The sequence below is a fragment of the Bacillus cereus group sp. BfR-BA-01331 genome, assembly GCF_022663915.1.
GTDB classification, from domain to species: Bacteria; Bacillota; Bacilli; order Bacillales; family Bacillaceae_G; genus Bacillus_A; species Bacillus_A mycoides.
In genome coordinates, this window is sequence record NZ_JAKUGJ010000006.1 from 230,687 (window position 1) to 288,357 (window position 57,671).

Genomic DNA, 57,671 nt, shown 5'->3' on the forward strand with positions numbered 1-57,671 from the left:
ATCAATCCTTTGTCTATTCGCTTATATTTTATAGATTGTAACTCCGATTTAATGAAAGGTACAAATAATAATGTTGTTAATGATAATGCAATTACTAAAGTAATTATGTATCCTGTCATTCCATAAATATATGCTCCTAAGATACTTATTATTACCACAGCAATTTTAGAAATGCTTTGTACATTAGACATTAAATGGATTTTTTTCTGGGATTGTAAGTAAGCCACAAAATAAGCACTTACAGAAAGGAATGGTACCTGTAAAGCATAAAATTTCATTAGATTATTTATTTTTATATCCGATGAAAACCCTCCAAATCCCGCTATAACGATGGTTAACAAAGTAATAAATGCTGAGAATATCACTGTTACTTTGAAGCCATCTTCAAATAACTTCTGCTTTTTCTGTATACTAATTTTTTCAGAACACATTTTTAAAATGGCCACATTTAATCCTAATCCAGCTATAATTACTAAATTACTTAAAAAAGATTGTAATACCTTTAATCTTCCAATGTCTTCAACAGATAAAATTCTTGTTAAGAATATCTGTCCACCGAATCCCGCTATTTGTAACAAGAAATTCGCACTAAGAAGATGCACGAAACCTTTCTCCATAGCTTTATTTGTAACTAGTTTAACTTTTTCAAATAGATTTTTGCTCCGCAATGCTATCGATTTCATTCTTCATTTCACCATCATTTGCTTTCCAAACTAAATTTAATAATTTGATTTTTTTCAGCAGCTAACAAAATCTTTTTCAATTTTAAGTTGTATATAAAATTATTAATAAGCACCCTTACGTAATACAACCAATAAAACTGTTTTAAATAAGATAGTAATATCTAATTTTAAGGATTGGTTATACACATAGTATAATTCTATATCTACTCTTTCCGGATATCCTACATCACTCCTACCACTTACTTGCCAATAACCGGTTAGACCAGGGCTAACTGACAAGAAGTCTGAAGTTTTTGAGCCATATTCTTTTAATTCTTCTTGGATAACTGGCCTCGGACCAACCAAGGTCATCTCACCTTTAAGAACATTAATAAATTGTGGCAATTCATCTAGACTTGTTTTTCGTAAAAAGCGCCCTATATTTGTAATACGTGGATCTTCTTCCGGTTCAAGTTTATAATTATTATCTATATATTTCTTGTATAGTACTTCATTTTTTTCTAATTTTTCTTCTGCATTAACTACCATAGAACGGAATTTATAAATACCAAAAACCTCACCATTTTTACCAATTCTAGATTGTTTAAAGAAAACTGGTCCTTTTGCTTCCCCACGCATATATAGAATAGGAATTATAATAAAAAATGGAGAAAATATTATCAAACCAACAATAGCACCTATAATATCTATAGTCCTTTTTAAGAATGCATGAACCATTGATATTTTTTTAACCTCATCTATTTCTTTCCCTACAGATTCGTTTATTACGCCTCTTTCTTCCAAGCCCTCTTCACCTCAACTTTACACATGTACATTTTTTATTTTTACAAGTTCGTTCATATACTGTATTAATTCATCTTTCAATTCATCATGTTGCAATGCCATCTCAATTGTCGTCTTAATAAATCCAAACTTCTCCCCAACATCATAACGAATCCCTTCAAAGTCATAAGCAAACACACGCTGAATTTCATTTAAACGTTGAATCGCATCTGTTAATTGAATTTCGCCGCCTGCACCTGTTTGTTGATTCTCTAGAAACATAAAGATTTCTGGTGTTAATACGTAACGACCCATAATAGCCAAATTCGATGGTGCTGTTCCTTGCTCTGGCTTCTCTACAAATTGACGTACCTGATAACGACGGTCATTTTGTTCAAGCGGATCAATAATTCCATAGCGATGTGTCTCGTTTTCTGGCACCGTCTGTACACCAATAACTGAAGACTGTGTACCTTCATATTGATCCATTAATTGACGTAAACATGGCGTATCCGCTTGTACAATATCATCACCAAGTAATACCGCAAATGGCTCATTTCCAATAAATTTACGTGCGCACCATACTGCATGCCCTAAACCTTTTGGTTCTTTTTGTCTTATGTAGTGAATGTTAATTTTTGAAGAAGCTTGTACTTTTTCAAGCATTTCATACTTCCCTTTTTCTAAAAGGCTTTGTTCTAATTCAAAAGAATGATCAAAATGATCTTCAATTGCGCGCTTTCCTTTTCCTGTTACAACAATAATATCTTCAATCCCTGATTCCATCGCTTCTTCTATTATGTATTGAATTGTGGGCTTATCGACGATTGGCAACATTTCTTTTGGCATCGCCTTTGTTGCTGGTAAAAACCTTGTCCCAAGACCAGCCGCTGGGATAATTGCTTTTCTTACTTTTTTCAATTTTAGTCCCCCTATATCTGTTTATTCACATGTAACAATAACAAAAACCCTACCTATAGAGTCATACTTATAACTCCATAGGTAGAGTTTCTATTACAAATAAATTATGGGCATCCAACCCATCCTCACGTCATACTCCCGACGACAAGCGTCTAAGGTAGGTTCGAAAAATAAATTTTCTACCCACAGCACGACCGAGTGCCCCCGTTGATAACGGTTAGGAGACATCACCCAAACTCTTCAATTAAAAAATACCAAACAATTTTTTACGACGTATTTGTTCTGGATCTTCTTTGTAAATTGCCTTCCCGCTAATTAATAAGTACGGATTTTCTTTCAAATCACTCATAACGTTCATTCCGAATTCTTTTCTGATTAATTCATAGCTTTCCGCTAAATGAAATCCTCTTGACGTCGTGTTATGTGCATCAGATGCAATCATATGCGTTAAATTATGTTCGACAAGTTGTAGTGAGAATTTTTTTATCTTTTTGCCGAAATTTCCTAGCAAGCTACCTGCCGTTACTTGTGTTAATGCACCTTTACTTACAAGGTTATATAACTTATCTGGCCGCTCGATTAACTCGGCATTGCGTTCTGGATGAACAATAATTGGGATCATCCCTTTAACGCGTAGTTCATATAATAGTTGCTCTGCATAACGAGGTACGTGATTAGATGGAAACTCAATTAATATGTATTTATTCGTTTCGTTTAAGGTAACGATTTTACTAGCTTCATAGTCTTCTAATAAATCACCATATAACCTGACCTCTTGCCCTGGTAAAATTTTCAGTGGAATTTCATTTTGTTGTAGTTCATCATTTAGTTGTTTTACTTGATGAATAATTGAAGTACGTTCATTTGTATATTTCCCGTTTTGATGGTGTGGTGTTGCGACGATTGTATGTATTCCTTCTTGGACAGCCTTTTGTGCCATGGCCAGACTATCTGTTACTGTTTGTGCACCGTCATCGATGCCAGGTAAAATGTGACAATGTAAATCAATCATTTGTTTCATCCTCCCTCTCTCATATAAAAATCTTTTTTCCTTTGAATATGAGTTATCTCATATTCAAAGGAAAAAAGGAGATATGTCCTTGCCATATCTCACTTTTTAATTAGTTTGCACCGTAGTAATAATATAAGCCTTGTTCACGTTCACGGTCGTTCAGGACAACGCCTAACAGTTTACCTTTAGCCGATTCTAACAATCCTTTTGCTTTTACCGCAGTTTCCTTCTCTGTCGATTCACTACGAACAACAAGAATAGAAGCATCACATACATTTGCCATAATCTGTGCGTCGGTAACAGCTAAAATAGGCGGCATATCAAAAATAACTAAGTCGTACATGCTGTATGCTTGCCCAAGAAGTTCTTTCATCGATTTTGAACCTAACAATTCCGCCGGATTTGGTGGGATTGGACCACACGCTAAAAAGTGTAAATTATCAACTAATGTCGTTTGTACACACTTCTCTAAACGTTCACTATGTGTTAATACATTCGTTAACCCGAAAATATTATCAACTTGGAACATTTGATGCATCGCCGGTTTACGCATATCCGCATCAATTAACAATACTTTCTTTCCTTGTTGGGCAAAAACAACTGCCATATTCGCTGTTGTCGTCGTTTTCCCTTCACTTGGGTTCGCAGATGTTACCATTAATGAATGTAAATTCGTATCAACAGCTGCAAATTCAATATTCGTTCGAATATTACGATATTGCTCTGAAATTGGTGATTTCGGTTGTTGATGAGCAATTAATTGACGACGTTGACGATGATTCTTTTTCTTTTTAAATAAATTAAGAGCCAATTGTTTGTCCCCTCACTTTTCTTGATGATGGAGCGTGTGATTTCACGTTCAATGTTTCTTCATCCATACGAGCGACAATACCTAACACTGGTAAGCCAAGTAAGCTTTCTACATCTTCTTCTTTTTTCACTGTGTTATCTAAGTATTCTAGTAAGAATGCAAGACCAATTGAAGCCATTAAACCAACAACGAAAGCAATTGCTACATTTAACATTGGGCGTGGTTTAATTGGAGATAGATTTTCTGCAACTTCTGCTTTTGATAATACTGTTACGTTATCAACACTCATAATTTTAGCAACTTCACCTTGAAACACTTCTGCAGTTGTATTAGCAATATCACGAGCTAGTTTTGGGTCTTTATCTTGCGCAGTTACCGCCACTACTTGTGAGTCTTTCTCATTAGCTACTTCAATTTTATTGTTTAGCTCTTGTACTGTTATATTTAAGCCTAGCTTTTCTTTCACTTGATCCAAAATAACTGGACTTTTAATAATAACCTTGTATGTATTTGTTAATTGAATATTTGTTTGTACCTCATTGTACTGAATTGCTGCTCCTTCTTGCTTCTTCTGATTCACAAGAATTTGCGTCGAAGATTGATAGATTGGTGTCATGAAGAAGAAGCTAATGATAGCACTTACAATAGCTGCACCAAAGGCGATTACGAGGATCATTGCTAAACGTTTTTTTAAAATATGAAATAACTCTTTCAAACTAATTGTTTCTTCCATAAGTTCCTCCAACTTTCTAAAATTTACACATAGGAAAAATTATAACATATAAATCTTACATTTTTTATTTTTAATAATTCAGTTCTATATTTGTTCACAAGAAACAAGTTTAATCTTACAAAATAATCTTAAATATGACAACACATTCCAATCATTTCCCAAAATTTTTATTTTATCATGTTTTTCATGCTGTGTAACTTGATAAAGAATTTTCAGAAAACAATAAAAAGCCAACAAAAATTTTGTTGGCTTTTTATATTTTAGTAATAACCATACTGCTCTTTTTCTTCCGTTTTATCGTTTAAAACGACGCCAAGTAGTTTTCCAGATGCTTTATCTAATATTTGTTTCGCCTTTATCAGTTTATCTTTTTCTGTTTTTTCACTACGAGCTACTAATACAACTCCATCGCATTTGTTTGCAAGTATTTGCGCGTCTGTAACCGCCAGCACAGGAGGCGTATCGATTAGAATGACGTCGAACATCTTATATGCCTCTAAAAGCATTTCGTCCATTTTACGGTATCCTAGTAGTTCTGCGGGGTTTGGCGGAATTGGGCCTGCTGGCATGACATATACATTATCTATATCTGTTTTTTGAATACATTGCATAAACGAAGCCTGTCCTGATAATAAATTTGTTAAACCATTTGGATTGTGAACCGCAAATAAGTTTTGTAATGTCGGCTTACGTAAGTCCGCCCCAATTAACAATACTTTTTTCCCTTGTTGACCGAAAACAACTGCTAGATTAGAAATAGTCGTTGTTTTCCCATCTCCAGGATCAGCCGAAGTTACAATGATAGAACGAATATGGTTATCTACAGATGTAAATTCAATGTTTGTACGGATGTTACGGTATTGTTCTGTAATACGTGATTTAGGCTCTTTATGTGTAATTAATTGTCGTAATGGTTTTCTTTTCTTTCTTCCGAACATGTTCTAGTCTCCTTTTTCAAAATGCGACCTTTTCCCTTTTTCTCTTTTATGCTCGATATGCTACGCCTATTTTTCATTTACTTCTACCGTTAAATTTCCCCATTACTTTCCTCTACAGTTCATCATAACGAATCATAATTACCTTTGTCCTATCTCATAACCTCTATAATGTGACAACGACATCTCTATTTTTGTCGCACTATCATTTATCTTGATTCCAAGATATTCATAGCGTCATTATATACAAACTTCCATTCATTCACAATTAAAATTCTGATTACTCTGCATTTTAATATTTCAAGCAAAAAATATAGTAATTAAAAAAATCCTTCTGCATATTACAGAAGGATTTTTTAATTACTATCTATTCTTTCTTATCACCAATTGCAAATGTAATTTCAGCTTCGCATGCAACTTCACCATCTACTGTTGCGATTGCTTTTCCTTTTCCAATTGGTCCACGTACGCGTGTCATTTCTACTTCTAAACGAAGTTGATCACCTGGGCGTACTTGTTTTTTGAAGCGGCAGTTGTCGATGCCTGCGAAGAAAGCAAGTCTCCCGCGGTTTTCTTCTTTCTTTAATACAGCAACTGCCCCAACTTGTGCTAATGCTTCTACAATAAGTACACCAGGCATAACTGCATAATCTGGGAAGTGTCCATTAAAGAACTCCTCGTTTGCAGATACATTTTTAATTCCAACCGCTCTTTTCCCCTCATCCACTTCTAATATTTTATCAACAAGTAAAAATGGATAGCGGTGTGGAATGATTTCTTTAATTTGTTCTATATTTAGCATGTAACAATCGCCCCTTTTGTAATATTGGTCTTACCACTTGGACATATTGTTATTATCCCATTTTGTTTATTATTTGTCATTATAAAGTGAAACTTTACTTCCTATGTATAAAAAAATGCATACACTCTATTCCATTAAAATAGTTGCACTTCCCAGCAACTGACACGGAGGTAGAAAAGAGTGTATGCCCAAATTAGGGAAAGGCAATATGTATTTAAACATTCTTTGCCTTAATGTCGTATTCCGAATCATTATATTACATACGTTTTCAAATAAGAAAACATTAAATTTAACTATATATATGAATATATCGCCCTATTCCTTTGTTTTTCTCTATTTTTCTTCCGTTTTCGTAAAAAACTAGAATTAAAAAAATAAAAAAAAGAACTAAGGTTTTCCCTTAGCTCTTTTTCACTTTATTTCAAAGCACGTCTTGGTAGTTTATCAATATTCTCTAACATAATACCTGTACCAATAGCAACACATTGCATTGGGTTTTCAGCGATTAATACTGGTACCTTTAATTCTTCTGCTAGAAGCATGTCGATACCGTGTAATAAAGCTCCACCGCCTGTTAGAATAACACCGCGGTCGATAATGTCCGCAGATAGTTCTGGTGGTGTGCGCTCTAGTACGCCTTTTGCAGCTTGTACAATGATAGCTGCGTCTTCTTTTAGTGCTTCTGTAATCTCTTCAGAGCATACTGTAATTGTACGTGGTAAACCTGTTACCATGTCACGTCCGCGAATTTCAAGCTCTTCACTACGTGCACCTGGGAATACTGTACCAACTTTAATTTTAATATTTTCTGAAGTACGTTCTCCAATTAATAGCTTATACTTACGTTTAACGTAGTTTAAGATTTCCAGATCAAACTTATCGCCAGCCATTTTGATAGAGGAAGAGGTAACAATATCACCCATAGAAAGTACGGCAATATCTGTTGTACCTCCACCAATATCAACAACCATGTTTCCGCTTGGCTGGAAGATTTCCATACCCGCACCAACTGCGGCTACTTTTGGTTCTTCTTCTAAAAATACTGTTTTACCACCTGAACGTTCAGCAGCCTCACGAATTGCTTTTTGTTCTACAGATGTGATATTTGTTGGACAGCAAATTAAAATGCGAGGTTTTGAAAAGAAGCTCTTCACGTCCAATTTGTTAATGAAATACTTTAACATTGCTTCTGTAATTTCGAAATCTGCGATTACACCATCTTTAAGTGGACGAATTGCTACAATATTACCAGGTGTACGTCCCACCATACTTCTTGCTTCTTCACCTACTGCTAATACTTTTCCACTATTACGATCAATTGCCACAACAGATGGCTCATTTAATACAATACCCTTACCTTTAACATGAATTAATACGTTAGCCGTACCTAGGTCAATTCCGATATCTCGCGCAAACATTCCCGTCATTTCCTCCTCGATATTCAAAATCAGGTTACACCCGAATTCTTTTACACCTAATTTCTGATTTTATCATAAATTTAACAGAAACGTAATATTCGCAAAAAGAATTCTTCTGAAAAATATTACCGAATTCACAAGGAATGTTTGCTATTTTAGATTTATTGGCGCACAGGGTTTTCTGTATCTTCTTTTCTATACTTTTGCTTTGTTGCTTCTCCACCTCTTAAATGACGAATAGACTTATGATAATCAAGAATTTCTTTCACTTCATTTGCCAGCTCTGGATTAATTTCTGGCAAACGTTCTGTTAAATCTTTATGGACTGTACTCTTTGATACCCCAAACTCCTTTGCGATTACACGCACTGTCTTTCTTGTCTCCACGATATACTTGCCAATCTTGATAGTTCTCTCTTTGATGTAATCGTGCACACCACTCGCCTCCCTAAATTGGATGTGAGAAGTGTGAAATGAGACTCGCTGCATACGACTATGAAGTAAATGTGAGTGCTGTTTGTAAGCGTTAAACATTCTTGGATTTATAATGAAATGATTCACGATTTCTCACCTCAAACACTCTCTTTGCATTGGTTTATACCATTGTATTGCCCGCACTACTGATATATGCTACATGTTCACTATTTTTGCGGACTAAGTTAAGAAAAATTACGTTTTTTTGTGAGAAATACGTTAACGATGACAATTATGGCGAAAAAAAGTGACACCTCTTTATAAAAGGTGTCACTCTTCTCTTTCATATTCTTCTTCTAATAACTGATGGTGGGGAACTTCTTTCTTACCGGCAATATAATAATATAAAGCGAATAAAACAAACAATAAAATGATAGCAATCGACAGAACAGATAAAAATGACACAGTATCCCCTCCCTTTTGTAATATATATTCGAGAATCTCGTCATTTTTCCTTGTTATTGCAACTTTTTTCTCGAAATTGATTATTTTTATATGAAAATAAAAAAATCAGCTCTCCTAATGAGAACTGATTTTTTCACTTTATTATTCTTGTGAAGAAGAACCGTTAGATGATTCTGTAGAACCATTCGTTGATTTTTCTTCTTTTTGAGATTTGTCATCTTGTTTGCCGTTCGTCTCTTTATCACTAGTCGAACCGCTTGTTGATTTCTCTTCTTTTTGAGATTTCTCATCTTGTTTGCCGTTCGTCTCTTTATCACTAGTCGAGCCGCTTGTTGATTTCTCTTCTTTTTGAGACTTATCTTCTGGTTTCGTGCTTGTCGACTTTTCTTCTTTTTGAGATTTGTCATCAGCTTTTTTACCAGAAGCATTTGTCGCCTTTGCAGCACCTGCATCAGCTTTAATTTCTGCTACTGATTTATTTAAATAACGCTCAGGGTTCACAGCCACATTGTCTTTACGTACTTCAAAGTGAACGTAAGAACCTGCATCTTTATTCATTGCATTTAGACCTGATTTTCCTAACACTTCACCTTGCGCGACTCTTGCACCTTTTTCTACTTTCACACTGCCTAAGCTTTGATAAGATGCTGCTACACCATTTCCACTATCTACTGTTACAACATAACCAAGAAGTGAATCTTTTTCAGCTTTCGTTACTGTACCACTTAAAGCAGCTGTAACATCGAATTCTTTTCCGTTTTTCGCAGCAATGTCAATTCCTTTATTCGGGGAATATGTGTTGTTATAAAAGACAAGTGCTTTTTCTTGTTCCGCCTCTGATGCTGCATCTTCATAGAATTTCTTCTGTACTACTACTTCTGCATTTGCTGCAGTTGGCATTTTCACTACTTCTGAAGATTTTGTTACTGGTACTGCTGGATCTTCCGTTTGTGTATACGGTGTTGCTTGATCTTGGTTCGGAGCTTTCTTTGGATTAGCTCCCTGAAACCATAGCGCAACCATTAAGATTACCGCTGCACAAGCAATGTATAGTGCCGGAAACACCCATCTTTTTTGAAATAAATGTACTACTTTTTGCGACTTTTTACTATTTCTTCCTCGCATTCCATCATCACCTCAGCAATCATTTTGAACAATATTCACTCATCCTATACAACCTATAACTAATTACTTTTCGACAAAATCTGTAAAAATATGTATAGGAATTGCAAAATTTCCGAGGAAATGATAGAAAAAGGAAAAAACTGAGCGTTTCAGCTCAGTTTTTAGTCCATTTGTTTCTTTTTATATACGATTAAACATGCAATAAGCGAAAGAATAAGCCACACTCCAACATTTAGTACATGCCCACTAATACTACTAAATCCTGCCCCACCTACTAAGCTGTTAATTGCTTTTACAATATGAGATGTTGGAAGATATTCAATCATCGTCTTAATTGTTTTATTTTCAACTAGTGACTCAAATTGTACAGCTAAATACATCGTCATTAAAATAGGCATTCCAATTAATGATGTTTGTGGTACAGAAGATGCAAGTAATCCGATCATTGTTCCAAGCACGATAAATAAAATAGTTCCACATAGGAATATCAATCCTACCAATGGAAGATTGATATTTAACTGATCTAAAATGAATAAATTTGCAATACAAATGACCATCGTCAGACCCGCTGTTAATAAACTCTTTCCAAGAAGAACTTCAACAGAAGATGCTGGGGATAACATTAACACACGTAGTGTATGTTTTTCTTTTTCTTCTGCAATTACCATAGATTGAACAAAGCCTGCGACAAATAGGAAGGCCGTTATAGTAGTAGTGCCTAACATTTCCTTCCCCGCTCCAAATCTGCTAAATAAAAATGAAAATATAATTGGTAAAAATGCCATTAACAACACTTGTGAATTTGTCTTAAAATCTTGTACTTCTTTTCTAAAAATAGCTGATACACGTCTCATTGAAAATGTCATTATAATCCCCTCCCAGTAACTTCAATAAAGATATCACCTAACGTTGGTTCGTGTGAATGAATAGATAGCAATTCACCTTTGTTCATCCATTCTGAAATACGTTTTGCACCTAATTCATCTTTTTGCACTATTTCTCTCTTCTTATCTGTTAATACGACTCGTATTTGATCTTTCGCGTATTGCAAGCGAAGGTTTTCCGGTGTATCAAGAGCTACAATTTCTCCGCTGCACAGAAAGGCAATACGGTTACAAAGCGTTTCTGCTTCGTCCATGTTGTGCGTTGTTAAGAAAATCGTTGTTCCTTCTTTATTTAAGTCTTTTAAGATTTTATGAATGTTTTGTACGTTTACTGGATCAAGTGCAGATGTTGGTTCATCTAAGAAGAGGATATCTGGTTTGTGAAGGATCGCTCTCGCTAGCGTGACACGCTGCTTCATTCCTTTTGATAATTTTTTCACTTGTGTTTTTTTATCATCCAATAAGTTCACTTGTGCTAACACTTCATCAATTCGTTCTTTTTTGCAATCGTATAAGTCACAAAATAATAGTAAGTTATCATAAATGCTAAGTCTTTCGTATAAGCCGCTATTGTCTGTTAAAATGCCGATTCGTTTGTAATCGATGCTGCTTGGTCCTGTAATGTCTTTCCCCAACACTCTTACCGTTCCAATACTATGAAGCAATTGAGATGTTAATATTTTTACGGTTGTCGTTTTCCCAGATCCACTCGGTCCGAGGAATCCAAAGATTTCTCCTTGCTTTACCTCAATATTTACATTTCGAAGGGCCGTTTTTCCATCGAAACTTTTCATTACATCTTTCATTTCAATTGCCAATGTCATTTCGTCATCCCCTTTGTTTTTCTTTTATAGATGAAATTTGCTTTCGCAAGTTTCGATTTGATTGTTTCGCTTTTCTTGACTCAATCATATGAAAAACAAAGGGTTTACGCAGTAAAATACCAGTAAAAGGAGTATTTTTACTGTTGAATGAATCGTATTTTGAGCTTATCGAAGCATTTTTTATATCCCAATTACACCTTTTAACTCATCCATTCTTCCTTTTGAAAGTGGGATTGAACTTTTTCTTTCGTCATCCAAAATTAAGCTAAAACTATTCCGAGTCCACGTAATAACTTCTCGTACTCTTTGTAAATTAACGAGGTACGAGCGATGACATCTAAAAAATCCGAATCCTGTTAATCTTGTTTCTAATTCACTTAATGTTAATGCGCATACGAAATCTCCTTCGCGCACATGAATATGTGTCACTCCATTTTGCGTTTCAATGAAATGGATCTCCATCGGATCCAGTAAAATGATTTTATCGTTCACTTTCGCTGGAATTCTTTCAAGTTTCATTTGCGGAATCATTTGAACTACTTTTTCTTCATCGACTTCATCAACTTCTTCTTGCTCTATTTCTATCTTTTTCACACCATCTTGATTTAATATGTATACATCTTCTGTCAGCGAAAGGGCATCTGATAAAAAGGAGGACGTAATAAAGATTGCCTTTCCTTGTTCTTTCATTTTCATAATCGCTTTTCGAATAATAATCGTACTCTCTGTATCTACATTTTGCTCTGGCTCTTCTAAAATAACTAAATCCGGATTATGAATCATAATCCTCCCAATATGAAGACGACGTTTCTCTGAAAATGACAATTTTTCTATTTTAACGTTTAACTTATCTAGGAGGCCGACATATTGTACTACTTCTTCCATACTCATATTGGATTCATAAAGTCCTAATAAGAATTTGAAGTATTCTTTCACCTTCAAACGATCATATGCTTCATCTTTCAAAAAACAAAAGCCAATGCGGGAATAATTCTTCTTTCCAATCGCTGTGCCTTCAAATAGTACATTACCAGTTGAAGCTTCTTCTTCACCGATAATGATGCGGTGCAACACTTTAGCTGTATGATTGTTGCATTGCAAAACAACACATTGCCCTTTTTCAACCTTCAGTTCAACTGCCGGTAACTGGTTCGTCTTCCGATACGATAAACTTAACTAAATCTATACAATTCAATCAAATTTACACAAGTTAGTGCTTCATCGTGTTCTCGCAACCCCAAAGGGACGAGGGGTATAACACTCCACACGAGGCAGTATCGTTACCTCCTATTATCAAGCATTTATTTTACCCATCTTGATAAATTTATCGACGCATTTACATCCCTATCGTGATGGCTATTGCATGAAGCACAACACCACTCACGTATTTTTAAACTCCACTGTCCTTCTGGTTGAACTGAATGGTCGTATTTAACTCCGCAACATGAACAAATCTTGCTTGAGGCGAACCATTTATCAGCTTTTACATACGCAATGCCATACTTCTCACACTTGTATGACAAACATTGAAAGAAGAAGTTTAATTTTTGAAATGAAAATGCTTTCGATAGTTTTTTGTTTTTTAACAGGTTTGAGATAGGTAAGTCTTCCACAACAATTCTCATTGGTTTGGTTTTCACCAATTTAGCTGTTGCTTGATGGATATGATTATTTCGGATATTCATAATTTTCCTAGATAACCGCAGGTGCTCCGCTTTAGCTTTTTCATATCCGGCAGATTGAATTTTTACACCTTTTTTAAATCTCCTAGACATATCTCTTTGCGCTGACTTTTTCCTTTTCAAAAGTTTTTTAACCTTAGCATCTTTGTTTATATTTCGTTCTTTCGTACCATTAGAAGCTACAAACAGCTCTTTTAAACCAACATCCACACCAATCGACTCATCGGTTAGTTCTTGTAATTCAAAGTCTTCTTGGAATCCTACACTAATCCACCAGTGACGACCATCAAATGTAACTCTTGGATTGGATGGTTTTTTGTTTCCTGGTAGTTGTTGGCTTGTTTTCACTTCTCCAATGGACTGAATATCAACTACTTTCTTTCCTATAATCAGTCTTTCATAATTGGCATAAAATCCTTGAATTAAATCTTTTTTGGTTTTATAAGAAGTGTGATAACCATTTTGGTACTTTTCGAACGAATGTTTTCGCGCCTTGTCAAAATCTTTTGAAGCCTGTTTGGGAACTTGTGCGTTGATATTTTTTAACCACTCATATTGCTTTCGCTTCTTGATCTTTGTAAATCGTTTCTGTAAAGCTAACTGTGAAACAGATTTTCCAAATAGCTTATAGTATCTATCACTCATTCTTTTACAATAGTTATAAGCAAATCTTGCAGCTCCAGCATGGTTTCTAAGCACTTTTTCTTGTTCAGGCGTTGGAATCAGTCTGACTTTCTTCGCTAATATCATCAGAATTTAACTTCTTTAATGAAAGATTTGTTCTTCTGAATAGTAGCGTGTTCCACCAGCATTCTCCTAGGACTACTCGGATACAAACCTGTTAATTTCGATACTTGACTAACTCGTGAAAATTTCATTATTATTCTCACCTCATTGAACCTAACATAGCACGTACGTTCGATATTTTCAATGAAGTTTGATAGATTTAATAAAATTTATCTTGTTCAACTAAGGGCGCAATTCCTTAGCCAGTTCTCTTATGAACTTCTCATGTTTTCACATGAGCGCAGACTATATGTTTATCTACTAGAGATAGAGGATTTTTCCACCACCATAGGCTTGTGGTGTACTCTCGTCAGTTATACGAGATAGTCGTTGAACGTTCATCTTATCAATTTTGACTTAGATGATTCGAGGCGGAAGACCCATTGTTCTAGTGTTTAGGATTTAACCTTGCACGATCTGATTGATTTTTTCTGCTTTCGCGACATTCACGCTCGCTATTTCTAGCCACGCTGTAGTTCAATCAGCTTTAGGGATTGCCCGCATTTAACCCTCACTACTAGCCAATCACTTGACTAACAGGGCTTACTGATATATTTAATTAACTTTAGTTATAGTTGGTTAAATAAATCGTAACAGTTAATTACCCTTTTTCTATGCTACTTTTAGTATAACAAAAAAGAAGCCTATCATGATAAGCTTCTTTTTCTTATACCTTATTTGTTGATGCTTTTTTCAACAAGTGAAATAGCGTGCTCTAGCGTACGATTCATTGATTCCACATACTCATCTTTTACATTTTTATCTTTTAACACAGCTTCTGCAACTGTGATTTTTTGACTTAATGATTTAACAGAACCGTCTGTTACATTTCCATCTTGCGCTTTCTTTACTAAAGCTTTTGCAAACTCAACATTCACTTTTAATTTTTCTTTCGGTGTTTTTGGCTGCTCTTCTGCTACCTTTGATTGTACAAATGTTTGGTTTGCTGTTTTTAATTCATTATACGTTTGAACAATTTGTTCTCCTGTACTTGCTATATTCTCAAACACTTTCTTTGCATTGTCATAACTTCTTTGTAATTCGTTAAAAGCTGCTTGTGAATACTGACCTGATTTTTCACCAAATTCATAAGTACCTGCCAATACTTCTTTCACTTTCGCAATCTCTTCATATAACGCATTTACTTGCTCTAATTTTGTACGATTAGAAAACTCGTTATATGCTGCTAATACTTCTGAAGAGCTCAACGCTTTACTATATAATTTTGCAAGCGCAATTTGTCCATTTAACGGAATACCACCATTTCCGTTACTATCTGGGTCTGCACCAAGTGCAAATGGCACGTTCGGGTGATATACTTTCCCTTGAGCTGGTTGACTATTTACTTTTTTACCATCTACATAAATTGCTACTTCACTACCGTTATACGTTCCTGTTAAATGATACGTTTTGTTTGCTGCTAATTGAACGCCTACACGTTTATAACTGCCACCAATATGAGCCCATAGTTCTACATATCCATTTCCTGTAGATTCAAAACCAATTCCGCCACTCTCTGTATTTTGTAAAATTCCTTGTCCACGAATTTCATTCATCGAAAATACAGTTTCTAACGTAAACGTATTCGCTACTTTTTCTTTTTGTGCTGCTGAAAATGGAAGGTACCCAAATGTATTTGCTTTTCCATTTAATTTCATTACATTTGTTTTCAGAGCTTTATCATATTCAATAAATACATTCCCTTTCACATCACCTTTCGTCCCAAACGGTGAGTTATCTTTAAATGTACCATCTAAGAAATTCACATCAAAAACGTCTGCCTTTGGTACTTTCACATTCGGATCAATATTATCTTTTTTCGTTGTGATTTCTGCAGTTAATGGTTGCTCACTTTCATTGCCAAACGAATCAATTGCAACCACTTCAAGTGTATATGATTTCCCGCCATCTAATCCAGCAAGCGTAAATGTAAGTTCTTTTGGCACTGGATCACGATAAAATTCAGAGAACGCTAATAGCTTATTTTTAATCTCACCTGTTTGTTTATCCTTTGCTTGCAAGCGATAAGAATGAACAAGAAGGTTGTCCAATGCTTGCGGGAATGTTACTGTTGCCGCATTTTCCGTTACATTTGATACAGCAAGCTTTGCATCCTTCGCAAAGTATGGCTTTTCTTTATCACGATCTTCTACATAGTTGAATCCTTCTTTTTTCGTTGGTAATTTAATTTTCCAAGGCTCACCTGTCCAAGAGTTTGTATGGAAATCACGGCGATTAATCGTTACCTCTTTGTCATCTACCTCTACTAATAAACCTTGGCTTAATGTACTAGCTCCTGGCGGGATATTCCCTTGTACTTTACCACCTTCAACTTCCATATAGCTTACAGAAGATGTTCCAACAGACGTAAAGTCTTTTTGATGAATCGATCTTGGATCATCTAACGGATAATGTGAATGACCTGAAAACGTAATTACTTGTGGGAATTCTTTTAATACCGCATTAATTTTTGCACTATCTTTCGTTCCCCATTCTTGGCTACCGTACACTGTATCTTTAATATGTTGATGTAAAAACACAAAAATCGGTTTTTCTGGATCATCTTTTTGTGCCTTTGCCATTTCTTCTTTTAACCAATTAATTTGCTTGTCCGAATAATAGCCATGCGTTGTTCCATCCTCTGGTGACATTACGATAAAGTGATACCCTTTTACTACATTATGATAATAAATCGATTCCATTCCTGTCTTTTCTAAGAAACGCTTCTGTGCTCCCTCTACAGATAAGCCGTTCCAATAATCATGATTACCTAGAGAATTCATTCGTACCGCATCTTTATTTGCATTTTCGTTATACACTTGCATAAAACGATCATATTGCTTTACTGAACCCGAATCAGTAAAATCACCTACAATGACAAACGCATCTTGCTTTGGTGCAAGCGTATTAAATTGCTCAATCGCTCTTTTCCAGCGGAACGTATCATCTGTTCCACTATCTTTAATATGCACATCACTTACAACTGGAAAAACAAGCTTCTTCTCACTTGGTGCCTTTTCTTGCTTTTTCTCTTCCGCTTTAACCGACGCACTCCACGGAAATGACACGAATGCTAATACAAAAACCATCAATAATCCAATAAGTCCTTTTACTTTTCTTAAAGCAGTTCTTTCCACGTAAATCCTCCTCATATAATAAACTATTTACAATGGTTATTGTATCGAATGCATATTAACTTAGTTTGAATTAAGAATGAAATTTATTTAAGTTTTGTAAATATACAGTCAATTTTGTGTAACATCCCACATTACTTGTATTATCTTATACAACCACCTTTTGTCTTACAGAATTTATGATGCGGGAAAGCCCACGAACCTATATGGTCTGTTGTGGGAGTGGTGATGGCACACCGCAATCTTGCACGTCAGCGATACCAGAAATGGACTTCGCCTTTGGTAGCTAGAATCCCACTGACGTTAGTCAGCTTGCCCCTTTAGGGGTGGGAGTGTCAAAGACTCTCATAACTTATTATGAGCTGTAAGCCTATTAAACATCTTTCGTGAAATTTTTCGCTCCTTTATTAACACAACCTATCGCTTTACAACATTTAATAGTAATAAATAGTAGCTATGAAGGGAGGAACTATTAATGGCTTGTAAAAAAAATATCGGCTGCTATGCCCCTTTATCTATCATCTGCCCTCCCTACGATCCACCTAACCCACCTAAACCACCAAGCTGTGAACTAGTCACGAATGAATTCGCTGGTAATTTTTTTATAACAAAAGAAATCCCTCCACCTTCTGAAAATTCCACATTAGTTTTATGGGAAGGAGATGGTTTACTTAAAATATCAGGTACCATTTCTGTGTATAATAGCACTAGTAGTACTGGAGGGATTACCGTTCAAATTATTGGGCAGGTGACAAATACTTTTACTGTCTATCCTGGCAACACAATGTCATATACAGGTCAATCATTACAATCTGTGACAATCGTTAATATTCCAAATAACCCAATTCAATATATAGAGGGAAAATATTGTTGCCAATTCTCATTTTGCTTATAAAATTCTTTACCACCCTAACTTACAAACTATACAAAAAAGCATACCATTACGGTATGCTTTTCCTTATGAAATCGGATAACGCACTGTAAGGCATAATTGCCCTTGGCTCGTTGCCGTCCCTGTTGTTACAATTTGAATTGTAGTAAAATACCTTACTGTAAACGATCCACTACTTTGTGGTTGTACAGTAATTGTATTAACTACTGTCGCTCCTACTAGAAAGTTTACTGTAACTGGATTTACACCCACATCATATTTTACATATCCAGATGCGTACAAGTCTTGTGTAATATTATTCGTATATACCGTTTCAGTGACCGCACCAGTAGCAGCCCAATCTATACACACCTGATCTTGAACAAGTGTTTTACTGGAACAACATGATAAGTTAGAATTGCACATCTTAGTCCTCTCCTTTTCTATTATGAAAGTGGATAACGTGTTGTTATACAAAACTCTCCTTGATATGTTCCAGCTGTTCCAGCAGGTAAAGTTACTTCAATTGTCTGGAAACGACGGTACGTAAAAGCTATACTCGTTCCAGGATTTAATGTTTGTGTATCAAGTGTAGCTCCTGTTGCATCCAAAACTGTCAGCGTGATTGGACCTGGCCCGACGTCATACCTAACGAACCCTGTTCCAATCATATTTTGATTAATATTGTTGTTATACAGCACATTTGTAATTGCAGTAGCAACTACAGTTCCTGACCATGGACTACACACTTTATCTTGTACAAAATTTTTATCTGGGCAACAAGTTAACGCCGCCCCTGAGCATTCACAAGCCATAGAAAATTCCCCTCTCTCTTACTTATTCCTTATATGTGTATGTCCTTAAGAGTCCTTTGCCTGTATTATTCATCTATATTCACCAAAAATTATGCGCCTTTATCTTTAAATAGATTCCGTTTTGTCCCTCTTTTTCATATATTTATAGATTAAGATACAAGCCACAATTACAAGGACAACGACTAATATAGGTAACATGTACTCCCCAACAATAGCCCCTGCTTTTTCCCAATGCGGACCTAATTTCATTCCAAAATAAATATACAAAGTCGTTAATGGGAACATTGCTACAAATGTATATATGCTAAATTTCCATATGTTCATTTTTGCCATACCACATGGAACGGAAATAAGCGTTCGAACTCCCGGGATGAAGCGTCCTAAAAACGCTACAACCGGCCCATATTTCTCAAAGAAATCATCTGCTTTTTGAATTTGTTCTTCTTTAATGAAGAAGTATTTCCCATACTTCACTAATATAGGGCGCCCTCCGTAATAACCGAGCGCGTATAAAGTTAAAGGCCCTGTCGTCCCACCAAGTGTTCCAGCTAATACAGCTAGCCAAAAATTCATATCACCCTCGTATACCCAATATCCAACCATAGGCAAAACTACCTCTGCTGGAATAAACTCAAACGTTAAAGCTAACACAACTCCAAAATAAGAAAACTGCTTTAAATACTGGATTATATCTAAAATAATTTGCTCCATACTTTTAACCCCTATCCTATATTTACATTATGCTTTTCTCGCAATTGTACTGGTGCCATCTTTACGATTCGGTTCAAAATGAACAACACAATTCCAATATCATCTAAAATACCGATGAACGGTAAGAAGTCTGGAATTAAATCGAGCGGCATCGCAACATACCCTACTAAAAAAGCAATGGATAAGATTTTCTTCTTTATGGAAACCTCTTTTGAAGTGAAAAAGTCAAATAGGAATGGAACAAAACGGCGGACATGAAATACAACTCTTAATCTACTAAAAAGTTTTTTCATTTTTATTTCTCCTCTCTTTGTATACAAAAAGGACCCTACCAACTATGGTAAGGTCCTAAAAAAACAATAAGGGGCCTTTACCATTGCTGGTAAAGGTCTCACTAACAACGAAATCGTTGCCAATAAAGCCGAGGGTTTCTCCCTGTAATGACGACTTTATTGTAATAAGTTACTCCCCTTTATATACACAATTTTATACAATCACATTAAAATATTTGGAGGAGCTTGTCAATATTTTTTTCATCGCCATTAAGATTATTACATTACAAAAGAAGCTATTCTGTATTCTCTTTTGATACAAATTGGAGTTTAAAACGATCTGGGTCATAGAAAGTTATTCTTACTTCTTCACCACAGCAATCTTCCACAAATGATATATGATAAAACTCTAACTTTTTCTTTATCCGCTCGATATCTGAGGTTCTTAAAAATATCTCCGTAGCTGATGATGTGACAGTCTCTCTATGTTCTCCCAGTCCCCTGTTTACAACAAAACAAATTCTCGTTGAGCCGATATCATACCACACACCTGTTACACGTATTTGTGGCCTCTCCTTGCTCGGTTTAAACCCTAGAATTCCTTCATAAAAATATAATGTTTCCTTTAAGTTTTTAGATTCTAATACAATACATGTTGTAACACTTTCCATCCGCACTCCCCCTGCCCCTTTTAGTTTTCTATATGAGTCATAATTTGCAATTATGTACGAATACAATACGTAGTGATGAATATTTCATTTATAAAGGAGGCGTGTAACATGGATGAATTTATGAAATCCTACATACCTTTTCATGGCCCAAACGATCCTTGCCCTCCAATTGGAAAGAAATATTACTCAACTCCCCCACACCTATTTATAGGCTTTCAACCACCTAACTTACCCCAATTCCCACCAAAAGAAGCTTTAAGAAAAGGGACTTTATGGCCTGCATTTTATGATTATTATGAAAATCCTTACAAAAAAGGACGGTGAATAAAAACGTGACACAAACATTGCCTGATGAATATTACAAATGGATTGAAGAGCTGCAAGAATTAGACTTTGTATTAGTTGAACTTACTCTCTATTTAGATACGCATCCCGACGATACTGCAGCTATAAATCAATTCAATGATTTCTCCTATAAACGAAGAGTATTACAACAAAAAATTGAAGAAAAATACGGGCCACTTCAGCAGTTCGGAAATAGTTATTCTAACGCTCCATGGCAATGGAGCCAAGGACCGTGGCCATGGCAAATATAAAATGAAACTTTAATCAAGTGGAGTTTACGGGCAGCAAATAGCGGGATAAAGGAGAGAAACTATGTGGATTTATGAAAAAAAATTACAATATCCAGTTAAAGTGAGTACTTGTAATCCAGCACTCGCCAAATTATTAGTTGAACAATATGGCGGTGCGGACGGCGAACTGGCTGCTGCTCTTCGCTACTTAAATCAACGTTATACAATTCCTGACAAAGTCGTTGGCTTACTAACCGATATCGGTACAGAAGAGTTCGCCCATTTAGAAATGATTGCTACAATGATTTATAAATTAACAAAAGATGCAACACCTGAACAAATGAAAGCTGCCGGATTAGACGCGCATTATGCGAATCATGACAGCGCCTTGTTTTATCATAATGCAGGTGGCGTTCCTTTTACTGCCACTTACATTCAAGCGAAAGGAGATCCTATCGCAGATTTATACGAGGATATTGCAGCTGAAGAAAAAGCACGAGCGACTTATCAATGGCTAATTGATTTATCAGACGACCCCGATATAAATGATAGCTTACGCTTTTTACGCGAACGAGAAATTGTCCATTCTCAACGTTTCCGAGAGGCTGTAGAAATTTTAAAAGAAGAACGTGATAGGCAAATTTATTTTTAATACACATATCCTAGCGATATGTGTTTTTTTACGTTAAAAGTGAAATTCTTCCTGTATTAACATATAAATAGTATATTTATTCAATTTTACGCATTTTTTTAAAATATTTTTAAAATTCCCTCTTGCTTTCTAGTCATCAGACCTTTAAAATAATAACAGTCAATCGACAAATTATTTGAATTTTCGACAAAAAAACGCTCATTAGGAGGCTTTTCTTTATATGCGTACAACTTTAAAACCAGCGCAAATACTTTCGATTAGTTTATTACTATTCGCAGTTTTCTTCGGTGCTGGTAATATGATTTTCCCGCCTCTTCTCGGTCTTTCTTCCGGAGAAAATATGTGGGTTTCCATTACAGGATTTATTATTACAGATGTCGGTTTATCTTTACTAGCTATCGTCGCTGTTGCCCTTGCTGGTGGTAGTTTTAATACTTTAGCGAGCCGTGTTCACCCAAAATTCGCAGCAGTATTCGCTATCATTATTTATCTTTCCATCGGCCCACTATTTGTTATTCCACGAACTGGAACTGTATCTTATGAAATTGGGATTGCACCACTTTTCCCAGATCAATGGTACTCTATGTTAGTTTTTAGTGCGATTTTCTTTATAGTCGTCTACTTCTTATCGTTAAATCCATCCAAATTAGTAGATCATATCGGAAAAATATTAACGCCAATTTTGCTTGGAATTATTGCAATTATGGCAACAAAAGCGATTCTTTCACCAGGATCATTTGCAGAACCTGTTGGTGACTATAAAGAAATTCCATTTTTCAAAGGATTTCTTGAAGGCTTTTTAACGTTAGATGCAATCGGAGCACTCGTATTATCAACGATTGTTGTAAATGCAATTCGCCAAAACGGTATACAAGATAAGAAATCCATTGCGAAATATACAATTATTTGCGGAAGCATTGCGGCTCTTTTCTTAACAATTGTTTACTTCTTACTAGGTTATATCGGCGCTTCAAACGGAAACTTAGGACAATTTGAAAATGGCGGTCAACTATTAGCAACTATTATGTATCAATTTTTTGGGACAAGCGGTAATGTTTTATTAAGTATCGCAATTATAGCTGCTTGTTTAACGACTGCAATCGGTGTTGTAAGTGCATTCGCCAACTATTTCACAACAGTATTAACAAATGTTTCATATAAGAAGCTTGTACTATACGTTTGTATTTTTAGCTTCGTTATTTCAAACTTAGGATTAAGTTTATTAATCAAAATTACATTACCCGTATTAATTATTTTATATCCAATTACAATCATTTTAATTTTCGTATCATTTATCGATAAATATACGAAACGTAAACCTTCTGTCTATATCGGAGCGATGATCGCAGCATTCATTATTAGCTGTATTCATGCACTTGATAATGTGGGAATGATACCAAGTTTTATCGCTAATATCGTACACACAATTCCTTTTTATAACTTAGGAATCGGCTGGATCGTTCCAGCAATAATCGGTGGTATAATTGGATACTGTATTCCGCAAACAGAAGCTGCAGCTGAAGTTTCTACAAAATAAAGAAAAGAAGCAAGCATGCAATCCATGCTTGCTTCTTTTTATTTTCTATCGCTGAATACAGTATTTGTATATGAGCGAACAGTTAACATATAGTAGCCTAAGTAAATCATGATATACACTCCTATACTACCTAGTAAAGGAAGACTATATTCAAACATTCCTGTAAAGCCCATCAAACTTAAAAATGCAAAGAATGTATGACAAATCGCAAGCAGTAATGGTACTACGAAAATCGCTCCTACTTGTTTTCTTACAGACTCTGTTGCTTCTCTTTTCGTTAGTCCGATTTTCTTTAACATTCCGTATGCTGGTCGCTCTGCCAGCGCTTCTGTTATTTGTTTAAAGTATAAAATACAGCCAGTAGCAAGAATAAAAACAATCCCTAAAAATACACTTGCAAATAACAACACTGCACCATCTTGCAATTCAGATTGGCTCGCCTGCTCAAATGATTGGAATCTCGCTTCCTTTGAAAGGATAGTCCCTAAACTTTTCGTTAGCTCTCTACTACCGTTTCCTTCAACGATAAATCCACTTACCTTTGAAACAGCATTTCCTTGCTGCAACTTATTAAATAACGAATCTTGAACAACAAGTCCAACCGGTGCCAGTTTCGCACTAACAATTGTTTCCTCACGATGATCAACAATTGTTATACCATTCTTCATCCCTTCAAAAGACACGTTGTTTCCTTCAAGCGAACTCTTTTCAATGTTATATGATTTATACGGATCTAATAAAATTGCTTCCTTTTCCGAATGAAGCACAGCTTTTTTATTACCTAACATAGAAGCTGATTTATTAAAATCCGACTCTTTTATAACTTGTACATTACCATTACCTATTAAATACCCAGTTAATATTTGTTCTCCATCTATCTTCCCTTGCATAGAGATCATAGCTACAGACGTTTCATGTTTGATTGCTAACTCATGCTTTTGAATTTCTTCTCTAACTTTCTTATCTAATCCTTTTCCAGTTGTTACATACTCATAACTAACTGGATTCATTAATGCCGCTGTCTTCTGCGCTCCATAATACATACTAGAACTAATTCCAATCGTACATAACGTTACCGCACTTAATAAAGATAATAGCGCCAGCATCTTTACGTTTCCTTTTATTCTGAAGAACAATGAAGAAATGGATAAAATGTTCGTTCCATTCCAATATTTCGTTTTATCTCCCTTTATTTTATGGAGTGATTTCACTGTATATTGCTCAAATAGTAAAAACGTACCTTTTACAATACACCCAAAAATAAGTAGACCTGTAATAAAAATTGCTCCAAACCCAAAAACTTGTGTGAGTAACGCAATTATATAACCTGTCATTAATAAAACAATCGCTCGTTTTGCCTTCTTACTTGAATACGTAGGTGCCTCTTCTTTCTGATTTTCACCATATAGTAATTCAACTAAACGATGCTCATAAATTAACTTTTTACTTTTCCATGATGCAATAAAGAAAATCGCACCTATCGTTATAAGGACTTCTACTATAGATAAAAATGAAATCGTAAATGTGAACGTAAACGCACTTCCCATTAACTTCACAAGAAGCCCTGCACATATATTCGCTATAAATAAACCAGAAATAATACCTAATACACTTGCCGCAGCACCAACTAATAACGTTTCATAAAAGAGTAACTTCGCAATTTCTTCTTTACGGATACCTAATAAACTATATAGCGCAATTTCTTTTTTCTTCTTTCTCAAAAAGAAGCTATTACAATAAAAAACAAATATCGTTAAAAAGATAATCAACAATATTTGTGCGAACGTAAATGTCGTTTCCACTTTATCCGACTCTTTTAAAAGAGCTACTACACTTTCATTTCGTTTAATCGATACGAATGTAAAATAAATAATAATGCTGCCTACTAATGAAATAAAGTATAGAAAATAATCTTTCATATTTCGTTTTATACTACGTTTTGATACTTCTAAAAAATCCATCGTACACCTTCACCTGCTCTCACATTTCTCTATACATGAAGTGTACACAAAATTGTATTTCTCCCCTATCGATTTTCATTACATCTCTCTTACGATATTGTAATATAACAAAATAAAAGAACCTAGTTTCCTAGGTTCTTCACATCGTATGTTTAAAAGTAAATAACTCTTCTTTTGACTGCACAGCAGATTGTTCCTCTTCTGCAACGTCCTTCTTTATCTCTCCTCCTAACCTTACTTTCATCATCGCCTCTTCTATACTTTTTACAATCATATTTCCTGAAAAAATAGTAAGTCCAAAAAATGTGATGGGAACGAGCGGAATCCACGGATTCACTGTTAATGATCTAAAATAGACTCCAATTAAACCTGACCATTCATGAGTGTAAGATTCTATTTCTTCTATCGGTCCTAAAAACTGAACTGTTCCGCCAAAGAATATTTCCAGTAATCCTAAGTGCAGTAAAATAGTAAGAGTTTGCGTAAACTGCTGAAGAAATACGAGTATAAACGTCATATAGAGATGCGGGAAAATATGCTTTATAACAATGTGCCTTCTCGATCCACCTAATATGCACGCAGCTTCAATAAATTCTTCGGTTCTCAATTTACGTACTTCCTTCGCAACATACAGTGCAATAACTGGCATCACAAGCATTACAAGTAATAAAACTTGAAACGAAGCTCTTTCAAAAAAGGTTGTTGTTTCCTCCCCACTCCCAAATGCATTTGCAAGGTGAAGAAAAAAATACGCAATCATAACTGTTGGAATAACTGTAAAACTATCAAAAAAAGCCTCGATTTTTGAAAACCCTCTTTTTACATATGTTCCAAGCACAACACCAAAAAACACACCTATCACCATTCTAAGTGCCGCAATTAAAATAGATATACCAATCGTCCACTTCGCACCTTCAATGACTAAATGTAACAGGTCGTATCCTTTCCGGTCTGTCCCAAGCAAAAATTGTAATGAAGGTGAAAACGGTGGCACTTGTGGATTTTCATCCGCATCATATTGCAATGTAACTTGTCTAATATGTCCATCATTCCATATCGTATTTCCGATGCTCAAAAGAACTAATATGAGAAGAAACCCAATGCTTATCCAAAATCTTTTATCGCGTTTTATATACGTCCACATATTATAGTCTCTCCTTCATCGCAGCTGGAATGAGATAATGAAACAATTTAAACAAAATAAAAATCGGAATATAAATAAGCAGCACACTAACGATGAAAACCTCAACCCTAATACTCTCATACGATTTCAAAAACATAAAAATACCACCCGTATTAAAAATCCATTCTATAATATATAAATTAGATAACATAAAAAAGATATTCGTTTTCGCAAAGTAAAGTGTACTAAGCAACACATTTCGTAAAACATGACGATTTAAAATATGAAAACGATTCAGCCCTTTCGCCTTAGCAAATAGTACATAATCTTTTTCTAGCTCATTTTCAAAACGAAGCACTAACATTTTTACAAACAGAATCGTAGTCGGTATACTCAAACAAAATATCGGCAATCCTCTAATCGACTCGCCTCCAATTGACGCAATTTGAAAAGGTAAAAAGCCTGTTCTTTTAAAAAACCATATAACTAAAATTTGTGATGCTAAAATAAGTAGAATGTCTGGAATAGATTCTAGGAAGATGAGAAATGATTTAATGCGATGCTGTATACGCGGTGAACTATTCATAATGACATAAACAATACAAAATGCTACAAATAATGAAATGAAAAAAGCCGCCAAAAAAATCACAATCGTTTCTTTATAATGGACGAACAACTGCGGAAATAAAAATTTACCTCTCACATATTGAAAATTGGAGATATCCATTAAGTTCACAAACACTTCTTTTAAACTCTGTATGTACTTTGATGCATGCAACTCAAATCCATAAAATAATTTTGGCAGTGCCCCTAAAAAAATAATACCCAAAATCGAAATAATAAATTGAACCGTCACTTCCATCCCATTCAGAAAAACTTTTTTGACCACGTTTTCCCTTCTCTCTCTATATAATTTCCCCTTTAATTTTATTCTTAATTTTCTGAATTGTAAATATTTATACATAAAAAAAATCACTAGGTTATGATTCTAGTGATTCTTTATGCGCATGCCCTTCTCTTTTCGCAAACGGCATATACAAAATAAAACATCCAATAAGTGCAGCTATTTCTAATGAAATAATATAGTAAGGGTGTGGCCCTAACATATCGAGTAATGAAGCAGTTTCTGGCTTACGAGCTAAAAACATATAATTGCCACCTGTTTTGTAGTTCACAAAAGAAACGATTGGAATTATTATGTTTAAAAATATCATCGTACGCTTAATTGATTGCAAGGTCGGTCTATATCCTTCTACCCACGTCATAAAGAGTGGTGCCCAAATGAGTAATACATGTGCAACGAAGAATTCTATAAAGCGAAAATGCGGAAAAGCATATTGCACGTTCGGCGTTAAAATAGCTTGTGATGCACCGATAATTCCTGTAAAAAATACAATCTCATATATGCGATAACTTTTCGTTACAATCATAATCGATGCTAACAATAAACTAATCGTACATAACTCGAATGGTAATGAAGTGCCTAGTTCAAAAATCCTCGCTTTCCATTCCCACATATGGAGCCCAATTTCACTCCCAATAAATAAAAATGCAATCGCATATCGAACCGCTATATTCCACTCACTTTGCCGTAATATATCTTGGTATTGATACAGAAAAAATATCCCCACCAACATAATAAATAATATAAGGACGTGTTGCCTTGAGTATGGAATAAATGGTTTTAATGGATGCGCACTAAAATAAGCTTCCATCTTCCTTCCTCCTCTCCTTCATACAATATTATTGTTAGAAAGAAACAACGAGTCAATTCATCTGCTTAAACCATGTACAACCTCTACATTACATTTACATATCGATACCTTACAAAACTGTAAGGTTATTGTAAGCTAAAACGATTTGTCAGATTCTTCACCTCTTCTATACTTAATGTAGATACTAAAACGAACGAAAAGGTGATAAATAGATGAAGAAGAAAAATAAAGTGTTAATTACTAGTGTAGTAGCGATCGGAATTGCAGCTGGATCATATTTTGCATTTGCTGGCGGTGGTTCAGAAGTAGCAATGGCATATAGCGGTTATAAAATTACTGAAAAACAAATTGAAAATGCACAAAAATTTGGCGGCGAAGTTATTCCAAATGGTATTGAAACAATTTCATTCGATCCAACAAAAGGTACGTATGAATTAGCTGTTAAAAAAGGTGATGAAGTGAAAAAAGGTCAGCTTCTGTTTAAATATAATGACCCTACTGCTAAACAAGGTGTAACAGAAGCAGAAATGCAAAAGAAAATCGCACAAAAAGAAGTAACATTGTTCCAAAAACAAATTGATGCAGCGAAACAAAAATTACAAAAAGATAAAAATGCAGGCCTTCCCGCTGAAGCATTAAAAGCATCAGAAATTGAAGTTGGGCAATTAGAATCACAACTTGAAATGAAGAAGTTTGAAGTAGAAAAAGCTGATGAAATGATTAAAGTAGCAAAAGAGAAAGTAAACACACTTTCTGTAACGAGTCCAGCCGACGGTGTAATTGATGATATCGTAAAAACTGCTGATGAAAAAACTGGTATGAGTGGCATTACACTTCGTCACGCTGGTCAATTTAAAGTAAAAGGTCAACTTTCTGAATATGAACTTGCTAGTATGAAAGTTGGGCAAGAAGTAACTGTTTCATCAAAAACTGTCGCTGGTAAGACTTGGACAGGAAAAGTAACAGAAATCGGTTCTACACCATTAAAGAGCATGGACGAAAACAAAACTGTTTCTAATTATCAATTCACTGTCACATTAGATAATAGTGAAGAATTACAAAACGGCTTCCATGTTTACGTAACGAGTAAATCTGGCGAAGCAACTGGTACGATTGTTCCGAAAAGCAGCATTGTGAAAAAAGGTGACAAAAATGTTGTCTTCGTTGTAAAAGACGGTAAAGCCAAAGAACAAGCAGTTACTGTTGAATTCGAGACAGATAGCGAAGCAAAAGTTTCTGGAGTGAAAAAAGGAGAGGAAATTATCTCTAAACCTGAAAAAGACTTAAAAGACGGTATGGAGGTTGTCACTCAATGATTAACTTAAAAGGCATCACGAAATCTTTCCAAAATGGTGCAGAGTCCGTTCAAATATTACACGGAATTGATGTAACACTAAACCAAGGAGAATTCACTTCTATTATGGGACCATCTGGTTCTGGTAAATCAACATTAATGAACATTATCGGTTGCTTAGATAAGCCAACGACAGGTGCGTACGAACTAGCTGGTCAAAACATTTCAGACATGTCTGAAACAGAACTTGCACATGTTCGTAATAAAGAGATCGGATTCATATTCCAAAACTTTATGTTATTACCGAGACTTACAGCACTTCAAAATGTAGAACTACCTCTTATTTACGCTGGAGTCGATAAAAAAGAAAGACGTGAGCGCTCATTAGCAGCTTTAACAAAAGTCAGTTTAGCTGATCGTGCTACTCACTTACCAAATGAATTGTCAGGTGGACAAAAGCAGCGTGTCGCAGTCGCACGTGCAATCGTAAATAACCCGAAATTTCTCTTAGCAGATGAACCGACGGGTGCACTTGATACGAAAACAAGTACACAAATTATGGATCTCTTTTACGAATTAAACAAACAAGGCTCAACAATCATTATGATTACCCACGATCGTGAAATTGGGGAAGCAGCAGCACGTCAAATTGTAATTCGTGACGGAAATATCGTCCAAGATTGGAGAGGTTAATTTTGAACACGAGTGAAAATATACGCATGGCCCTTTCCTCTATCTTTGCTCATAAAATGCGTTCTATATTAACAATGCTAGGTATTATTATCGGTATTAGCGCCATTATTACTATCATTTCAATGGGTGATGGTACAAATGCAAAGTTTAAAAAAGAGTTAGGCCAAGGAAAAGATACTGAAGTAACGATTTACTACAACAACCCTGATTATGGAACTGATAGTGCCAAAATCACACCCGATATGCTAAAACGTCTTCAAACTGTACCAGGCGTTAAAGATGTTTATCCAGATGTAAGTATGAAAGTAAAAGCATCTTCTGGTTCAAAAGATGTCTCTCTTGATTTAAAAGGTGGAACAGGCGCCTTTATGACAGATTCGAAAATAAAATTAGTTCACGGTCGTGAATTAAACGACAGCGAATTAAACCAAGCAATTCCTGCTGTTATATTAAATGAAGAAGCTTTCAACAAATTATTTAGTGGTTGGGAATCAAATCTATACACAGATGTAAAAGGAAAGCCGTATAAAATAGTCGGTGTATACGAAACGAAAAACGAATTTGGAATGGCTATGCCTGAAGGTTATACATCTCTTGAAAACGCGCCTGTCATTTCAGGAGTAAATGAGTATGACTCTGTAAAATTAACAATGACCTCTCCGGCCGAACGTAAAAGTGTAGAAAAACAAGCTGTTTCTGTTTTAAACGACATGAAAGCTCCTAAATTCGAGCACAAATTCGAAGCACAGGACTTAGGTGAATTTACGAAGCAATTAGACGAATCCATCGGTATGATGAAAATGGTATTCGGTGGCATTGCCGCTATCTCCTTACTTGTTGGTGGTATCGGTGTAATGAACATCATGCTTGTATCTGTAACAGAACGTACACGTGAGATCGGTATTCGTAAAGCACTTGGTGCAACGCGCGGTAAAGTATTAACACAATTCTTAATTGAATCTTGTATTTTAACAGGACTCGGTGGTTTCATCGGATTCATGCTCGGTATTTTCTTCGCTTGGATCGTCTCAATCTTTGCCGGATGGCCACTCGTTATCTCAAAAGAACTTGGACTTCTTTCAGTAGGTATCTCAATGCTAATCGGTATTGCATTCGGTTTACTACCAGCAAACAAAGCTGCTAAACTTGATCCAATTGAATGTTTACGATATGAGTAAATAAAAAAACGTAGGAGTTTACACTCCTACGTTTTTTATTTTGTTGAAGGCAAATGTAATTTCATCGACGTTTTGACAAAAATAAGAACCTCTAACTTCTATTATATAAAGTGAAACTATAATCAGTGGGGATTTTACTGCCCACAAATAGCGGGATAATTCTACTGCAATTCGTGAACCAATTCATAACGATATCGTCCCTCTAAATCATGTTTCTTCTATTATATATGTTTCATGTTACGAATATCTTTTTATCATTTAAACTTTCATTTCTCGCGAAAGCTATCAAGCAATCCTATTATTGCAAAAATAATATGTAATAACACAAATTCAAGGCGTAATTTTTTCCATACTACAATTTACTTTGTAACAATTATATCTCTATTTCATTAAAATCCCCCCTATATATACGACTTCACACACAAGAAGATTATATTTTCATAACTACATTACGATTCAAATAGTTAAATATCCCTTTTTTGTAATGTTACAGAAACATTTACGTAACATCACTGATACATTATTAATCTATTAGCAATTAAAATTGTATTGATTTTATGATTCTTATGTTCTAATCCCCTAAAAAACGCAAAGAAAACGCTATCAGGATATTAATGGAATTATTACAGAATATTAATGCCTCGTTACGAATGCTTTGTAGTTTTGTGTTTTCCGCAAATAAGAAAATAATGGTTGCTATAATGAGGTCAACGAAAACAAATGCAATGGAGGCTATTATGAAAAAATTTATGGGTATAGCAACAGCAGCGGTTTTTGGTCTTGGGATTTTCACAACATCTGCTAAAGCAGAAACAATCGTAACGACTGATGTACTAAATGTACGAGAAAACCCAACTACTGAATCACAAGTTGTCGGAAAGTTATTAGATGGATATAAAGTTAACGTTTTACATACAGAAAACGGCTGGTCAAAAGTTAAATTAAATAGTGGTAAAGAGGCTTTCATAAGCGCTGACTACACAAAAGATACTTACTACGTAACAGCAAACGTATTAAACGTACGTGCTGGAGCGAATACAGATTCAGCGATTCTTGGTAAATTGAAAAAAGATGATGTAATCGAAACAACACACCAAGTACAAAATGATTGGATCCAATTTGAATATAACGGCCAAACAGCTTATGTACACATTCCTTACTTAACAGGAAAAGCACCAGTTAAAGTTCAGCCAGTAGTTAAAGCTGAAAAAGTAACTAACGTTCAAGATACAGCTAAAGTTCGTGAAGCAGTTAAAGCCGGGGAAGTAGCTGAAACTCAAGCAAAAGCTAAGGCTCAAGAAGCAACTAAAGCTCGTGAAGCAGCTGAAGCTCAAGCAGAAGCTAAGGCTCAAGAAGCGGCTAAAGCTCGTGAAGCAGCTAAAGCTCAAGAAGCAACTGAAGCAGCTAAAGCTCAAGCAGAAGCTAAGGCTCAAGAAGCAGCTAAAGCTCGTGAAGCAGCTAAAGCTCAAGAAGCAGCTGAAGCTCAAGCAGAAGCTAAGGCTCAAGAGGCAGCTAAAGCTCGTGAAGCGGCTAAAGCTCAAGAAGCAGCTGAAGCTCGTGAAGCGGCGGCTAAAGCTCAAGAGGCAGCTGAAGCTCGTGAAGCAGCTAAAGTTCGTGAAGCGGCTAAAGCTCAAAAACCAGCTACACAACAACCTGTTGCGAAAGAAACTGAAACAAGTGCACCATCTTCTTCTCGTGAATTAAGAGTTGTAGCAACAGCTTACACAGCAGATCCACTTGAAAATGGTTACAAAGCCGGAGATCAAGTAAAATCAGCTATGGGCCATAACTTAACAGCTAATCCAAACATGAAACTAATTGCAGTTGATCCAAGTGTAATTCCATTAGGTTCAAAAGTATGGGTTGAAGGTTACGGAGTAGCAATCGCTGGTGATACTGGTGGAGCTATTAAAGGAAATAAAATTGACGTTTTAATGCCAGATAAAGGTACATCAAGTAACTGGGGACGCCAAACAGTTACAGTGAAAATTTTAAACTAATTATAAAAAAAGAGTTAGTCTCATTATTGAGGCTGACTCTTTTTTTATGATTCTTACATTCTTTCTTTCTCTTGAAAGTAACTAATATTATCTCGAAGCCACTTTCTCTCTGACATAAACAAGTTCCCTCGTTTTTTATATACTTTATCAAACGTCTTTAAAACTTCTTCTTGATCAGCAAACTTATGTAAGAAACGAAGAGCAATAACAATCTCTGATTCATCGGTAGGTACTACTTCATTTTTACGCCTTCTAGAAACAATCTTATTCACACGTTCACAAATTGGCTTAATCGCCATCTCATCTCCATATGCATAAATAGCTCGAATGGCCTCGTATTTCACCATAATATTTCTATCCTTTAAAGCTTCAATATAAACTATTTGTAAGTCCACTCCCCCTATTTTTGCTAACACTTCAATAACGGTTGAACGAACATAAGCACTATCCCTATATAAAAGCTTTGTTAATGGAAGAATCGATTGATTTGTTCCAATCTCAAGCAAAGTATAACAAATATTTGTAATCTCACCCTTATTTTCTTCAGTAGCTAGTAACTTTAGTAAAGCACTTTCCGCTTCTAATGATTTATATAACTTTAAGGAAGAAATAGCCCAAGAACGAGCTCCATCGTTTTTATGATAAATATAAGGAATAATTTTATTGGTATTACTTACTTCTGGTAACTGATAAATATTACTAAGCATTTCACTTAACAGAGTCGGACTTTCTTCACATTCCAAACGATCTATAAGGTAATCAGCAATACAGATTTCTTTCGTATTTATAGCGAGTTTCGTCATTAAATAATAAATATCTTTCTTCATAGATACCTTTTTTGCTTTTATTAACTTCTCCTGTAAATAAGGAAAAGTTAATAGGTCATATAGCTCTTTTGCTTCATCATATGCACGATGCCATATATCTGTCTCTTCATCGGCCATTCGCCTTAATAAATCATCTATATACTCTTCCATCTCCTTCTCTCCCGTCCAAATTAAATCTATCTCTTTGCATTCTATATACGATAGATTACTATTTCAACAGAAAAAAGAGGATGCCATAGCATCCTCTCCTCCCTTCCCTATTCCACACAAGTAAACTGTGTCCAAGCTCCTACATAATCTAGTAAGAATAACTCTTCTTCTGCAATTGTACCGACAATATTTTTCCGTTCATCTATTGGCATTTCTTTCAAGATGATTTGTAGTTCACCTTTATACTTTCCGAATAAGTTATTACCAATTACAACTTGCCCTCTTTTCTGTCGTACACTTTCGCGCACTGGGAAGTCATAGTCTTTGTACTTTTTACGTACTTCTGTAGAACGTACCATATACTCTGTTATGTCACCGCGTCTTACGTGTAATTCTTGCAGTGTCGCTCTCTTCTCTACTTCAGTCGCTTCGTCTACAAATTGTACCTTTAGCTGTAACATGTAACGATTTAAGTTTCCTAGTTTCTCTAACTCTTCTTCACTCGCATAAGCATTTCCGATAATAACATCATCAATAAGCCCTGTTGCCCATAGATGTTTCGCTTGTACTTCAATCGATAAGTTACGATGTTGTTCTAACGTACATAATCCGTCATTAATATCCCATGGACCGATTTCAGCTGCATGTGATGTAATAAAGGCTGCCGTGCGAATACCATGCTTTTTAAAGCGTTCACTACAGCGAATGAAATAATCATACGGAAGACCAGTAAATTTTTGCGGATAGAAGTTATGACAACCAATTAAAGCTGATTTATTCGCCTGATGTGAAAGAATATTTTCTAAGTATGCAATATCATTACTTACGTTTAGCTCAATTTTTAAGTCGTACGGATTATTCGTCATTTTCGCTTCTGTTAATCCGTCAAAACCTACATCTAAACGAATACCATCTGCACCTAACTCTGCAAAGAATGATAGATCACTATAACTAATATCAAGTTGATCGAATACAGCCGGAGCTACATCTAAAATAACTTCCATATTGTTATCTTTTGCATGATTAATAATTTCTTTAAATTCAGCTACAATTTCCTCTTTTGGACGATTAACAGACAGTAAACATGTGAATATTCTTGAAAAACCGTGGCGTGCCGCTGCCGAAATGTATGCCATATCTTGTTCTTTCGTTGAATGCTCTGGATAAAGTGAAATTCCTAATTTACGCTCCATGCTTTTGCATCTCCTTCACACGTTGTATTAATGCCATGCTCGTAAATCTATATTTTGCAGATAAACATGTTGCACATAAAATCGTTGGTACGATGATAAAGTACGGTGATTCTAAACTAAATGCCACATAAGCTCCCATTGAACATCCAATAAATAATATCGACACAAGTAGTAAAACTAATAGCGATTTACTTTGTACCCACTTTGAATAATGTGCAATACACTGCCCCGCCACGAATGTAATTAAGATGATAATTGCTCCGAGCATTCTGTTTTCTCCTCTCCTGCTAATTGTTGTTTCTCATACATTTTGAAGAATGGATAGTAAATAACGAATGAGATAACAAAGTTAACAAGTACAAGTACACCGGCCATAATTGTCCAGTCCGTACTAATAATCGCTGCAATTGGCGCTAACATCGTAAATGGCAGCTTCGCCATCATGAGCGGAATCATACCTGAAACAACTGCGAAATATGATACCGTCGTTGTAACTAACGGTGTAATAACGAATGGAATAATTAAGATCGGGTTCATTACAATTGGTGCCCCGAAAATAATTGGTTCGTTAATATTGAATAATCCTGGTACGAATGATAATCTACCTAACTCTTTTAAGAACTTAGATTTAGAGAACATAAACATAATAACTAAAGCTAACGTTGAGCCTGATCCACCGATCCATACGAACCATTGAATAAATTGCTCTGTAAATAAGTTTGGTAACTGATGCGCATTTCCTGTAGCCGTAAATACTTCCATATTTTCAAGAATTGCTGAATCCCACATCGGACGAATGATTGGTCCTAAAATCGCTGGGCCATGTATACCGAACGACCAGAAGAACACGATTAAGAATACTGTTAATAAACCGCCGAATAAATTATTTCCTACTAATACTGATTTTAATGGTGCGATTAAATATGTGATTGTTGTGTTTACATCAAATTTTAAACCGTAACGAATCCCCCAGAATAAAAGAATAACTACTAAAGTTGGAATTAATGCTGCAAACGAGTTTGCAACTGCTGGTGGTACACTATCTGGTAATTTAATCGAAATATTATGCTTAATCATAAAGTGATAAATTTCTACTGCAATTAATGCTGTAACAATTGCTCCGAATAAAGAAGTTGCACTTAATGTTCCTACTGAAATATATCTACCTGCATCAATAACACCTGGTACAGCTTTTGTTATTTGAATTGGTTCAACTGATGCTAGTAAAAAGGCGAGTACAGATAATAATCCTGCACTTAATTGATTGAGCTGATAAAAGTTCGCGAGTGAAGCCCCTACCCCAAACGCTGCGTATAATGCCATTAATCCTACTGTAAATCGGAATGGAATATCTAAAATATGGCGAAACGGTGCAATCCACTCCATATATGCATCAATTGGTAAGTTTAAAAAGATAACGAAAAATGACCCGACAATCGTTAACGGTAATGTAGAAATAACTCCATTTCGAATTGCTAATAAATGTCGTTGCCCCGCAATCTTTTGCGTTGTCGGCATAATCTTCTGTTCCATAAAACTCATAAAACCATTCATCGATAACCCTCCCTATATTCAATGTGGCGAAATTCAAAAGTTATAACATTATAATGTTTATATTTAAAAAAATATAATTACGCTAAAACTAATTGTTCAGCTTGCTTAAGTACTTTCAAACCATCACACATGCCATAATCTCGTTGTTCTATAATTGCAACTGGTATATCGTATGATTTCGCAAGAAACTCTACTGCTGGAAACAAATACTTCACCTGTGGTCCAATTAAAACAACATCAGCATTTTTTATTTCCAGTTTCACAAGTTCTGAATCAACTGCTTTAATTTTATAATCCTTCCCTTGTTTCTTTGCCTCTTCTTGCATTTTTCTTACAACCATACTCGTTGACATACCTGCCGCGCAACATAATAAAATGTACATCTTATACTGTCACTTTCTCTTCCACCCGTTTATGAAGAGTAATAAATTCTTCAGCAAGTTCTTTCACTGTAATGGCATTCATTAAATGATCTTGTGCATGCACTAATAATAAACTTATTTCTGCATGATTTCCTCTTGCTTCTTCTTGAATTAAATCCGTTTGAATACGATGAGCGGATGATATTTCCTCACTAGCAAGTGTCATCTTTTCACTCGCATTCTCAAAATCTCCTTGTCTTGCAAAAGCAATTGCTTCAAGCGCCGCGCTTCTCGCGTTGCCACCATGTAAAATTAACGCAAATGGAGTTTGCATATCAGTCATTTAAAATTCCCCCAAGTTATGTTTTTTCTATATTTTTATCTTATTATGAAAACGCATACAATTAAACATAAAAAACTTCCGTTGTGTAACGGAAGTTTTAATATACTTTTTCATAATGATAGTAAGATTTCTTGAAAATCATCAACAGCTTGAGCCTGATGCAATTTTTCTATTATAGTTTGATTAGACATAATATCATATAAAAAATCATAAAGCTTTTGTAAATCTTCATTATTATTGCGCTTCACACTAAATAAAATAATAACTTGTACTTTTTTATCTCCCCAGTCAATCGCCTTATCGAGTGTACAAAACATCAAAAATGTTTTCTCACTTAATAACTGCATCGGATGCGGAATTGCCACTAAATTTCCAACCGCTGTAGGAGATGTGTTCTCTCTCTCCATAACAGAAGCATAAAAGTTTGCGGGTACATAGTTTTTCTCAGCAGCTTTCTCACATAAAAACTGGATAACCTCTTCTTTTGTAGAAGCACTACGATTTAAGAAGATCAAATCTTCCTTAATATATTGCTGCACACTACTATTTACATGCGTAAATAACTGCTGACCAATCGATTTAATCTCTTTATCATCAAATATTGAGTTTACCTTTATAACTGGCACAGGCAAACCACTCGGTATATGAATCGTACTAATAATACAATCTATTTTATCTTTATAAAGATCTTCCACTTTCAATTGATAGTACCCTGTAATACCTACAATCTCTAGTTTATCTCGGAACTGTGATAGAATTTTATATTTCAATAGCTGTGCACTCCCTTGGCCAGTCGCACAAACTAATAAACATCTTTTCTTTTGATTCTTTTCTTGCAAACGACTCATCGCTCCGCCGAAGTGAATAGCAATATAACCAATTTCACTTTCTGGAATCGACTCACCCGTATATTCACCAATTATGTCTCCAACAAGAACCGCAATTTCAAAGGCATATGGATAATTCTTTTTCACTTCTGCCAAAAGAGGATTTCTCGTATTTAACTTATATTTCAAACGATTTAATAACGTTTTTAAATGAACACCAAAACCAAATAATAATTCTTCATCATAATAAAAAGTAAGATTCCGTTCTTCCGCTACTTTGAAAAGAATATGCTGCATGAATGCATATACGTCTTTCCCTAATAGCTCTTCCACATTTTCATAGCGATCTCTTGCTGTAACAGCCATACTTAATAAATGCATCGTCACATATAAAATTTCTTCTTCTGGAAATTGAAGTTTTAGCTCTTCCCCTAAATTCCCTAAAATCTGTTTCGCAATTTTATATTCTTTCTTTATTATAAGTTCAGATTCCTCTACATGCAGTGCTTGAATGTAATGATCATCCCTGCATCTCTTTAAAGCAATCGCAATATGAATTGATAAATTATCAATTTCTATATCTGATAAATATATCGTCCCTCCCTCGATATACTTTAATATAACTGAGCGGATGAGAGAAATATGGGGTAACGATAAATATGTGTCCGTCTGCTCATAGTTCTCATGAAACGGAGTATGTTCATACCGCGGTAAACCATATTGTGATAAACAAGAACGAATATTAAATTCTTCTCCTACAATACGTATACCATAATATGGTCTTTTTTCAATTTGTAACTCATAGCGACTACAAATATCTGTAACATCTTTCATAATTAAATTTACAGTAGATTTACTCACATAAATCTCTTCCGCTAGCTGTGAAAGCTTCACATACCCATCTGTCGTTAAAATACGGTGTAAAATATAAGCTACTCTTTCTTCATAAGAAGTTGGAATCTTTTCTGTCTGTTTTTGAAATACATTTACGCAAAAATCTTCAAACTTCTTAGTTTGTATAATTTCTAGTTCGTACCCATTCCCTCTTTGTGATTCAATTTTCGCTCCGTGTTCTTCCAATATATCATTTAATAATTTTATATCCTTTTGAATCGTCTTCGTTGATACGTGTAAACGGCTCGCTAAAAAAGCTCGATTTAGCATCGATTTCTCTTCTAAAAACTCCTCTAAAATGGAAATTAATCGCTGATGCACTTTTGTCATAGCTCTTCCTCTCGCTCTTTATATAAAAGGGAAAAAGCCACTGAAATCAGTAGTTTTTTCCCTTTTATCCCGCGTTCATTATTTCTTTAGCGTAAATCCAAACTTATCCCAAGCTTGTAAATAATCTAATAAGAAGATTTCTTCCTCTATAATTCGGCCAACTACATTTGTTTTTCCTGTATTCACCATATCTTTTAAAGCAATTTGCAATTCACCTTTATATTGGCCATATTGCTCATTATCAATTAAAAGATCGCCACGCTTAATTTCACGCGTATTATGCGGTTTAAACTCTTCCTTTTTATATTTCACACGACTTTGTGTAGAACGAATCATATATTCAGATACATCCCCGCGATAAAAATGAGGTTCTTCTAATACGATAATTCTTTCTAAATCTGTTGTTGTATCGTATAGTTCTATATCAAATGTTTGTTTCTCTTTATTTAACGCACCTAGTGCTTGTAATTCTTCTTCTGAAGCATAAGCATTCGCAATAATAACATCATCAATTAATTCTGTTGCAAACAAATGCTTCGCCTGTGTTGTCATCGGTAATTCGCGATGCTGCTCTAACGTACATAACCCTTCTGTTACTGGCCAAGGTCCGTATGTTGCATCAAATGATGAAATAAAAGCAGCCGTTCTCATACCGTAATCTTTAAATTGTTTCGAGCATTTAATGAAATGATCGTATGATAATCCTGAATAACGATGTGGATAAAAATTATGGCAACCAATTAAATTTTCACGATTTGGTCTATGACTCATAATGTTATCTACATACTTCGTACCGTTACTCATATTAATCTCAATTTTTAAGCCATATGGATTGTAAGTCATAATCGATTCTTCTAAACCAGAGAATCCAACATCTAAACGAATACCGTACGCTCCTAACTCATGGAAGAACGATAAATCATTATATGAAATACCTAATTGTGTAAAGACAGACGGACTAATATCAACTAATACTTGGAACCCTAATGCATTTGCATGAGAGATCGTTTCTTTAAACTCTTCTATAATTGTCTCTTTCTCGCCATCTACAGATAATAAACATGTGAATACACGTGTAAATCCGTATTTACTCGCTAATGTTACATACTCTTTATCTTTCTCTACTGTCGAATGCTCTGGATAAATAGAAATACCTAATCGTCTCATATGTACACGCCTCTTTCTTCATTGTTTTGTAAACCTTTTCAAATATATGTAGTGCAAAAGTATATATCCCCTTCTCATCCACTACTTTTTTGAATCCGCTTTCTTTAAAGAAAAAACAATTTCTATCATTCATAACAACTACAAGTCTATACATCTATACTTTACATCTTTTTTTCATAGTTGTGTAGCATTTACACAAATTTGTCAGTTTTTCAACTTAAAATTGTTATCCGCTTTCAAGACACCTTCCTTGACTGTTACATTGACCAATACATATACTCGAAAGAACAGAGATAAAGTGAAACTTTGATCAGTGTGGGGTTTTGTTCATCCCCCACTGATTATTAGCCTTCACCAATCGGGCGTTTACGGGCAGCAGGGCTCCCACCTAACTTCTTTGCTCCAGCCGGATTTTGAGGTGGGAGTTTTACTGCCCACAAATAGCAGGAAAAAATTTATATAGGGGATGAATATATGGGAGAGGCAGTACTCGTAAAACGAGAACCGTTATGGACAAAAGAGTTTATTGCGCTAATTCTAGCAAACTTATGTATGTTTTTAGGATTTCAAATGTTAATTCCAACTTTACCTGTTTATGTGAAAGAAATTGGGGGCACAAGTTCAAATATCGGATTCGTTGTCGGCATGTTTACCGTTGCAGCACTTTTTATTAGGCCGCTAACTGGAAATGCCTTGCAGAAATTCAACAAAAAAATCATTTTAATGATTGGTACCGCTATTTGTTTACTCGCTATGGGCAGTTATCTTTTCGCTTCAACCGTTTTTCTATTGCTTGCCGTTCGAATTTTACACGGAGCTGGTTTTGGTATTACAACGACTACATACGGAACTGTCGTTTCAGATTTAATTCCGCAAGCTCGCCGCGGAGAAGGCATGGGATACTTCGGTCTTTCTGGAACTATCGCCATGGCGCTCGGTCCGCTTATCGGACTTTGGCTTATGCAAGCATATAACTTCACGATTCTTTTTTTATGCGCACTTTCATGCACAATAGTTTCATTAATATTAACGAAACTACTTCAAATCAAAAAATCGCCGCAACCACCACAGCAAACATCTGGTACCTTTCTCGATGGATTTATTGAGCGTAAAGCTTTACTTCCTTCACTATTAATATTATGTATTACATTAATGTACGGGGGAATTGGGAGCTTTATCACATTATTTGCTACAGAAGTCGGGATTGCTGATATTAGTCTCTTCTTTTTATTTAACGCACTTGCAATCGCTGTAACTCGTCCGTTTTCTGGAAGATTATATGATACGAAAGGCCATACATTCGTCATCATTCCAGGAGTTATTATTACGTTTACAGGTATTATCTTGCTGTCGTATACAACTACAATTCCGAGCTTAATTATTGCCGCAGCGTGCTACGGAAGTGGTTTCGGAGCAATTCAACCAGCACTACAAGCATGGATGATTGACCGAGTAGCACCGCACCGGAGAGGAGTAGCAACAGCAACATTCTTCTCAGCATTTGATCTTGGAATTGGTGCTGGAGCGATTATTTTTGGATTCATTGCACACTTTACCAACTATGCAACTGTATATCGATATTCCTCTCTATTACTTATCGCTTTTCTTTTCATTTACATCACAAGCTTACGGAAGCAAAAACAGGGGGATAAAACAAAAGAAAAAGCCGTTGGGTAATGCTAATTGGTTCTTTTTCGAAGTACTTAGACCAAAAAATCATGTATACACATTGAAAAAAGTAGTGGATTCCTAAAAAAATCACACTGCTTTTTTCATTTAATATATTCATTTCAAACCTCCCCATTTCCCCTACATATTTTTCTAACTTTAATCAAAAAATATACAAAGAACCATTATTATAAATAAGGTGACACTTTACTTAGCGCATCCAATTTGGATAGTTTACCTCTCCTATTTTTACTATCCGCAAATAGTGTGATAAATGTGACTTCTTTACAAACCGATCAGATATATCATCTAAAAAACCAATTAAATCCAGGTGTTTCTTTAAAGATTTGTAAACTTTTTATCCCTTTGTAAATTTAGTGTAAATTTTACTGATAAACCGTTTACAGTGCCTCAAGGTTTAGTTAATAATTACATCGTACATGAAATTTAAGGAGTGGAATGCGTGGAATACAATATTCAAGATATGATCTTCCAGTTCATTGGTGGATTAGGTATTTTCTTATTCGGGATTAAATACATGGGCGATGGACTGCAACAAGCAGCTGGAGATCGTCTTCGCGATATTCTAGATCGTTTTACAACAAACCCTCTCATGGGCGTACTAGCAGGTATGTTAGTTACAGTATTAATTCAATCAAGCTCAGGAACAACCGCTTTAACAGTCGGACTTGTAAGTGCTGGATTTATGACATTAAGACAAGCAATTGGTGTTATTATGGGTGCGAACATCGGTACGACAGTTACTGCATTTATTATCGGGATTAAAATCGGAGAATACGCTCTCCCAATTATGGCAGTTGGAGCGATTTTACTATTCTTCTTTAAAAATAAAAAAGTACATTCTGTAGGTCAAGTTGTATTCGGTTTTGGTATGTTATTCTTCGGTTTAGAATTAATGAGCGCAGGTATGAAACCTCTTCGTTCTTTAGAGTCATTCCAAGAGTTAATGGTTAGCATGAGTGATAATCCAATTTTAGGAATTATTGTCGGTACAGTGTTCACTTTAATTGTACAAAGCTCAAGCGCAACAATCGGTATTTTACAAGAACTATTCGGCCAGGGTGCTATTGATTTACAAGCTGCTCTTCCTGTATTATTCGGTGATAACATCGGTACAACAATTACAGCCGTATTAGCAGCAATCGGTACTTCAATTGCAGCAAGACGTGCAGCATTAGTTCACGTTATCTTTAATATTATCGGTACCATTATCTTTACGATTATATTAATACCATTTACAAGTTTAATTCAATATTTCCAAACGTCATTAAATTTAAATCCAGAAATGACAATTGCATTTGCACATGGAACATTTAACGTAACGAATACAATCATTCAGTTCCCATTCATTGCATTATTAGCCTGGATTGTAACAAAAATTATTCGTGGTGAAGATGCATCTATTAACTTCAAACCGCAACATTTAAATCCAATCTTTATTGAGCAATCTCCAGCTATCGCTTTAACAGAAGCTCAAAAAGAAATCATTCGTATGGCTGAGTTTTCATTACATGGATTAAAAGAAGCAAACCAATTTTTAAATACACAAGATAAAAAACATGCTGACATGGCTACTCAATTAGAAGGAGCTATTAATAATTTAGATAAAAAAATTATTGAGTATTTAGTTTTACTATCAGAAAAACCACTTTCACCAACAGACTCTGAGAAACATTCAGTTTTAGCAGGTGTTGTTGGAGATATTGAACGTGTCGGTGATCATGTAGAAAACCTTGTAGAACTTGTAGATTTCCAAATTTCAAACCGCGTTTCACTATCAGATGAAGCACTAGCTGAATTAAATGAAATGCTTGAATTAACAATTTCAACATTACAAGATGCAATCAATGCTTTAACAAACTTTGACACTGAACTAGCTCAAACTGTTATTGCAAAAGAACGTAAAATTGACCAAATGGAACGTGTTTTACGTAAACGCCATGTGTTACGTCTGAACGAACGTAGCTGTTCAGGTGATGCAAGCATCATCTACGTTGATATGGTAAGTAACTTAGAGCGTATCGGTGATCACGCTGTAAATATCGCTGATGGTGTTTTAGGTGAACAAGGAAAAGTAAATTTAAAACAATCATTATAATAGGAAAGAGACGCTAATTTAAGCGTCTCTTTTTTCATTTCATCTTTACAACCGTTCTTCCTTTTAACTTTCCTTGCAGTATAAGTGCAAACTTCTCATCTAATTCTTTTAATGTACATTCTTCTGTATAAGATAATAGCTCTGAATTTTTCCACTCACCTGCTAGCAATGCCCACACGTCTCTTCTCACATCTACTGGACATTGAACTGAATCTATTCCTAAAAGGCTAATCCCTCGTAATATGAATGGGTATACAGTTGTATTTAATTCATGCCCTGCTACATTACCACACGTTGTTACACAGCCTCCATACTTAACTACCTTTAAAGAACTTTCTAACATGTTCCCGCCTACAGTATCGACAACCCCAGCGTATATTCCTTTAAGCATCGGTCTTCCTGATTCATCACTCAACTCCGCGCGATGAATCATCTTTTTTGCACCTAAACGTAGCAGCATCTGTTCCTCTTCCATTTTCCCAGTTGATCCTACTACGTTATATCCTAGCTTCGCTAAAATGCTCACTGCTACACTGCCTACTCCGCCCGTAGCACCCGTTACTAAAACATCTCCCATACTAGGCGTAATTCCCGCTCTAATGAGCTTATATACCGATAAGGCAGCTGTAAAACCGGCTGTCCCGTACATCATACTTTCCTTCAAAGACATTTCTTTTGGTAAAGGCACAACCCAAGATGATGGCACGCGAATATATTCTCCGAAACCACCAGAAGTATTCATACCTAAATCATATCCAGTTACAATAACTTGATCGCCTTCCTGAAAGGCGTTATTTTCACTACTAACTACCTCTCCCGCTGCATCGATACCTGGTGTATGAGGGTATGTTCTCGTTACACCTTTATTACCAGTAGCTGAAAGGGCATCTTTATAATTTAATGAAGAATAATGAACACGTATTACTACGTCTCCTTCAGGTAAACTATTTACTTCTCTCTCAACAAAGGTTCTTTCAAATTGATTATTTTCCTTTTCTTTCACGACCATTGCTCGGAATGATGTATGATTCATTACGCTCTCTCCTTCATCCGTAAAATCTTTCTTTATTATATAAGAAGTACATATACAGCTAATCACATCTTCTTGGCTATATTTCAACAAATCTTACTTCTCTATCACTTTCTCACATTACATATTTTCATTTCTACTAAAACACATTATACTTGTTCTACATCTTTAAAATAAAATATAGAAAATCTAACTTTTTATAAATAAATTGAATTTTTACGAAATGTAAATGATTTGTAATGTTTTTTTTCGCTAAATTTCATTATAATAAGTGGATATGAGTGTCGTATTTCAATCCAAATGAAGGAGTACAAGAAATGGAGCAAAACCCATCTTTACAAGAAAATACACGAAGTAAACCGAAAAATAGTAAGAAAAAAGCAAAAATTATTATAAGCGTTATTCTATTAGTTTTAATAATAGGTGGCGGTTATACATGGTTTTTAGTAAATAAAGCATCTTCTGCTGTTCGAAACGCCGCTCACGATTTAGCACGCGGTGATAAGTCTGATTTACGCGCTAAAGCTGTAAAACCTATTACAAATAACGTCTCTGTCTTAATAATGGGCGTTGATGAAAGCGATGTCCGCGGAAAAGAATATGGTGAAGCTATAAGAACGGATGCACTATTACTTGCAACGTTTAATAAAGATAGCAAAACTGTAAAGCTATTAAGTATTCCACGTGACACATATACTTATATTCCAGTAGAAAAGAAAAAAGATAAAATTACACACGCTCATGCATTCGGTGCTACCAAAAACGGAAAAGATGGTGGACCACAAGCTAGTATTGATGCAGTTGAAAAATTAATGAATGTTCCCGTCGATTACTTTGTAAAATTCAACTTTAAATCATTCATGAAAATCGTTGATGATTTAGGCGGCATTGAAGTTGACGTACCAGTTGAGTTTACTGAACAAGATAGTAATGATAACGCCGATGCAATTCACCTAAAAAAAGGTGTTCAAAAATTAAATAGTGAAGAAGCTCTTGCTCTTGCCAGAACAAGGCACATTGATAGTGATGCAATGCGTGGACAACGTCAGCAACTTGTTATTGAAGCAATTTTAAAGAAACTAACAAGCGCTGGGTCTGTAACAAAAGTCGGAAACATCATTGATGATATTAACGGACAATTCGTTACAAACTTAACATTCGATGACATGCTTTCATTCTATAAATATGGATCGGATTCGGAAATTGAGAAATTACAACTTCAAGGTGAAGATTGTTACATGGCAAAAGGTGATGATACATGTAGTAAGTCAGCTGGTGGTGGCCGAACTTACTACTACAATCCAGATAAAAAAGAATTAGCTAATGTTACAAACGAACTTCGTAGTCACCTTGGACTACCTGCCTATACAAAATCTGATTCTGATTCGAAAAAAACAAGCTCAGAGAAAACAAAAGAATCTACGTCTGAAAATACGAGTGAACGCGAATCAAGTAACGATGAAACTCAAAATAAGAATAACAGTGAAGATACAGAAACATCGTCTAATAACAATGAATAAAGTGAAGCAGTGCTCTATGGAGGTAGAGCACTGCTTCTTTTTAATGCTCTCAAAACAAAAAAATCAGAACTTTCCAACTATCTTTTTTAATATTTTTAAATTATAATAAATAATAGTAATCTATTCCAATTATCAGGGGGCTCACACATATGAAAGCTGCAGTAAAACATAACATTTCAGATTTTAAAGAGTACTTAAAATCAAACGATATATACATGGAAGAAAATATAGATGAAAATGATGGTTCGGTACATTTTTCAGTAGGATTAGAAACAGAAGCTGGCGCAAAAATTCAACTTATCGCTGCTTTCCAAAGCGAACATCCTGCTGTGGATATATACTGCTTCAATGTTGCTCTTGTACCTGATTCAACATCAACAAATGATATTTTACATGTCATCAATGAATTAAACACATCTTATCGATTTGCAAAATTCACGCTAAACAAACAAAATGCAATTGATATTTCAACATCTCTTGCATTCTCAGAACCAAACTTTAATCCCGCACTTGTCTTTGAACATACGAGAATGCTATATAAACTGGCAAACGATGAATATAAGAACTTAATGAAAGTTATTTGGGCATAAAATAAAAGGATGGGCTGCAAGCAGCACCATCCTTTTACTTCAATATCATATCGATCCACATCTTTATCGCAGTTCCTACAATTAAAATAGACAATACGTATTGCAAAACTTTTTGATTCACTCTCTTCCCTACTCTCACTCCAAGAGGAGCGGCAAATAAACTTGCTATCGCAACGATAAGAGCCGGAATAACAACTATTTGTCCAGTAATCACTTTCCCAGTAGTAATTCCTATCGAGGAAATAAAAGTAATAGCGATAGATGTTGCTATTGTTGTACGTATCGGTAGTTTTAAAACAACTAGCATAATCGGTACTAAAAGAAATGCACCACCAGCCCCAATAATGCCGGAAACACTTCCTACAATAAACGCTAGTAAACTAGCGAGCCACTTATTGTACATAATTCCCTCTGATCCCTTACGATCGCTTCGCTTCGGTATAAACATCATAATAGCCGCGATAGTAGCTAATATTGTATAAACAACATTTACAGCATGCTCATTTAATAGATTCGCACTAAAGCTACCTACAAAGCTTCCTATTAATATACTAGCTCCCATATACACAACTAAAGTTTTATCCATATCGTTACTTTTCCTATACGCCCACGCGCCTGCAAAAGTTGCAAAGAATACTTGAATCGCTGTAATACCACTCACTTCATGTGATGTATATCCAGCAAATCCTAGCAATACCGGAATGTATAAGATCATCGGATAATTAATAATTGCACCGCCAATTCCAACCATTCCTGATATAAACGATCCTATAAACCCAATTATAAAAAGTAATACGACTAAGCTCATCTTACATCCCCTCCCTTCTAAAAAGAAGGTGAATTAAATGAATAAGTTTACATTCCCATCCGAAGCATCTGCTAAATAAGCTCCTACTCCTGCAAACTCTACCCCATCCATAATCTCTTCCTCTTTTAACCCTAATAAATCTACTGTCATTTGACAAGCTACAAGTTTAATTCCCTGTTCTTTCGCCAAATCGATTAAATCTGGTAAAGGCATCGCATTATGTTTTTTCATAATACCTTTAATCATCTTTGGTCCCATACCGGCAAAATTCATTTTTGATAATCCCATCTTATCAGCGCCGCGCGGCATCATTTTTCCAAACACTTTCTCTATAAATGTTTTCTTTACTTTCACATGCTCATCCTTCCTAAGAGCATTTAAACCCCAGAAAGTATGAAAAATAGTCACTTCATGATCGTACGCCGCTGAACCATTTGCAATAATATAAGCAGCCATTGCTTTATCATAATCTCCGCTAAATAAAACGATTGTTGTTTTCTTCTGTTGTTCCATGTTGTTCTCCTCCTAATTACCTATAGGGGTATTTTAAAATTTGTAAAAAGGCTCAAATTATCTAGCTACACCTAATGCTACTTTTCCCCTTACAAAACGTTCATACCGCCTGAAACATTTATAATGCGCTGAAATCCTAATTTCTTTAATACTTTTGCTGCTTGCTTACTTCTCATCCCACTCTGACAAATAACAATTACTTCCTTATTTTTATCTAACTGATTTACTTTACTAGCTAACTCATTTAGTGGGATATTCTGAAATCCTTTCATATGATTTCCTCTATATTCTCCAACTGTACGAACATCGATAAATTGTTTTCCCTTTTTCCCCAATATACTCTTTAATTCTTTTCCATTTATATTTTGAACACCTTTCACCGGTAAAAAACGTGAAATAACAAGCCATGCAGCAATTACAATGAAAAGCGTACTTAATATTGTATTCATATAAACAACCTCTCCGCCTTTACAAAACTAGTTCTTCACTACGCCTTCTTAATCCAAAACTTCAGCACATCGTCTTCTATATTATGCTTTACTATTTCATGACCGCCTGTTTTTGACCATGCTGGAATATCTTTTACTGATCCTTTATCCGTTACATGTACTTCTAACACTTCTCCAGATTGTAAAGCATCCATCGCTCTCTTCGTTCTTACAATCGGCATTGGACATGCTAAACCTTTCGCATCTAATACTTGTTTTACATTCATCATCTATTCCTCCAGTTTGTTATTTTATAATGAATCATGAACTGCACAACGATTTGGGCCAATCTCCATTTCACGCTCTTCTTCCACACTCGGATAAATCTTACCCATATTCGTTTGACGAATTTCTTCATAAGCATTCGGCTGAGGCGGTAAGTTCTCTGTCACAGTTTTACGAAACTCTCCCTCATCAACAATATTTAACCCTACATTCTCCTTAAATAAATCTTGTAAATGCGCACTCACAATGCCTCTGTCGTCCATTTCACTTATTTTTGAATAATGAGCTGGTAAAACAATTAAATCTTGAGACAGTTCCTTATAACGTGTATATAAAGTATTTCGTAAATCGCCCACCCAGTCTTCCGCCTTCCCAGCAAGATCTGGACGCCCGATTGAATCTACAAATAAAATATCACCTGATAATAAATAAGTCTCATCGATAATAAATGATGTACTTCCAATCGTATGCCCTGGTGAGTATAGTGCATCAATATTAATTAGGGTACCCCCTACCGTAATAACAGTACCTTCTATTAGCGGTTCGTAAGAGAAAACAACTTCCCCCGCATCTTTTGGAGGTAACCAATACGTACCGCCTACTTTTTCAGCTAATTTACGGCCACCTGAAATATGATCTGCATGTAGATGTGTATCCATTACGTTAGTAATAGTAGCTCCGTGCTCTTTTGCAAAATCTACGTACGCCTCAATCGTTCTCACCGCATCAATGACTGCTGCTTCACCATTTGAAACAACCATATAAGATAAGCAGCCTTTTCCAAGACGGTTAAATTGATATATACTTCCTCCGCCCTGTACATCTCCTACTTTTAACGGCTTTACATATTCACTCCAAGCTTTCATCCCACCAGCTAAATAATAAACATCATTGAATCCGGCATCTAACAATTGCTCTGCGACAAACTGAGAAGAGCCCTCTTTCGCACATACGACTAAAATTTCTTTCTCCCTCGGCAATTCATCTACAATATGATCTACACCATCTAATAAGTCAAAATACGGTTTATTTATAGAAGTGATTTGTTTCCCTTCAATTTTCCAATCTTCATAATCCGTCTCGTTACGAACATCTAAAATAAACAACTCTCCTAATAAAACTTTCTCGGCGACATCTTTTACTTGTAACATCTTAACGTTCATTTAAGTACCCCCGTAGGTATATTTTTGTTTAAAAAAATTATTTCTCCACATTTCCTTGCCACTCTAACATACCTGGAATGACATTTTTCACATTTGAATAACCTTTCTCTTTCAACATTTGGCACGCTATATCACTACGGTTACCAGTTCGGCAAACAACATAAATTGGTTTCGCACTGTCTAACATAGCACTATCTAATTCACCTAATGGAACCGAAATAGCAGATGGAATATGACCAAAGGAAAATTCCGCTTCTTCACGAACATCTAATACAGTACACTCTTCACCACTTAATAATAGATCTTGCAATTCCGCATTCGTAATTGTATGAGGATACTTCACAACTTCATTTACTTCATGTTCGTGTGCTTTTCTTACATAATGCTTTAATATATCTCCCTCTTGTTTCGTTCCAATATATTGATGCCCTACTTTATTTGACCAACTTTGAATATCTAGCGTAGAACCTTTATCTGTCGCCTCTATTTCAATAACTTGCCCTGATGCCAACCCTTCCATCTCCTTTTTTGTCTTCACAATTGGCATCGGGCAAGCCAAGCCTTTACAGTCTAAATTCATATCAACTTTTATACTCATAATCATTTCCTCCCTAGTTATTATACATATACCTGTAGGGGTATAATAAAATGTTTTTGAAAATCTGTCAACACATACGTTTGACAGATTATCTGCTTTTTACAAGTAATTGAACAGCTTCTTTAATTAACTCTTCATTTGAGCCATTACCTGTCTCAAACTGCTCACGTAAACATTGCTCTAAATTTGTTCCAACAACGAGTCCAATTGTACGATCAAGTGCAGAACGGGATGCAGTTAACTGTGTAATAACATCTCGGCAATCTTTTCCCTCTTCCATCATGCGAAGCACACCACGAACTTGACCTTCAATACGTTTCAATCTATTTTTCATATCTTGATTATATTCCACTGTAGACCACCTCCGTAATTATAACTATATTATACATTACTTTGTAACTTTGTATAATATCATATACCCTTAAGGGTATATTGTAAAGCTTTTAATTTTAAGCCTATAATACTTTCTAATCATATAAAATAGACCGAATCAACCATATGATGGGTTTCGGTCTATTCTCATTAATTTACGTTAATCGTTATTAATTCAGCTACATTTCTATCATTAATCACAATCGCTTTTTTCTCATTATTCGGCAGTAAAATTATATACTTCCCTTTTCTTGGAGTCTTCCAAATGAATTTTCCTTCTTGATTAGTTTTCCCTATCGAAATTACGATTTCTTTGCTAGGCCCAGGTGATTCATCTTTTATAAGCATAATTTCAAAATCTTTCATTGGTTGTTTCTCTTTATTGTGAACATAGAAAGTTATAGGATTACCAACCTTGCTAGCATTTCTCTCATCATTTGCTATACAATTAGACATCAAGATTATGACCAATATACAAAACAAAATCCCAATAGACTTACTATATTTATTCAGACCATTTTTTAATATTATTAAAAACATCGTCCAGCTGTAAGCACTGTATCTTTATTAATTAGTGCTCCTGTACACCCATAAATTTCTCCATTAGTATACTGAGTTGCTACATGGACTATAGCGCTATACGGATATGAAGTTGTATCATTGACCCTCATTCGATCATTTATTCCTATAACAGAATAGGTAAGAATATTAGATGAATAATTTAACTTAGTGTTTTCCAATAAATATCCCCCAATCTTCCCTACCATGTTTACGCCCTTCAAACGAAGGCGAAATAAGATCTTCTCCTCTTAGATCATTACTATACAAAGATTGTTCTTGAAAAAGTGCTCTTTCTCCCTCATTCGAAACTGATGTCCAAGGTACATCTTCTGCATATACCTTCTGATTCATCACAAATACTATTCCAAAAAAGACAAGTAGAACACCAAGACCACAAAGAAACAACCTACCTCTTATAGAAATAAAGCTATACAATATAACTTACCTCCTAATATAAAATGATAGTAAATAATTGAGGATCCCTTTATAAATTCTAATTTTTCTTTTCTTAGAAGTCAATGTAATTAATAATGATTATCATTATTAATTATATTGACTTAACAAAACGATAAAATTATTTACATTCTTTACTTTGAGTTAAAGAAACTTAGTTCTTCCAAGGATTCGGCTGTAAAGAAAAGGAGTTAGGTGGGAGATCAACTTCCCGTAAATGCCCAATTGGTGATGGTTAATAATCAGCGGGGATAATATGACTAATGTAATAAATCTACTACAAACAATTCATTTCATCTACGAATGAATTAATCCATCGTTCCATTGTCATACTTCCTATAACCTCTTTGTAAAACTATAATCCATTTCTCCACCTAACGCTTTAGGTGTATCACCAGTTTCTCTAAAATCATGTGTATAAATTTGTTCAAATGAACCGAAATCTACTTGCTTATAAAATTCGAAACAAGGGAATCCATCATGTTCTCCTTGAATATCGATACTACCATCCTTGTTCACACATACAGTTAATAAATAGTCCACAGGAGGGGCATACACATTTAACGGATTACTAGCGCTTGCACTCATTTTGAATTGCACACCATCAGAATTCCATGAAATATCCGTACACACAATATTTTCAGTACTCGCTTTTCCTGTTCTTTTATTCACAGAACCATCTGGATTTGTGACCTTCTCTGTCGTAATACCCGTGTTTGCATATGAAAACACTTCTTCTTTATAAAAGTCCACTACTACCTCTTGCTCAACTCTAGAGCGCATAGTATTTACCGCATGTGGTGTAAATTCACGTGAATCACCTTCAAACTGGATTACTTTCCCTGTTTGTGCATCCTTCCGCGGTTCTGTCCAAGACATTGGAATAAATACACTGGCTCTTATTTTAACGATATTCGTCATAAGAAACACCCCTATAATTCTAATTTTATATACTGCATGCTATTGAATAAAATAGACCACAATTTCAATCCTAGAACCAATAGCTTTCTCTTTTACGTTTGCTACTTCCTTCTAAAAAATAGCGCTATATTTATATCTAGATTTTCGTTTTAAAGCTATATTCCATTTCTCCAGCTAGTGCTGCTGGGGTATCATCCGTTTTTCTGAAATCATGTGTATATATTAATTCAAATGAACCAAAGTCGATTTGTTTATAAAATTCATAGCAAGGAAAACCATCATGTAAACCTTCAACATGCACAGTACCACTTTCATTAACTCGTATAGTCAAAAAATAATCAGCTGCAGGTGCTGCCGCGTTTAACGGATTACTTGCACTTGCTCTCATTTCAAATGAAACTTCATCTTCACTCCATACAATATTTGTACATGCAATGTTTTCTGTACTTGTTTCTCCTTTTTGATACTCAATTGAGTCATCTGGATTTGTAATTTTCACAGTAACGATACAAGCATCTGCATATGTGAAAATTTCTCTTTTATAAAAATCAACAACCACTTCTTGTTCTAATCTTGAACGCTTTGTGTTCACAGCGTATGGTGTAAATTCACGTGCATCTCCGGCATATTCAAACACTCTTCCCGTCGCAGGATCCTGAATAGGTTTCAGCAAAGCATACGGTGCAAATACACTCCCTCTAATTTTAACGATATTAACCATGTGAAACCTCCATAATTCATTGATTTTATTTAGATAAATCATTATTTGTTCTATTACTATTATATAGTCAATTTGATTGACTATATCCTGTATAGTACAATAGATTCTACTTATAGTCAATTCAATTGACTATAAGCAAGGAGGTTATATACATGACTCATCAAACACTTAACGAACTAGATCTTACTTCACTTTTATCACTATCCTTCAGTACATTAATTACTGAACTACACGACAAATTAAGTGAATTGGGATTTGAAGATATTAGGCCCGCACACGGTTTTATGTTCAAACGTATCCTTCCTAATGGAGCAACCGGTATAGAACTAGCTGAATATTTAGGGGTTTCAAAACAAGCCATAAGTAAAATGGTAGATTCTCTTGAGAACAGTGGTTATGTCACGCGCCAAACGCATCCTACTGATAAAAGAGGTAAAATTATTGTTTTAACCGAGCGTGGTTTAGCAGTAATGAAAGCAAAAGAAGAAATAGTAGCTGAAATAGAACAACGATGGATTGCAAACATAGGTGCAGAACGAATGCAAATGCTTAAAGAGGATTTAACAACATTCGTTACTAAAGAAAATACAGGAAAATTATCATCGAGCATACGACCTGTTTGGTAAACAAAAACTCCATATAAAAAACGAATCCACTTTGATTATTCTTTTTCAAAATGGATTCGTTTTTTACAGCTTTATTAAAATCATTGATTCCTTTAAATTTTGTTTTAAATATATGGGATACCCATATTTTATACATTATATAATTCCGTAACTCTCTGCACGATCAACTCTGCCGTATTCGCCTCTGGCGGCATCAACAAATTTGTAACCGGCCCATACACAACAGGATTTAATTCCACCTCATACCCACCATATGCATACTCCTCTTTTGTCGGTAAGTAACCAATATATCCATTCGTATAGCCACCAAAGAAAGCTAGTTCATTTTGGACACTCTCTTTCATTTCTAAAGCGGTTTCTGAAAAAGGTTCCATCGGTATTCCAGAGAATATCCCATCATTAATTTGAAACAATTGAATTTCTAAATCAATACTTACTTGCTGAATGTTTCTCCTATGCTTTTCTAAAACGATAGTAAGCCATTCTTCAGTATTCACACCCCACTGCTTCTCAGCTAATTGGGCCATTCTTTTTATCTCTTCAATTTCTGGAATATCCTTTAATTTCATTTGCATCGTACTCGAAATAGTTCTTAGATTTACAATTGGTCTATATGTAACTGTTGGTAATATCGTTAACACATGTCCACTGATTACGTAAGCCATTTGTTTTAATGCTTCCTGTGAACCACGATACTTCGCATTCACATTTCCAGTGGCACCTTGAACAATAATAACAGGACAGTTTACTATTTTCTCCAGAATCCCTCTCGTCATTCCAGGATAATCTGCTGATAATACATCGCTATCCCCTTTTAAAACATTCGGATGAGCAGTACAAAATACAATGACCCCAGCTAACTCCTTTGACTCAGCATTTCTCATTGCTAAAACACCAATTCGTTTATCTACAATACCCTCTATATTTATGCCCATCTTTGCTTTTCCATCAGGTGTCCTCTCTCTTCGGTTTACTCCAATATCACCTGTCGTAACATCCCACCCAACTTCACATGGCGTCATGTTGGTATTTGCAATAACAGCACCTTGCACTACATTATTTAGTAAAATCGTTTTATACGACTTTATTAAAGGATGATTACCAACCGTTTCCGGACCAGAGTGTGTATGTGTATAAACAACTGTTATTCGCTCAACTGGTATATGAAGCTCACTCGCTACTCGTTCACGAATAATATTCGTATCTTCTACTAACATCCCGATATTATCAATGCTTATAAACGCAGTCTTCATTTCATCTTTTTCAAACACAAAGACCGTCCCGTAAATACGCTCTTCAATATTATTAATTCCTGTATCTCTATGATATCCGATAAAATCAATACCTAAGGGTGGTGTAATATCCACCTTACATACCCCTACTTTGCTCATTTGAATCGCTCCATTTCTCTATGTAAATCCCTCTCTTCAAGAATAGCATATTTACCATTTTCAAAATAAAAAGAACGGACAAGAAATTCTATGTCCGTTCTTTTCATCACACATACTTCCGATGCACCATCTTCCCATCATAAGAAAATACAACACCCTTACTCTCCACCATCGACTCCATATGCACTGTTCTTCCCCATAGCTGATGAAGATACGGTAATACTTTTTCTAAGTATTTTAAATCTAACTCAATTCCTTCATAGCTATGTTTAATGTACAATTCCCCATTCTTTAAGTAGTCTCCATCTTCTACTACTAAGTACGGGAAACCTCCATTTGTGCGCATATTTACGAGTTGATCGCGTACATGTTCCCACTCTTTATCAATTACTTTATATTCTTTACCTTGGCGCTGGAATAAGTACATATCTTCTCTCATTACGAGTTCTTTATTTAAGTAGTTTCTTAGGAACGATACGTCCCATTCAATTTCTCGTACTTCAAACATTTTCTCACGACCAGAACCTGGCTTCACACCGCGCCGCTTCATTTCTTCTGTCGGGTTGTTATAGCGTTCTTCAATATCTTCAAACATCTTAATACCGAGGTAGTATGGATTAATGCTTGTTTTTGATGGCTGTACGACACCTGCATTTAATTTCGCAAATTCAATTGCTTCACCAGATGTTAAGTCCATTTCACGAAGTATACGTTGATGCCAGTACGAAGCCCAGCCTTCATTCATGATCTTCGTTTCAAGCTGTGGCCAGAAATATAACATTTCCTCGCGCATCATCGT

Annotated in this window: 62 protein-coding genes and 1 pseudogene (2 of these 63 running past the window's edge); 14 read left to right on the forward strand and 49 right to left on the reverse strand. The window is 35.3% G+C overall.

From position 1 onward, the window contains the following. The 18 genes from MR155_RS13900 to MR155_RS13980 form a co-directional block, all read right to left on the reverse strand. Positions 1-683 carry the 5' portion of a flippase gene (locus MR155_RS13900; protein ID WP_242310233.1) on the reverse strand. It extends 601 nt beyond the left edge of the window, so only the first 683 of its 1,284 coding nucleotides appear in the window; its start codon is at positions 681-683; the stop codon falls past the left edge of the window. Positions 684-785: 102 nt separating this feature from the next. Continuing rightward, on the reverse strand, positions 786-1,466 hold the full coding sequence (locus MR155_RS13905; protein ID WP_002130028.1) for a sugar transferase: 681 nt from the start codon (positions 1,464-1,466) through the stop codon (positions 786-788). Between the two features lie 18 nt (positions 1,467-1,484). Further along, positions 1,485-2,366: a UTP--glucose-1-phosphate uridylyltransferase GalU gene (galU, locus tag MR155_RS13910; RefSeq protein WP_242310235.1), complete on the reverse strand. Its 882-nt coding sequence runs from the start codon at positions 2,364-2,366 to the stop codon at positions 1,485-1,487. A gap of 244 nt (positions 2,367-2,610) precedes the next feature. Further along, positions 2,611-3,378 carry a tyrosine-protein phosphatase gene (locus MR155_RS13915; RefSeq protein WP_242310237.1) on the reverse strand — a complete coding sequence of 256 codons (768 nt, stop codon included), beginning with the start codon at positions 3,376-3,378 and terminating at the stop codon, positions 2,611-2,613. A gap of 109 nt (positions 3,379-3,487) precedes the next feature. After that, a complete protein-coding gene (locus tag MR155_RS13920; protein ID WP_088040464.1) occupies positions 3,488-4,189 on the reverse strand; it encodes a CpsD/CapB family tyrosine-protein kinase in 702 nt (233 codons plus the stop codon). Beyond that, positions 4,179-4,922 (reverse strand): YveK family protein, encoded by a 744-nt coding sequence (locus MR155_RS13925; RefSeq protein ID WP_242310239.1) that lies wholly within the window; start codon positions 4,920-4,922, stop codon positions 4,179-4,181. Before MR155_RS13925 ends, MR155_RS13920 begins: the two co-directional genes overlap by 11 nt. A gap of 260 nt (positions 4,923-5,182) precedes the next feature. Continuing rightward, the gene (locus MR155_RS13930; RefSeq protein WP_242310241.1) at positions 5,183-5,860 is read right to left on the reverse strand and encodes a CpsD/CapB family tyrosine-protein kinase; all 678 of its coding nucleotides are present in this window, start codon (positions 5,858-5,860) and stop codon (positions 5,183-5,185) included. 364 nt (positions 5,861-6,224) lie between these two features. Then, positions 6,225-6,659: a 3-hydroxyacyl-ACP dehydratase FabZ gene (fabZ, locus tag MR155_RS13935; RefSeq protein WP_000931959.1), complete on the reverse strand. Its 435-nt coding sequence runs from the start codon at positions 6,657-6,659 to the stop codon at positions 6,225-6,227. A gap of 416 nt (positions 6,660-7,075) precedes the next feature. Continuing rightward, on the reverse strand, positions 7,076-8,077 hold the full coding sequence (gene mreB / locus MR155_RS13940; RefSeq protein WP_113936204.1) for a rod shape-determining protein: 1,002 nt from the start codon (positions 8,075-8,077) through the stop codon (positions 7,076-7,078). Between the two features lie 161 nt (positions 8,078-8,238). Then, positions 8,239-8,511 carry a sporulation transcriptional regulator SpoIIID gene (gene spoIIID, locus MR155_RS13945; protein WP_002089714.1) on the reverse strand — a complete coding sequence of 91 codons (273 nt, stop codon included), beginning with the start codon at positions 8,509-8,511 and terminating at the stop codon, positions 8,239-8,241. A gap of 309 nt (positions 8,512-8,820) precedes the next feature. Then, complete coding sequence (locus MR155_RS13950) at positions 8,821-8,955, reverse strand: hypothetical protein (RefSeq protein WP_002016211.1); 135 nt, start codon at positions 8,953-8,955, stop codon at positions 8,821-8,823. 141 nt (positions 8,956-9,096) lie between these two features. Next, a complete protein-coding gene (locus MR155_RS13955; RefSeq protein WP_002167338.1) occupies positions 9,097-10,080 on the reverse strand; it encodes a stage II sporulation protein SpoIIQ in 984 nt (327 codons plus the stop codon). A 161-nt stretch (positions 10,081-10,241) separates the two neighbouring features. Next, positions 10,242-10,946, reverse strand: a complete 705-nt coding sequence (locus MR155_RS13960) for an ABC transporter permease (RefSeq protein ID WP_242310243.1) — start codon at positions 10,944-10,946, stop codon at positions 10,242-10,244. Next, positions 10,946-11,788: an ABC transporter ATP-binding protein gene (locus MR155_RS13965; protein ID WP_242310245.1), complete on the reverse strand. Its 843-nt coding sequence runs from the start codon at positions 11,786-11,788 to the stop codon at positions 10,946-10,948. Before MR155_RS13965 ends, MR155_RS13960 begins: the two co-directional genes overlap by 1 nt. A 180-nt stretch (positions 11,789-11,968) precedes the next feature. After that, positions 11,969-12,919: a LytTR family transcriptional regulator DNA-binding domain-containing protein gene (locus tag MR155_RS13970; RefSeq protein WP_242310301.1), complete on the reverse strand. Its 951-nt coding sequence runs from the start codon at positions 12,917-12,919 to the stop codon at positions 11,969-11,971. A 170-nt stretch (positions 12,920-13,089) separates the two neighbouring features. Next, positions 13,090-14,220: an RNA-guided endonuclease InsQ/TnpB family protein gene (locus MR155_RS13975; RefSeq protein WP_242310247.1), complete on the reverse strand. Its 1,131-nt coding sequence runs from the start codon at positions 14,218-14,220 to the stop codon at positions 13,090-13,092. Further along, on the reverse strand, positions 14,220-14,348 hold the full coding sequence (locus tag MR155_RS31790) for a hypothetical protein (protein WP_265324693.1): 129 nt from the start codon (positions 14,346-14,348) through the stop codon (positions 14,220-14,222). Before MR155_RS31790 ends, MR155_RS13975 begins: the two co-directional genes overlap by 1 nt. A 582-nt stretch (positions 14,349-14,930) precedes the next feature. Continuing rightward, entirely contained in the window at positions 14,931-17,393 is a 2,463-nt protein-coding gene (locus MR155_RS13980) for a LamG-like jellyroll fold domain-containing protein (RefSeq protein WP_242310249.1), read from the reverse strand. Positions 17,394-17,865: 472 nt separating this feature from the next. On the opposite strand from MR155_RS13980, the gene MR155_RS13985 reads away from it, so the two are divergent. Further along, the gene (locus MR155_RS13985; protein WP_219299925.1) at positions 17,866-18,285 is read left to right on the forward strand and encodes an S-Ena type endospore appendage; all 420 of its coding nucleotides are present in this window, start codon (positions 17,866-17,868) and stop codon (positions 18,283-18,285) included. A 63-nt stretch (positions 18,286-18,348) separates the two neighbouring features. On the opposite strand, the gene MR155_RS13990 is transcribed toward MR155_RS13985, so the two are convergent. The 5 genes from MR155_RS13990 to MR155_RS14010 form a co-directional block, all read right to left on the reverse strand. Next, positions 18,349-18,687, reverse strand: a complete 339-nt coding sequence (locus MR155_RS13990; protein ID WP_016093263.1) for a DUF3992 domain-containing protein — start codon at positions 18,685-18,687, stop codon at positions 18,349-18,351. A 20-nt stretch (positions 18,688-18,707) separates the two neighbouring features. After that, a complete protein-coding gene (locus MR155_RS13995; RefSeq protein ID WP_016093264.1) occupies positions 18,708-19,076 on the reverse strand; it encodes a DUF3992 domain-containing protein in 369 nt (122 codons plus the stop codon). A 105-nt stretch (positions 19,077-19,181) separates the two neighbouring features. After that, positions 19,182-19,787 (reverse strand): DedA family protein, encoded by a 606-nt coding sequence (locus tag MR155_RS14000; protein ID WP_242310251.1) that lies wholly within the window; start codon positions 19,785-19,787, stop codon positions 19,182-19,184. An 11-nt stretch (positions 19,788-19,798) separates the two neighbouring features. Then, on the reverse strand, positions 19,799-20,080 hold the full coding sequence (locus MR155_RS14005; protein ID WP_242310252.1) for a YkvA family protein: 282 nt from the start codon (positions 20,078-20,080) through the stop codon (positions 19,799-19,801). A 275-nt stretch (positions 20,081-20,355) separates the two neighbouring features. Next, positions 20,356-20,730: a VOC family protein gene (locus MR155_RS14010; RefSeq protein WP_113936730.1), complete on the reverse strand. Its 375-nt coding sequence runs from the start codon at positions 20,728-20,730 to the stop codon at positions 20,356-20,358. A gap of 108 nt (positions 20,731-20,838) precedes the next feature. Here MR155_RS14010 and MR155_RS14015 point away from each other — a divergent pair, with 108 nt between their 5' ends. The 4 genes from MR155_RS14015 (at position 20,839) to brnQ2 (ending at position 23,494) form a co-directional block, all read left to right on the forward strand. Further along, a complete protein-coding gene (locus MR155_RS14015) occupies positions 20,839-21,054 on the forward strand; it encodes a spore coat associated protein CotJA (protein ID WP_242310254.1) in 216 nt (71 codons plus the stop codon). A gap of 8 nt (positions 21,055-21,062) precedes the next feature. Next, complete coding sequence (locus MR155_RS14020; protein WP_000194953.1) at positions 21,063-21,326, forward strand: spore coat protein CotJB; 264 nt, start codon at positions 21,063-21,065, stop codon at positions 21,324-21,326. Between the two features lie 61 nt (positions 21,327-21,387). Further along, a complete protein-coding gene (cotJC, locus tag MR155_RS14025) occupies positions 21,388-21,957 on the forward strand; it encodes a spore coat protein CotJC (RefSeq protein WP_002010774.1) in 570 nt (189 codons plus the stop codon). Positions 21,958-22,177: 220 nt separating this feature from the next. After that, a complete protein-coding gene (gene brnQ2, locus MR155_RS14030) occupies positions 22,178-23,494 on the forward strand; it encodes a branched-chain amino acid transport system II carrier protein BrnQ2 (RefSeq protein WP_242310256.1) in 1,317 nt (438 codons plus the stop codon). A 38-nt stretch (positions 23,495-23,532) separates the two neighbouring features. Here brnQ2 and MR155_RS14035 read toward each other — a convergent pair whose 3' ends face one another. The 4 genes from MR155_RS14035 to MR155_RS14050 form a co-directional block, all read right to left on the reverse strand. Beyond that, positions 23,533-25,455 carry an FtsX-like permease family protein gene (locus MR155_RS14035; RefSeq protein WP_242310258.1) on the reverse strand — a complete coding sequence of 641 codons (1,923 nt, stop codon included), beginning with the start codon at positions 25,453-25,455 and terminating at the stop codon, positions 23,533-23,535. Between the two features lie 139 nt (positions 25,456-25,594). Then, positions 25,595-26,599, reverse strand: coding sequence for an ABC transporter permease (locus MR155_RS14040; protein ID WP_219299937.1), 1,005 nt, complete (start codon positions 26,597-26,599; stop codon positions 25,595-25,597). Position 26,600: 1 nt separating this feature from the next. After that, positions 26,601-27,467 carry an ABC transporter permease subunit gene (locus tag MR155_RS14045; protein WP_219299939.1) on the reverse strand — a complete coding sequence of 289 codons (867 nt, stop codon included), beginning with the start codon at positions 27,465-27,467 and terminating at the stop codon, positions 26,601-26,603. 91 nt (positions 27,468-27,558) lie between these two features. Continuing rightward, the gene (locus MR155_RS14050; protein ID WP_242310260.1) at positions 27,559-28,293 is read right to left on the reverse strand and encodes a YwaF family protein; all 735 of its coding nucleotides are present in this window, start codon (positions 28,291-28,293) and stop codon (positions 27,559-27,561) included. A 212-nt stretch (positions 28,294-28,505) separates the two neighbouring features. Here MR155_RS14050 and MR155_RS14055 point away from each other — a divergent pair, with 212 nt between their 5' ends. From MR155_RS14055 to entC, 4 genes are all read left to right on the forward strand, one after another. Beyond that, a complete protein-coding gene (locus MR155_RS14055; RefSeq protein WP_088038535.1) occupies positions 28,506-29,609 on the forward strand; it encodes an efflux RND transporter periplasmic adaptor subunit in 1,104 nt (367 codons plus the stop codon). Next, entirely contained in the window at positions 29,606-30,280 is a 675-nt protein-coding gene (locus MR155_RS14060; RefSeq protein WP_016101751.1) for an ABC transporter ATP-binding protein, read from the forward strand. Before MR155_RS14055 ends, MR155_RS14060 begins: the two co-directional genes overlap by 4 nt. A 26-nt stretch (positions 30,281-30,306) precedes the next feature. Then, entirely contained in the window at positions 30,307-31,458 is a 1,152-nt protein-coding gene (locus MR155_RS14065) for an ABC transporter permease (protein WP_444992544.1), read from the forward strand. A gap of 614 nt (positions 31,459-32,072) precedes the next feature. After that, entirely contained in the window at positions 32,073-33,458 is a 1,386-nt protein-coding gene (gene entC / locus MR155_RS14070; RefSeq protein WP_242310262.1) for a cell wall-binding protein EntC, read from the forward strand. Between the two features lie 53 nt (positions 33,459-33,511). Here the strand turns inward: entC and MR155_RS14075 are convergent, their stop codons facing one another. The 8 genes from MR155_RS14075 to MR155_RS14110 form a co-directional block, all read right to left on the reverse strand. Beyond that, positions 33,512-34,435: a HEAT repeat domain-containing protein gene (locus MR155_RS14075; RefSeq protein WP_242310264.1), complete on the reverse strand. Its 924-nt coding sequence runs from the start codon at positions 34,433-34,435 to the stop codon at positions 33,512-33,514. Between the two features lie 107 nt (positions 34,436-34,542). After that, positions 34,543-35,628, reverse strand: coding sequence for a DUF871 domain-containing protein (locus MR155_RS14080; protein ID WP_242310266.1), 1,086 nt, complete (start codon positions 35,626-35,628; stop codon positions 34,543-34,545). Continuing rightward, on the reverse strand, positions 35,618-35,896 hold the full coding sequence (locus tag MR155_RS14085) for a hypothetical protein (RefSeq protein ID WP_002087437.1): 279 nt from the start codon (positions 35,894-35,896) through the stop codon (positions 35,618-35,620). Before MR155_RS14085 ends, MR155_RS14080 begins: the two co-directional genes overlap by 11 nt. Further along, positions 35,872-37,182 (reverse strand): PTS sugar transporter subunit IIC, encoded by a 1,311-nt coding sequence (locus MR155_RS14090; RefSeq protein ID WP_001013048.1) that lies wholly within the window; start codon positions 37,180-37,182, stop codon positions 35,872-35,874. Before MR155_RS14090 ends, MR155_RS14085 begins: the two co-directional genes overlap by 25 nt. A gap of 77 nt (positions 37,183-37,259) precedes the next feature. Continuing rightward, on the reverse strand, positions 37,260-37,565 hold the full coding sequence (locus tag MR155_RS14095; protein WP_002087440.1) for a PTS sugar transporter subunit IIB: 306 nt from the start codon (positions 37,563-37,565) through the stop codon (positions 37,260-37,262). Between the two features lies 1 nt (position 37,566). Beyond that, complete coding sequence (locus MR155_RS14100) at positions 37,567-37,887, reverse strand: PTS lactose/cellobiose transporter subunit IIA (RefSeq protein WP_002087442.1); 321 nt, start codon at positions 37,885-37,887, stop codon at positions 37,567-37,569. A 110-nt stretch (positions 37,888-37,997) separates the two neighbouring features. Then, on the reverse strand, positions 37,998-39,938 hold the full coding sequence (locus tag MR155_RS14105) for a BglG family transcription antiterminator (RefSeq protein WP_242310268.1): 1,941 nt from the start codon (positions 39,936-39,938) through the stop codon (positions 37,998-38,000). Positions 39,939-40,016: 78 nt separating this feature from the next. Continuing rightward, positions 40,017-41,105: a DUF871 domain-containing protein gene (locus tag MR155_RS14110; protein WP_113936741.1), complete on the reverse strand. Its 1,089-nt coding sequence runs from the start codon at positions 41,103-41,105 to the stop codon at positions 40,017-40,019. 474 nt (positions 41,106-41,579) lie between these two features. On the opposite strand from MR155_RS14110, the gene MR155_RS14115 reads away from it, so the two are divergent. Beyond that, complete coding sequence (locus MR155_RS14115) at positions 41,580-42,782, forward strand: MFS transporter (RefSeq protein WP_002029919.1); 1,203 nt, start codon at positions 41,580-41,582, stop codon at positions 42,780-42,782. A gap of 454 nt (positions 42,783-43,236) precedes the next feature. Next, positions 43,237-44,892 carry a Na/Pi cotransporter family protein gene (locus tag MR155_RS14120; protein WP_016093278.1) on the forward strand — a complete coding sequence of 552 codons (1,656 nt, stop codon included), beginning with the start codon at positions 43,237-43,239 and terminating at the stop codon, positions 44,890-44,892. Positions 44,893-44,926: 34 nt separating this feature from the next. On the opposite strand, the gene MR155_RS14125 is transcribed toward MR155_RS14120, so the two are convergent. Then, a complete protein-coding gene (locus MR155_RS14125; RefSeq protein ID WP_242310270.1) occupies positions 44,927-45,925 on the reverse strand; it encodes a YhdH/YhfP family quinone oxidoreductase in 999 nt (332 codons plus the stop codon). 314 nt (positions 45,926-46,239) lie between these two features. Between MR155_RS14125 and MR155_RS14130 the strand changes: the two genes are divergently transcribed. Beyond that, a complete protein-coding gene (locus MR155_RS14130; protein WP_242310272.1) occupies positions 46,240-47,442 on the forward strand; it encodes an LCP family protein in 1,203 nt (400 codons plus the stop codon). A gap of 149 nt (positions 47,443-47,591) precedes the next feature. Further along, positions 47,592-48,032, forward strand: a complete 441-nt coding sequence (locus tag MR155_RS14135; RefSeq protein WP_002029912.1) for a hypothetical protein — start codon at positions 47,592-47,594, stop codon at positions 48,030-48,032. 34 nt (positions 48,033-48,066) lie between these two features. Here the strand turns inward: MR155_RS14135 and MR155_RS14140 are convergent, their stop codons facing one another. From MR155_RS14140 to MR155_RS14190, 11 genes and pseudogenes are all read right to left on the reverse strand, one after another. Continuing rightward, on the reverse strand, positions 48,067-48,840 hold the full coding sequence (locus tag MR155_RS14140; RefSeq protein ID WP_219299957.1) for a sulfite exporter TauE/SafE family protein: 774 nt from the start codon (positions 48,838-48,840) through the stop codon (positions 48,067-48,069). A gap of 33 nt (positions 48,841-48,873) precedes the next feature. Next, on the reverse strand, positions 48,874-49,353 hold the full coding sequence (locus MR155_RS14145; protein ID WP_002087459.1) for a DsrE/DsrF/DrsH-like family protein: 480 nt from the start codon (positions 49,351-49,353) through the stop codon (positions 48,874-48,876). An 89-nt stretch (positions 49,354-49,442) separates the two neighbouring features. Then, positions 49,443-49,802 carry a rhodanese-like domain-containing protein gene (locus MR155_RS14150; RefSeq protein WP_113936744.1) on the reverse strand — a complete coding sequence of 120 codons (360 nt, stop codon included), beginning with the start codon at positions 49,800-49,802 and terminating at the stop codon, positions 49,443-49,445. 38 nt (positions 49,803-49,840) lie between these two features. Next, the gene (locus MR155_RS14155; RefSeq protein WP_002134528.1) at positions 49,841-50,071 is read right to left on the reverse strand and encodes a sulfurtransferase TusA family protein; all 231 of its coding nucleotides are present in this window, start codon (positions 50,069-50,071) and stop codon (positions 49,841-49,843) included. 21 nt (positions 50,072-50,092) lie between these two features. After that, on the reverse strand, positions 50,093-51,229 hold the full coding sequence (locus tag MR155_RS14160) for an MBL fold metallo-hydrolase (RefSeq protein WP_215587306.1): 1,137 nt from the start codon (positions 51,227-51,229) through the stop codon (positions 50,093-50,095). A 37-nt stretch (positions 51,230-51,266) separates the two neighbouring features. Beyond that, complete coding sequence (locus tag MR155_RS14165; RefSeq protein ID WP_219299962.1) at positions 51,267-51,827, reverse strand: sulfurtransferase TusA family protein; 561 nt, start codon at positions 51,825-51,827, stop codon at positions 51,267-51,269. Positions 51,828-51,915: 88 nt separating this feature from the next. Further along, the gene (locus tag MR155_RS14170; protein ID WP_000456201.1) at positions 51,916-52,179 is read right to left on the reverse strand and encodes a metal-sensitive transcriptional regulator; all 264 of its coding nucleotides are present in this window, start codon (positions 52,177-52,179) and stop codon (positions 51,916-51,918) included. Between the two features lie 170 nt (positions 52,180-52,349). Next, positions 52,350-52,739: a DUF2606 family protein gene (locus MR155_RS14175; RefSeq protein ID WP_242310274.1), complete on the reverse strand. Its 390-nt coding sequence runs from the start codon at positions 52,737-52,739 to the stop codon at positions 52,350-52,352. Further along, positions 52,736-53,198 (reverse strand): annotated as a pseudogene (locus tag MR155_RS14180) (DUF2606 family protein); the annotation flags it as partial. The pseudogene MR155_RS14180 and the gene MR155_RS14175, both read right to left, overlap by 4 nt. 351 nt (positions 53,199-53,549) lie before the next feature. Further along, positions 53,550-54,134: a DUF3238 domain-containing protein gene (locus MR155_RS14185; RefSeq protein ID WP_219299964.1), complete on the reverse strand. Its 585-nt coding sequence runs from the start codon at positions 54,132-54,134 to the stop codon at positions 53,550-53,552. Positions 54,135-54,270: 136 nt separating this feature from the next. Next, entirely contained in the window at positions 54,271-54,855 is a 585-nt protein-coding gene (locus MR155_RS14190; RefSeq protein WP_219299966.1) for a DUF3238 domain-containing protein, read from the reverse strand. Between the two features lie 152 nt (positions 54,856-55,007). Between MR155_RS14190 and MR155_RS14195 the strand changes: the two genes are divergently transcribed. Next, on the forward strand, positions 55,008-55,481 hold the full coding sequence (locus MR155_RS14195) for a MarR family winged helix-turn-helix transcriptional regulator (protein WP_002087475.1): 474 nt from the start codon (positions 55,008-55,010) through the stop codon (positions 55,479-55,481). A gap of 128 nt (positions 55,482-55,609) precedes the next feature. Here MR155_RS14195 and MR155_RS14200 read toward each other — a convergent pair whose 3' ends face one another. Together MR155_RS14200 and spoVR are read right to left on the reverse strand one after the other, a co-directional pair. Then, the gene (locus MR155_RS14200; protein WP_242310276.1) at positions 55,610-56,872 is read right to left on the reverse strand and encodes a neutral/alkaline non-lysosomal ceramidase N-terminal domain-containing protein; all 1,263 of its coding nucleotides are present in this window, start codon (positions 56,870-56,872) and stop codon (positions 55,610-55,612) included. 106 nt (positions 56,873-56,978) lie between these two features. Further along, on the reverse strand, positions 56,979-57,671 hold the final stretch of the coding sequence (spoVR, locus tag MR155_RS14205; RefSeq protein ID WP_113936751.1) for a stage V sporulation protein SpoVR. It continues 723 nt past the right edge of the window; only the last 693 of its 1,416 coding nucleotides appear in the window; its start codon lies off the right edge, out of view; its stop codon occupies positions 56,979-56,981.

Coding starts and splice junctions, on each gene's coding strand:
- MR155_RS14065 (WP_444992544.1), top strand. CDS start 30,307: ATGGCCCTTTCCTCTATCTTTGCTCATAAAATGCGTTCTATATTAACA.
- MR155_RS13975 (WP_242310247.1), bottom strand. CDS start 14,220: ATGATATTAGCGAAGAAAGTCAGACTGATTCCAACGCCTGAACAAGAA.
- cotJC (WP_002010774.1), top strand. CDS start 21,388: ATGTGGATTTATGAAAAAAAATTACAATATCCAGTTAAAGTGAGTACT.
- MR155_RS14135 (WP_002029912.1), top strand. CDS start 47,592: ATGAAAGCTGCAGTAAAACATAACATTTCAGATTTTAAAGAGTACTTA.
- MR155_RS14090 (WP_001013048.1), bottom strand. CDS start 37,182: ATGAATGGTTTTATGAGTTTTATGGAACAGAAGATTATGCCGACAACG.
- mreB (WP_113936204.1), bottom strand. CDS start 8,077: ATGTTTGCGCGAGATATCGGAATTGACCTAGGTACGGCTAACGTATTA.
- MR155_RS14130 (WP_242310272.1), top strand. CDS start 46,240: ATGGAGCAAAACCCATCTTTACAAGAAAATACACGAAGTAAACCGAAA.
- MR155_RS14125 (WP_242310270.1), bottom strand. CDS start 45,925: ATGAATCATACATCATTCCGAGCAATGGTCGTGAAAGAAAAGGAAAAT.
- MR155_RS14000 (WP_242310251.1), bottom strand. CDS start 19,787: ATGGAGCAAATTATTTTAGATATAATCCAGTATTTAAAGCAGTTTTCT.
- MR155_RS14190 (WP_219299966.1), bottom strand. CDS start 54,855: ATGGTTAATATCGTTAAAATTAGAGGGAGTGTATTTGCACCGTATGCT.
- MR155_RS14080 (WP_242310266.1), bottom strand. CDS start 35,628: ATGGAGCGTAAATTAGGAATTTCACTTTATCCAGAGCATTCAACGAAA.
- MR155_RS14015 (WP_242310254.1), top strand. CDS start 20,839: ATGGATGAATTTATGAAATCCTACATACCTTTTCATGGCCCAAACGAT.
- MR155_RS13990 (WP_016093263.1), bottom strand. CDS start 18,687: ATGTGCAATTCTAACTTATCATGTTGTTCCAGTAAAACACTTGTTCAA.
- MR155_RS14140 (WP_219299957.1), bottom strand. CDS start 48,840: ATGAGCTTAGTCGTATTACTTTTTATAATTGGGTTTATAGGATCGTTT.
- MR155_RS14185 (WP_219299964.1), bottom strand. CDS start 54,134: ATGACGAATATCGTTAAAATAAGAGCCAGTGTATTTATTCCAATGTCT.
- MR155_RS14175 (WP_242310274.1), bottom strand. CDS start 52,739: ATGTTTTTAATAATATTAAAAAATGGTCTGAATAAATATAGTAAGTCT.
- entC (WP_242310262.1), top strand. CDS start 32,073: ATGGAATTATTACAGAATATTAATGCCTCGTTACGAATGCTTTGTAGT.
- MR155_RS14115 (WP_002029919.1), top strand. CDS start 41,580: ATGGGAGAGGCAGTACTCGTAAAACGAGAACCGTTATGGACAAAAGAG.
- MR155_RS14050 (WP_242310260.1), bottom strand. CDS start 28,293: ATGGAAGCTTATTTTAGTGCGCATCCATTAAAACCATTTATTCCATAC.
- fabZ (WP_000931959.1), bottom strand. CDS start 6,659: ATGCTAAATATAGAACAAATTAAAGAAATCATTCCACACCGCTATCCA.
- MR155_RS13960 (WP_242310243.1), bottom strand. CDS start 10,946: ATGACATTTTCAATGAGACGTGTATCAGCTATTTTTAGAAAAGAAGTA.
- MR155_RS14160 (WP_215587306.1), bottom strand. CDS start 51,229: ATGAACGTTAAGATGTTACAAGTAAAAGATGTCGCCGAGAAAGTTTTA.
- MR155_RS14005 (WP_242310252.1), bottom strand. CDS start 20,080: ATGAAAAAACTTTTTAGTAGATTAAGAGTTGTATTTCATGTCCGCCGT.
- MR155_RS14085 (WP_002087437.1), bottom strand. CDS start 35,896: ATGCTCGGAGCAATTATCATCTTAATTACATTCGTGGCGGGGCAGTGT.
- MR155_RS14110 (WP_113936741.1), bottom strand. CDS start 41,105: ATGAGACGATTAGGTATTTCTATTTATCCAGAGCATTCGACAGTAGAG.
- MR155_RS31790 (WP_265324693.1), bottom strand. CDS start 14,348: ATGAAATTTTCACGAGTTAGTCAAGTATCGAAATTAACAGGTTTGTAT.
- MR155_RS13995 (WP_016093264.1), bottom strand. CDS start 19,076: ATGGCTTGTGAATGCTCAGGGGCGGCGTTAACTTGTTGCCCAGATAAA.
- MR155_RS14060 (WP_016101751.1), top strand. CDS start 29,606: ATGATTAACTTAAAAGGCATCACGAAATCTTTCCAAAATGGTGCAGAG.
- MR155_RS14150 (WP_113936744.1), bottom strand. CDS start 49,802: ATGAATACAATATTAAGTACGCTTTTCATTGTAATTGCTGCATGGCTT.
- MR155_RS14095 (WP_002087440.1), bottom strand. CDS start 37,565: ATGTACATTTTATTATGTTGCGCGGCAGGTATGTCAACGAGTATGGTT.
- MR155_RS13965 (WP_242310245.1), bottom strand. CDS start 11,788: ATGACATTGGCAATTGAAATGAAAGATGTAATGAAAAGTTTCGATGGA.
- MR155_RS14165 (WP_219299962.1), bottom strand. CDS start 51,827: ATGAGTATAAAAGTTGATATGAATTTAGACTGTAAAGGCTTGGCTTGC.
- MR155_RS13955 (WP_002167338.1), bottom strand. CDS start 10,080: ATGCGAGGAAGAAATAGTAAAAAGTCGCAAAAAGTAGTACATTTATTT.
- MR155_RS14040 (WP_219299937.1), bottom strand. CDS start 26,599: ATGTGGACGTATATAAAACGCGATAAAAGATTTTGGATAAGCATTGGG.
- MR155_RS14035 (WP_242310258.1), bottom strand. CDS start 25,455: ATGGATTTTTTAGAAGTATCAAAACGTAGTATAAAACGAAATATGAAA.
- MR155_RS13915 (WP_242310237.1), bottom strand. CDS start 3,378: ATGATTGATTTACATTGTCACATTTTACCTGGCATCGATGACGGTGCA.
- MR155_RS14155 (WP_002134528.1), bottom strand. CDS start 50,071: ATGATGAATGTAAAACAAGTATTAGATGCGAAAGGTTTAGCATGTCCA.
- MR155_RS14075 (WP_242310264.1), bottom strand. CDS start 34,435: ATGGAAGAGTATATAGATGATTTATTAAGGCGAATGGCCGATGAAGAG.
- MR155_RS14195 (WP_002087475.1), top strand. CDS start 55,008: ATGACTCATCAAACACTTAACGAACTAGATCTTACTTCACTTTTATCA.
- MR155_RS14200 (WP_242310276.1), bottom strand. CDS start 56,872: ATGAGCAAAGTAGGGGTATGTAAGGTGGATATTACACCACCCTTAGGT.
- MR155_RS14145 (WP_002087459.1), bottom strand. CDS start 49,353: ATGGAACAACAGAAGAAAACAACAATCGTTTTATTTAGCGGAGATTAT.
- MR155_RS13925 (WP_242310239.1), bottom strand. CDS start 4,922: ATGGAAGAAACAATTAGTTTGAAAGAGTTATTTCATATTTTAAAAAAA.
- MR155_RS14100 (WP_002087442.1), bottom strand. CDS start 37,887: ATGACTGATATGCAAACTCCATTTGCGTTAATTTTACATGGTGGCAAC.
- MR155_RS13930 (WP_242310241.1), bottom strand. CDS start 5,860: ATGTTCGGAAGAAAGAAAAGAAAACCATTACGACAATTAATTACACAT.
- MR155_RS14055 (WP_088038535.1), top strand. CDS start 28,506: ATGAAGAAGAAAAATAAAGTGTTAATTACTAGTGTAGTAGCGATCGGA.
- MR155_RS14105 (WP_242310268.1), bottom strand. CDS start 39,938: ATGACAAAAGTGCATCAGCGATTAATTTCCATTTTAGAGGAGTTTTTA.
- MR155_RS14010 (WP_113936730.1), bottom strand. CDS start 20,730: ATGGAAAGTGTTACAACATGTATTGTATTAGAATCTAAAAACTTAAAG.
- brnQ2 (WP_242310256.1), top strand. CDS start 22,178: ATGCGTACAACTTTAAAACCAGCGCAAATACTTTCGATTAGTTTATTA.
- MR155_RS13985 (WP_219299925.1), top strand. CDS start 17,866: ATGGCTTGTAAAAAAAATATCGGCTGCTATGCCCCTTTATCTATCATC.